The organism is Vibrio sp. 1249-1 (assembly GCF_033340495.1).
This window is the reverse complement of the sequence record NZ_JAWOWJ010000011.1, coordinates 1-57,671: the sequence shown is the minus strand read 5'-3', so window position 1 is coordinate 57,671 and position 57,671 is coordinate 1. Positions and strand designations below refer to the sequence as shown.

51 protein-coding genes and 1 pseudogene (1 of these 52 running past the window's edge) are annotated in these 57,671 nt (G+C 44.9%); 30 read left to right on the top strand and 22 right to left on the bottom strand.

Translation table 11 applies throughout. The features are described from left to right. The 12 genes in view from R7Z50_RS18025 to R7Z50_RS17970 are tightly spaced (at most 15 nt apart) and all read right to left on the bottom strand, a layout consistent with a single transcriptional unit that may run on beyond the window. Positions 1-2,041, bottom strand: the 5' portion of a protein-coding gene (locus tag R7Z50_RS18025; RefSeq protein ID WP_225491777.1) for an MMPL family transporter. The gene continues 302 nt to the left of window position 1, outside the view; 2,041 of the gene's 2,343 nt are visible here — the first part of the coding sequence; the start codon lies at positions 2,039-2,041; its stop codon lies beyond the left edge, outside the window. After that, complete coding sequence (locus R7Z50_RS18020; RefSeq protein ID WP_017634795.1) at positions 2,013-2,633, bottom strand: LolA family protein; 621 nt, start codon at positions 2,631-2,633, stop codon at positions 2,013-2,015. Before R7Z50_RS18020 ends, R7Z50_RS18025 begins: the two co-directional genes overlap by 29 nt. After that, complete coding sequence (locus tag R7Z50_RS18015) at positions 2,633-3,079, bottom strand: acyl-CoA thioesterase (RefSeq protein ID WP_213905400.1); 447 nt, start codon at positions 3,077-3,079, stop codon at positions 2,633-2,635. The genes R7Z50_RS18020 and R7Z50_RS18015 overlap by 1 nt, the downstream gene beginning before the upstream one ends. Further along, positions 3,079-4,632, bottom strand: coding sequence for an HAL/PAL/TAL family ammonia-lyase (gene hutH, locus R7Z50_RS18010; protein WP_169628622.1), 1,554 nt, complete (start codon positions 4,630-4,632; stop codon positions 3,079-3,081). Before hutH ends, R7Z50_RS18015 begins: the two co-directional genes overlap by 1 nt. Continuing rightward, entirely contained in the window at positions 4,616-6,322 is a 1,707-nt protein-coding gene (locus R7Z50_RS18005) for a glycosyltransferase family 2 protein (RefSeq protein ID WP_225491778.1), read from the bottom strand. The genes hutH and R7Z50_RS18005 overlap by 17 nt, the downstream gene beginning before the upstream one ends. Beyond that, positions 6,315-6,683 carry a 3-hydroxyacyl-ACP dehydratase gene (locus R7Z50_RS18000; RefSeq protein WP_176310852.1) on the bottom strand — a complete coding sequence of 123 codons (369 nt, stop codon included), beginning with the start codon at positions 6,681-6,683 and terminating at the stop codon, positions 6,315-6,317. Before R7Z50_RS18000 ends, R7Z50_RS18005 begins: the two co-directional genes overlap by 8 nt. Positions 6,684-6,693: 10 nt before the next feature. After that, positions 6,694-8,094, bottom strand: a complete 1,401-nt coding sequence (locus R7Z50_RS17995) for an AMP-binding protein (RefSeq protein WP_213905398.1) — start codon at positions 8,092-8,094, stop codon at positions 6,694-6,696. 4 nt (positions 8,095-8,098) lie between these two features. Next, positions 8,099-8,659, bottom strand: coding sequence for a hypothetical protein (locus tag R7Z50_RS17990; RefSeq protein WP_025766967.1), 561 nt, complete (start codon positions 8,657-8,659; stop codon positions 8,099-8,101). Further along, positions 8,659-8,916, bottom strand: a complete 258-nt coding sequence (locus R7Z50_RS17985) for an acyl carrier protein (RefSeq protein WP_005382279.1) — start codon at positions 8,914-8,916, stop codon at positions 8,659-8,661. The genes R7Z50_RS17990 and R7Z50_RS17985 overlap by 1 nt, the downstream gene beginning before the upstream one ends. A gap of 15 nt (positions 8,917-8,931) precedes the next feature. Continuing rightward, complete coding sequence (locus tag R7Z50_RS17980) at positions 8,932-9,192, bottom strand: phosphopantetheine-binding protein (RefSeq protein WP_005382278.1); 261 nt, start codon at positions 9,190-9,192, stop codon at positions 8,932-8,934. A 13-nt stretch (positions 9,193-9,205) separates the two neighbouring features. Further along, entirely contained in the window at positions 9,206-9,973 is a 768-nt protein-coding gene (locus R7Z50_RS17975) for a lysophospholipid acyltransferase family protein (protein WP_005388305.1), read from the bottom strand. Next, positions 9,970-10,698, bottom strand: coding sequence for a beta-ketoacyl synthase chain length factor (locus R7Z50_RS17970; RefSeq protein WP_017819930.1), 729 nt, complete (start codon positions 10,696-10,698; stop codon positions 9,970-9,972). The genes R7Z50_RS17975 and R7Z50_RS17970 overlap by 4 nt, the downstream gene beginning before the upstream one ends. Positions 10,699-10,774: 76 nt before the next feature. On the opposite strand from R7Z50_RS17970, the gene R7Z50_RS17965 reads away from it, so the two are divergent. The 13 genes from R7Z50_RS17965 (at position 10,775) to R7Z50_RS17905 (ending at position 27,353) form a co-directional block, all read left to right on the top strand. After that, the gene (locus R7Z50_RS17965) at positions 10,775-11,173 is read left to right on the top strand and encodes a hypothetical protein (RefSeq protein ID WP_005382272.1); all 399 of its coding nucleotides are present in this window, start codon (positions 10,775-10,777) and stop codon (positions 11,171-11,173) included. A gap of 27 nt (positions 11,174-11,200) precedes the next feature. Then, positions 11,201-12,268, top strand: coding sequence for a class I SAM-dependent methyltransferase (locus R7Z50_RS17960; protein WP_017634791.1), 1,068 nt, complete (start codon positions 11,201-11,203; stop codon positions 12,266-12,268). A gap of 7 nt (positions 12,269-12,275) precedes the next feature. Continuing rightward, positions 12,276-13,520, top strand: a complete 1,245-nt coding sequence (locus R7Z50_RS17955) for an NAD(P)/FAD-dependent oxidoreductase (protein WP_206949635.1) — start codon at positions 12,276-12,278, stop codon at positions 13,518-13,520. A gap of 210 nt (positions 13,521-13,730) precedes the next feature. After that, positions 13,731-14,471: a transglycosylase SLT domain-containing protein gene (locus R7Z50_RS17950; RefSeq protein ID WP_085569947.1), complete on the top strand. Its 741-nt coding sequence runs from the start codon at positions 13,731-13,733 to the stop codon at positions 14,469-14,471. A 99-nt stretch (positions 14,472-14,570) separates the two neighbouring features. Continuing rightward, positions 14,571-15,779: a DEAD/DEAH box helicase gene (locus R7Z50_RS17945; protein WP_225491779.1), complete on the top strand. Its 1,209-nt coding sequence runs from the start codon at positions 14,571-14,573 to the stop codon at positions 15,777-15,779. Positions 15,780-16,029: 250 nt separating this feature from the next. After that, positions 16,030-16,692: a potassium channel family protein gene (locus tag R7Z50_RS17940; protein ID WP_005388291.1), complete on the top strand. Its 663-nt coding sequence runs from the start codon at positions 16,030-16,032 to the stop codon at positions 16,690-16,692. Beyond that, positions 16,689-18,056: a TrkH family potassium uptake protein gene (locus tag R7Z50_RS17935; protein ID WP_171343114.1), complete on the top strand. Its 1,368-nt coding sequence runs from the start codon at positions 16,689-16,691 to the stop codon at positions 18,054-18,056. Before R7Z50_RS17940 ends, R7Z50_RS17935 begins: the two co-directional genes overlap by 4 nt. A gap of 360 nt (positions 18,057-18,416) precedes the next feature. Continuing rightward, entirely contained in the window at positions 18,417-21,401 is a 2,985-nt protein-coding gene (locus R7Z50_RS17930; protein WP_318149188.1) for a M6 family metalloprotease domain-containing protein, read from the top strand. A gap of 172 nt (positions 21,402-21,573) precedes the next feature. Beyond that, the gene (locus R7Z50_RS17925) at positions 21,574-22,386 is read left to right on the top strand and encodes a sugar transporter (RefSeq protein ID WP_213870636.1); all 813 of its coding nucleotides are present in this window, start codon (positions 21,574-21,576) and stop codon (positions 22,384-22,386) included. A 176-nt stretch (positions 22,387-22,562) separates the two neighbouring features. Then, positions 22,563-24,032 carry a protein adenylyltransferase SelO gene (locus R7Z50_RS17920; RefSeq protein WP_182016605.1) on the top strand — a complete coding sequence of 490 codons (1,470 nt, stop codon included), beginning with the start codon at positions 22,563-22,565 and terminating at the stop codon, positions 24,030-24,032. Between the two features lie 212 nt (positions 24,033-24,244). Continuing rightward, on the top strand, positions 24,245-25,243 hold the full coding sequence (locus tag R7Z50_RS17915) for a TRAP transporter substrate-binding protein (RefSeq protein ID WP_017634784.1): 999 nt from the start codon (positions 24,245-24,247) through the stop codon (positions 25,241-25,243). Positions 25,244-25,313: 70 nt separating this feature from the next. Then, positions 25,314-25,988, top strand: coding sequence for a TRAP transporter small permease (locus R7Z50_RS17910; RefSeq protein ID WP_005382256.1), 675 nt, complete (start codon positions 25,314-25,316; stop codon positions 25,986-25,988). Positions 25,989-25,991: 3 nt separating this feature from the next. Next, entirely contained in the window at positions 25,992-27,353 is a 1,362-nt protein-coding gene (locus tag R7Z50_RS17905) for a TRAP transporter large permease (RefSeq protein WP_005382255.1), read from the top strand. A 33-nt stretch (positions 27,354-27,386) separates the two neighbouring features. Here the strand turns inward: R7Z50_RS17905 and R7Z50_RS17900 are convergent, their stop codons facing one another. The 3 genes from R7Z50_RS17900 to R7Z50_RS17890 all read right to left on the bottom strand — a co-directional run bounded on the left by R7Z50_RS17900 (position 27,387) and on the right by R7Z50_RS17890 (position 30,795). Further along, entirely contained in the window at positions 27,387-27,569 is a 183-nt protein-coding gene (locus R7Z50_RS17900) for a hypothetical protein (protein ID WP_021034161.1), read from the bottom strand. Positions 27,570-27,647: 78 nt separating this feature from the next. Then, a complete protein-coding gene (locus R7Z50_RS17895; RefSeq protein WP_005382254.1) occupies positions 27,648-28,985 on the bottom strand; it encodes a sigma-54-dependent transcriptional regulator in 1,338 nt (445 codons plus the stop codon). Between the two features lie 4 nt (positions 28,986-28,989). Beyond that, entirely contained in the window at positions 28,990-30,795 is a 1,806-nt protein-coding gene (locus R7Z50_RS17890; protein ID WP_154204737.1) for a sensor histidine kinase, read from the bottom strand. A gap of 40 nt (positions 30,796-30,835) precedes the next feature. Between R7Z50_RS17890 and R7Z50_RS17885 the strand changes: the two are divergent. From R7Z50_RS17885 to R7Z50_RS17850, 8 genes and pseudogenes are all read left to right on the top strand, one after another. Then, positions 30,836-31,048: pseudogene (locus tag R7Z50_RS17885) on the top strand (hypothetical protein). A gap of 274 nt (positions 31,049-31,322) precedes the next feature. Beyond that, complete coding sequence (gene tig, locus R7Z50_RS17880; RefSeq protein WP_206970936.1) at positions 31,323-32,630, top strand: trigger factor; 1,308 nt, start codon at positions 31,323-31,325, stop codon at positions 32,628-32,630. A gap of 105 nt (positions 32,631-32,735) precedes the next feature. Then, positions 32,736-33,362, top strand: a complete 627-nt coding sequence (clpP, locus tag R7Z50_RS17875) for an ATP-dependent Clp endopeptidase proteolytic subunit ClpP (protein WP_005382347.1) — start codon at positions 32,736-32,738, stop codon at positions 33,360-33,362. Between the two features lie 70 nt (positions 33,363-33,432). Next, positions 33,433-34,713 (top strand): ATP-dependent protease ATP-binding subunit ClpX, encoded by a 1,281-nt coding sequence (gene clpX, locus R7Z50_RS17870; RefSeq protein WP_005382345.1) that lies wholly within the window; start codon positions 33,433-33,435, stop codon positions 34,711-34,713. A 130-nt stretch (positions 34,714-34,843) separates the two neighbouring features. Next, the gene (gene lon / locus R7Z50_RS17865) at positions 34,844-37,195 is read left to right on the top strand and encodes an endopeptidase La (RefSeq protein WP_005382343.1); all 2,352 of its coding nucleotides are present in this window, start codon (positions 34,844-34,846) and stop codon (positions 37,193-37,195) included. A gap of 191 nt (positions 37,196-37,386) precedes the next feature. Beyond that, positions 37,387-37,659, top strand: coding sequence for an HU family DNA-binding protein (locus R7Z50_RS17860; RefSeq protein WP_005382341.1), 273 nt, complete (start codon positions 37,387-37,389; stop codon positions 37,657-37,659). 201 nt (positions 37,660-37,860) lie between these two features. Continuing rightward, positions 37,861-39,720, top strand: a complete 1,860-nt coding sequence (gene ppiD / locus R7Z50_RS17855; RefSeq protein ID WP_005382334.1) for a peptidylprolyl isomerase — start codon at positions 37,861-37,863, stop codon at positions 39,718-39,720. 255 nt (positions 39,721-39,975) lie between these two features. Continuing rightward, a complete protein-coding gene (locus R7Z50_RS17850; RefSeq protein WP_031777211.1) occupies positions 39,976-40,260 on the top strand; it encodes a ComEA family DNA-binding protein in 285 nt (94 codons plus the stop codon). Positions 40,261-40,358: 98 nt separating this feature from the next. Here R7Z50_RS17850 and rrtA read toward each other — a convergent pair whose 3' ends face one another. Further along, positions 40,359-40,910, bottom strand: coding sequence for a rhombosortase (gene rrtA, locus R7Z50_RS17845; RefSeq protein ID WP_005382331.1), 552 nt, complete (start codon positions 40,908-40,910; stop codon positions 40,359-40,361). Positions 40,911-40,913: 3 nt separating this feature from the next. Between rrtA and R7Z50_RS17840 the strand changes: the two genes are divergently transcribed. Continuing rightward, complete coding sequence (locus R7Z50_RS17840; RefSeq protein WP_171344886.1) at positions 40,914-41,528, top strand: tRNA-uridine aminocarboxypropyltransferase; 615 nt, start codon at positions 40,914-40,916, stop codon at positions 41,526-41,528. Between the two features lie 6 nt (positions 41,529-41,534). On the opposite strand, the gene R7Z50_RS17835 is transcribed toward R7Z50_RS17840, so the two are convergent. The 3 genes from R7Z50_RS17835 to R7Z50_RS17825 all read right to left on the bottom strand — a co-directional run bounded on the left by R7Z50_RS17835 (position 41,535) and on the right by R7Z50_RS17825 (position 44,762). Continuing rightward, complete coding sequence (locus R7Z50_RS17835) at positions 41,535-42,857, bottom strand: anti-phage deoxyguanosine triphosphatase (RefSeq protein WP_115385831.1); 1,323 nt, start codon at positions 42,855-42,857, stop codon at positions 41,535-41,537. 15 nt (positions 42,858-42,872) lie between these two features. After that, positions 42,873-43,457, bottom strand: coding sequence for a 5'-deoxynucleotidase (gene yfbR / locus R7Z50_RS17830; RefSeq protein ID WP_017634778.1), 585 nt, complete (start codon positions 43,455-43,457; stop codon positions 42,873-42,875). 90 nt (positions 43,458-43,547) lie between these two features. Further along, entirely contained in the window at positions 43,548-44,762 is a 1,215-nt protein-coding gene (locus R7Z50_RS17825) for a pyridoxal phosphate-dependent aminotransferase (RefSeq protein WP_053303263.1), read from the bottom strand. A 217-nt stretch (positions 44,763-44,979) separates the two neighbouring features. Here R7Z50_RS17825 and R7Z50_RS17820 point away from each other — a divergent pair, with 217 nt between their 5' ends. The 7 genes from R7Z50_RS17820 (at position 44,980) to R7Z50_RS17790 (ending at position 52,491) form a co-directional block, all read left to right on the top strand. Next, positions 44,980-46,287: an isochorismate synthase gene (locus R7Z50_RS17820; protein ID WP_318149187.1), complete on the top strand. Its 1,308-nt coding sequence runs from the start codon at positions 44,980-44,982 to the stop codon at positions 46,285-46,287. After that, entirely contained in the window at positions 46,284-48,002 is a 1,719-nt protein-coding gene (gene menD, locus R7Z50_RS17815) for a 2-succinyl-5-enolpyruvyl-6-hydroxy-3-cyclohexene-1-carboxylic-acid synthase (RefSeq protein WP_318149186.1), read from the top strand. Before R7Z50_RS17820 ends, menD begins: the two co-directional genes overlap by 4 nt. Further along, positions 47,989-48,816 carry a 2-succinyl-6-hydroxy-2,4-cyclohexadiene-1-carboxylate synthase gene (menH, locus tag R7Z50_RS17810; RefSeq protein WP_169628629.1) on the top strand — a complete coding sequence of 276 codons (828 nt, stop codon included), beginning with the start codon at positions 47,989-47,991 and terminating at the stop codon, positions 48,814-48,816. Before menD ends, menH begins: the two co-directional genes overlap by 14 nt. Then, complete coding sequence (gene menB / locus R7Z50_RS17805) at positions 48,809-49,675, top strand: 1,4-dihydroxy-2-naphthoyl-CoA synthase (RefSeq protein WP_137281811.1); 867 nt, start codon at positions 48,809-48,811, stop codon at positions 49,673-49,675. The genes menH and menB overlap by 8 nt, the downstream gene beginning before the upstream one ends. A 125-nt stretch (positions 49,676-49,800) precedes the next feature. After that, positions 49,801-50,790, top strand: coding sequence for an o-succinylbenzoate synthase (menC, locus tag R7Z50_RS17800; protein ID WP_318149185.1), 990 nt, complete (start codon positions 49,801-49,803; stop codon positions 50,788-50,790). After that, positions 50,775-52,202, top strand: a complete 1,428-nt coding sequence (gene menE, locus R7Z50_RS17795) for an o-succinylbenzoate--CoA ligase (protein ID WP_206949645.1) — start codon at positions 50,775-50,777, stop codon at positions 52,200-52,202. The genes menC and menE overlap by 16 nt, the downstream gene beginning before the upstream one ends. 100 nt (positions 52,203-52,302) lie before the next feature. Further along, entirely contained in the window at positions 52,303-52,491 is a 189-nt protein-coding gene (locus tag R7Z50_RS17790; protein WP_017634658.1) for a hypothetical protein, read from the top strand. Here R7Z50_RS17790 and R7Z50_RS17785 read toward each other — a convergent pair. The 3 genes from R7Z50_RS17785 to R7Z50_RS17775 form a co-directional block, all read right to left on the bottom strand. Then, positions 52,488-53,417 carry a YeiH family protein gene (locus R7Z50_RS17785; RefSeq protein ID WP_005384270.1) on the bottom strand — a complete coding sequence of 310 codons (930 nt, stop codon included), beginning with the start codon at positions 53,415-53,417 and terminating at the stop codon, positions 52,488-52,490. The two genes, R7Z50_RS17790 and R7Z50_RS17785, sit on opposite strands and share 4 nt — an antisense overlap. A gap of 114 nt (positions 53,418-53,531) precedes the next feature. Beyond that, complete coding sequence (locus R7Z50_RS17780) at positions 53,532-55,406, bottom strand: MFS transporter (protein WP_005384269.1); 1,875 nt, start codon at positions 55,404-55,406, stop codon at positions 53,532-53,534. A 13-nt stretch (positions 55,407-55,419) separates the two neighbouring features. Then, positions 55,420-56,010 carry a TetR/AcrR family transcriptional regulator gene (locus R7Z50_RS17775; protein WP_005382308.1) on the bottom strand — a complete coding sequence of 197 codons (591 nt, stop codon included), beginning with the start codon at positions 56,008-56,010 and terminating at the stop codon, positions 55,420-55,422. Between the two features lie 392 nt (positions 56,011-56,402). Between R7Z50_RS17775 and R7Z50_RS17770 the strand changes: the two genes are divergently transcribed. After that, positions 56,403-57,275 (top strand): Tim44 domain-containing protein, encoded by an 873-nt coding sequence (locus tag R7Z50_RS17770; protein ID WP_005384268.1) that lies wholly within the window; start codon positions 56,403-56,405, stop codon positions 57,273-57,275. Positions 57,276-57,671: the final 396 nt, after the last annotated feature.

Genomic DNA, 57,671 nt, shown 5'->3' with positions numbered 1-57,671 from the left:
CGCAAGCAATCAATGATGGCAGTAAAACTCGCCAACTGTGTTGCAGACCGTACCGCTTGATTAATACCAGAAAGATCACAGCACTGGCGGCTGCCAATAGCTCCATGATTTTGATTCGGTATTCACCAAATAGGGCGGATAATTCTTCAGCTTTGTTTAGGTAGACAACATCAGACTGTGATTTGGCAAATGCCTTAACAACAGCGGAGTCTTGCAATTGGTTTAACACCACAACCGTTGCCGATTTTTCTTTAATTTTACCCAAATGAAGAAAACGTACAGGCGCTGATACCGGGTTTTGCAAGTACTGTTCAACCGTAACAGGGATAAAGTCGGCGTCCATTTTGGGCTTTTTACTTAAGCCCAGCCCGGAAGCAAGTGGGCTGGATTGTGTCGCGTAAAGATCGCGAATCAATTGATAGTCTTGTTGCTGACGTTCCACTGAGCTCAAGTAGCGGCTCAGGCTCTGGTAGCTTTCGATGGTGCTGTCCGCTTTCCACGCTTCTAAAGTTGGTGTCAAAGACTCCAGCTTTTTCATTAGGCTTTCGTCATCGTCGGCGGTAACGACCAACATTTGCTGCGAAGATTGCATGCCACTGAGCGTCGTAATCAAGGTTTCTTGCTGCTTGAGATCTTTCGGCATCGTTTGCAGCAGACGAATGTCGTCATCGTAGTTCAATTGCAGCAAGAAAAAGCCACTCGCAACCACACATAACATCGGTAATCCGACTTTAATTCGAGGTTGATTCCAAAGCGTTAACCATTTCGCCAACAGTGATTGTCCTGGTAAGTTCGAAATGGATCGCGATGGGTTACGAGCCAGTATCGGATACCAAGCCACCACGGTGATGTAAGCAGCAATCAGACCAATGGATGAAAACAGCGCAAGCTGCTGCAAACCTGGAAACGGTGCCACTAACATGCCCAAATAGCCGATCAAACTGGTGATTAAGCCAAGTGTGATAGCTATGAAAATATGCTTTAATCCTTGCTCGCTATCCCATTCATTTCCCGCCGCAAGACGTTCGGTTAGGTAGTGGAATGCGTAGTCGATAGACACGCCGATTAAACTTGCGCCAAACACTAAACTGAACAGATGGACTTTTCCAAAAATCCACGTCGTAACGGACAAAGCAACGAGCAAACCAATGGTGATGGAAAGCAGTGCCAGAGACAGTGGCATCACACTACGAAAGACCAACACGAGCAATGCAATGATACCGAGCAGAGAGAACACACCGATGGTACTGATCTCCGATTTGGCACTTTGCGTACCAAAGTCGGCGTAAAATAGAACGCCAGTATGTGCCACTTTAGCGCCATATTTCTGCGCGACGCTTTGTTCTAGCGCTTGAATATCAGGGACTACAAGCTGCCCAGTTAGGCTATAAGGCGAGTCTTTTAGTTCGGCAGTAATAAGCAAGTATTGAGCACCGTCTTTTTCGACGGATAGATAGCCGTTATCCAATCGGAAAGAGGACGATTGCTGGGTAACTTGGCTTAAATAATCACGAAATAGCAAGAAAGGGTCATTTTGTAACTCTTGCCCGGTCACTCCAGAAAACGGGTTGTACAGCGACTGAATCACATGCTGCACTTGCTGTTCTGGATTTTGGCTTAAACGCTCTCGTTGTTGAGGCGTCAGCAATTGGAAGCGGTGCTTAAAGTAGTAACTCGCCCAAGCTTGCTGTTCTTGAGGTGAGATTTTTCCCACCACATCGCGAAAATGATTACTTTGGCGTAACCCTCTATCAAATTCAGCGGCCGCTGCAAAAAGGGCATTTTTGTCCGGCGCTGTGATCACGAAAATGACTTTGTCGCTCATACTTGCCGAGACCGACTCAAAGGCTTGCTCAGCCACCGGGTTTTGTTGGTTCTTCGGCAACAGTTTTAAAATGTTGGTCTCAATCGGAGATTCTGCACTCCAAACCCATTGTTTGAGTAGCAACGCGCCCGCTAAAACAACGAGATTGAGCCAAACCAGAGCAAAGGTGTGAGTGCCGAGACTGAGTTTAGAAACGGAATTGAGCGTCTTCGGCATCCGTGAGTTCCTGAGGTAGAGAGGTCTGGTTCGTAAACGTGATTTCGGTCTTATCGCCACGCAGCTCTTGTAGGGTTAGGCGATCAATGTGCGTTTTACCGGAAAGAGTGATGGATTGAAACACCGCATTTAATGGCGACTGTTTTGGCACTAAAACGAGCTGCCATTGATTGTTCTCAACTGAAAAATCGAGTGTGAATTGTTCTTGCAGTGCAGAAGTATCCCCGTGGAACACGGATAAAAACACATGGCTAAAGTAGAACGCCATTGGGTTTTCTTCAGCAGAAATCGTTTTCGGAGCTTGGTCGGCAAAAGTCTGACGAAGTTTGTTTTCCGTCAATACCAAATTGACTGCGAAAGGTTCAGTTTGTTGCCACAACAAGCCATGTGTTTTGCTCAGTGTGAACTGACCTTTAGAGGTTAAAGGTTGACTAAACATTTCCAGATGACGCTGCTGCGTAAAATCTCCGCGTACGATTTCATGCTGAGACAACTGCTGTTGAAGCGATGCCAAATCCGTTACGTTTGCTGTCGGTGTGGCCAGTGCTGGAACAGAAAATATCAACAAAAAAGAGAGTAACCACTTTTGCATTAGTCCAGACTCCCATGGTTGTGCCATTTCTCTACTTTATCTAAAAAGATTGCTGGAGAAACAAAGCACATCTCTTGCTTTTCAATGGATACGGCGACTTGCGTTGTATGCGCTTTGCACATACGTTGATTCGTTTCGGCGTCGTAAATCACGTAATCCACACGTAAGCGGTTTTCCCACTCAGTGAGTTGCGCGGTAATACGAATGGTGTGATTAAACGGAACCGCCTTCACGTATTTAACGCGCGTGTCGATGATCGGCCACATGTACCCAGAGTCTTGCATATCGCGATAGCTGTATTGGATCTTCTCCATCAGCACACGACGCGCTTCTTCAAAATATCGAAAGAAGTTGCCGTGATAAATCACGCCCATTGGGTCAGCATCTTGAAAAGAGGTGACCATAGTCACCTCCGCTTCTAATGGGTAGAGAACCTGCTCTTGCATTATACCTCCGCGTAGAGTGGCCAATGACGTTGCTGAATGCGTTCAATGAAATGGCGCAAATCTTGTTCCAATGGGCGATCTTCAATCACAAATTCAAACTCGCTCAGTACGGCGTCACGAATTACTCGCAAACTCTGACTCATGTGGTGTTCGTCCAATTCGTTATGACGGCGACGAATCTCAACCGATTGAACGCTTGCTAGGAGTGAAGCCGCAGCAACTTGCTCTGTTAACTCAAGTACGCGTAAGCAATCACGAGCCGCAATGGTGCCCATGCTCACTTTGTCTTGGTTGTGACATTCGGTTGAGCGAGAAAAAACGCTTGCTGGCATGGTGTTTTTCAACGCCTCTGCCGTCCAAGCTGAGATACCAATCTGAACCGCTTTAAAGCCGTGGTTGATCGGTTTACGCTCGCCTTCTGCACCGGTTAAGTTAAACGGCAGGCCGTTATTGAACTTGTAATCCATCAGTTGCGCCATCTGACGGTCCAGCAAATCAGCTAAGTTGGCAATGTTCACTTTCAACGTATCCATCGCCATTGCGATATGACCACCGTAGAAGTGACCGCCGTGCAGAACGCGCTCATTGTCGCCATCGATAATTGGATTGTCGTTGGCACTATTTAGTTCATTCTCAATCAATTGACGTAGCCAAGGCAGTGAGTCTTGCACCATGCCAATCACGTGTGGCGCACAACGCAGCGAGTAACGATCTTGCAGTCGGTCGCTATTGCGTGGCGGACGTTCAGCATTGAGATCATCACGCAGCCAAGCCGCAACTTGCTGTTGACCAGGGTGAGGTTTTACCGCAAACAACGCTTCATCAAAGTGGAAATCGTTACCTTGCATACCCACAGAGACCATTGCCGTAATCTTGGTGCAAAGCTGCGCTAGGTATTCTGCGCGTTTGTAGGCAAGACAGGCGAGGGCAGTCATCACGGATGTACCGTTCATTAACGCCAAACCTTCTTTTGGTTTTAGGCGAATTGGCTCAATGCCCAGCTCTGCAAACACTTCTTGTGTTGGTCGCACATCACCTTTGTAAAGCACTTCACGTTCGCCAATTAAGGTCGCCGCTAGGTAAGACAGAGGCGTTAAATCGCCACTTGCGCCCACCGAGCCCTCTTGTGGAATACGCGGCGCAATGTCGTGGTTGATAAGCGTAACGATTTGGTTTAACAGATCGTGAGACACGCCAGATACGCCTTGCGACAATGAACATAAACGTGTTGCCAGCACCGCACGAGCTTGCTCATGAGAAAGGATTTGACCTAAGCCACAACCATGGAAGCGTGTAAGGTGCAACGGAAGTTCATCCACAAGAGCGGGTGGAATCGCCACAGTACATGAATCGCCGTAACCCGTGGTCACGCCGTAAATAACACCTTCTTCCTTCAGTAATCGTTCCAGAAACGCCACGCCACGATCAATTTTCGCGGTAAATTCTGGCGAGGTGTTCATGTGTGCCTTTGCACCTTGAGCAATGGCAACGACATCTTCGATGGTTAAAGATTGGGCACCAAAAGTGATGTTGTGATTATTGTTGTTTGTCATGTGGCTGATTACTTAAAGTCCAGAAGTTAAAAAAGTTGTACCACTGTAACGGCGCTTGCAGTGTGTGGTGTTCTAATCTTTGTGCGTACTGTTGAACAACGCGTTCTAGTGCCTGCTGACGCTCCTTGCGTGGTAGCGTGACTTGGTCACTAAAGTGTTCAAAGTACACATTAAAATGCGGAGTGTTCGCTTCATCGTCGCGTAGGCCGAAGAGTAAGTAAACCGGCGCTTTTAATACCGAGGCTAGCATGAATGGGCCTTGCGGGAATGGTGCAGGTTTACCAAGAAAATCTGCCCAAACGACACGATTTTCTTTGCTGGTGGAAGTGCGATCGCCAACGATCACCACCCATTCGCCTTGCTCGATTTTTTGTTGAAGCAGAATCGCGGTGTCTGGTCCCATTGAGCTGACTTGAATCAGATTCAGTTCCGAATTTGGGTTTACCGCCTTCATTACCGCATTAAATTGTTCAGCGTGTTGGGTAAATACCAAGGCATTGATTTTGACATGAGAGTGTCGACGACCAAGCGCACGGCAGAGTTCGATATTGCCAAGGTGCGAGCCTAAAATGAGCACGCCTTGTTTTTTCTGCGCCATCTCTTCGAAATGATGCTGGCCGTGAATGGTTAGGTTATCGACGTTAAAGTCACCTTGCCATGCTGCCAGTTTGTCGAGCATGGTTCGCCCAAAAGAAAGCAGATGATGATAGCTGTCCAACTGTTTTGGTAGTGCGATGCTCTGCTGCGTTGCGTAGTACTGCAAGTTTTGCAGGTAAATCTCAGACGCTTCACGGGCAGATTTACCCGTGAAGTGGTAGTAGCGCATGACTAATTTTAAAATCAGGTCAAACGCTTTTCTGCCGAACAAGCGGTAAACCGCGAGTAAGGTTTTGATGCCTAAAATCGTGCCTTGTTCTTTTCGTTTCGACCAGTGGGCATTGCTGTCGTCTGTGTGACTGTGCTTTCTGGCGAGTAGCGAAGGAATGCGCGGCAACATGCCAAAAAATAGGCGAGTGTGCATCCAGCTTATCTTGACGTTATCCCACAATGCGTCGAAGTGGGAAATGCCACCTTCAGGGTAGATCACGCGCGTTGGAACAAAATCAATGTCGACGCCTTCCCAGTACATTCGCACTAGAATTTCGATATCAAAATCCATGCGTTTGCCGATACTGTACTTGTTCAACACGGCGACCGTTTTCGCCACTGGGTAGGCGCGAAAACCGCACATGCTGTCTTTGATAGACAGTGACAAGGTTTCTATCCACACCCACACGTGCGTAGCGTAGCGACCATACAAACGGGATTTAGGTACGCTCTCGTCGTATATCGGTTGGCCCGAAATCAGGTTATCTGGTTTTGTTTCGCTGGCGCTGAGCAATTTCGGCAATGCTTCTAGGTCGTGTTGACCGTCTGCGTCGATTTGAATGGTGTGCGTAAAACCAAGTTGGTGAGCTTGATGTAGGCCTGCCATCACCGCGCCACCTTTGCCTTGGTTTTCACTCAAACTAATCAGTTTTATCAGCCCTTGTTCACTCAAAGCAGAAAGCGCTTGTTTGGTGTCTTCATTGCTGCCGTCGTCCACGACCAGCACTGGCAAAGCGAAAGAGGATAACGACGCAACCACGTCTGCAATTGTGCTGCCGTGGTTGTAGCAAGGAATTAAAAAGCAGGGGCGATAATCACTCACGTGACTCACCCAGTTTCATTTTTCCTGACGAGTGAGTCACCAAGGTTTCACCGTTTTTCGATGTGTACTTAAAGGTCAATTTCTCGCGCTCATTGTCCCAAGAGAGTGAGAGGCAAACGGCTGCGTTTGGTAGAATCGGCTCTTGAAATTTGATGACTTCCATTCCTTTAAATACCTTGGGAGTATTCAAATATTGAACGGCGTAGAACAGCGCCCAATCAATTTGAGTGACGCCGGGTAAAAGAGGGAAGTGATTGAAATGACCTTGGAAATCTAAGATGTCAGCATCCACTCGCAGCGACAGCTCCGCGGTATGGTCACTCACTTCAATATTCTGAATAGTTGGTTTTCTTTTATCCATGTTACTAGCTTTATTGGAATAGTTTTTCAATTTCAGCAACTTGGCGTTTGCCTTGGCTGTTCAATGGAATTTCGTCGACCACTCGGAATTTTCTCGGGATAGCGATCGGTTCTAGCCAATTGCGCAGTGCCTTGCGAAGCTCAAGCCAAAATTTGCCTTTACCAAGTTCATTAAGCACATCGCTGCCTTGATCGTTAAGTACGATGATCGAGACTAACGTGAGGCGACCAGATTCTTCCATTGGGATCACCACGCTTTCTTGAACCCACGGCAATTGCTCTAAACGTTTTTCCACTTCGACAAGGGAAATACGCTTTTCTTCGACTTTGACGATTCGGTCAGTGCGTCCACGCAATTCAAAAGAAATACTATCATGGAAATAGCATTTATCCGCAGTTTGGTACCAAGTGTTTTCATCAATGTGTGGCGAGCGGAGCTTTAAACAATTTTCATGGTTAAGCTCGGCTTCAATACCAGGGAATAACGTCCAGGGAGTACTGGCTTCGTGCTGCTGACGGTAAGCGATGCCGCCGGTTTCTGTGCTGCCAAAAACTTCAATAGGAAATGACCCAAACAACAACTGGCTGTGCTGCGCGGCTTGGTTTGGCAAGGGACCACCAGAAGAAAATACGCACCGAATCGCAACCGGATTGTGCTCTTCACTGAGTCGTTTTAGTAACGCAGGGCTGCTTACTAGCGTGGTGTCAGCATCAGCGTGATGGACAAGTTGCTCTGGGAACTCAAGGTTGTGTGCTGAAAATGGACGTGCGGAGCACAAAGGCCACAATACGCGGAACAGCAAGCCGTAAATGTGTTGATGAGAAACGGTGCTTTCAACGCGTGTGCTGGCAACCGTGTCGCCCCACAGGTTATCTAGAATAGCAACTTCGATATCGAGCTGTTTCAGCGTTTTTGCAATGGCTTTTGGTGTGCCGCTTGAACCCGAAGTAAATAGCGTTACTGGTATTTCTGCCAGGTTTAATTCACGCCAAAAATAAGGTTGTTTGGCCTCTGGCTCGCTAATCACGGTGGTTTCTAGCAATGATTGAGCTTCGATCAAAAGCGAGCTCACGAGTTCTGGAGCCGAGACATCGGCATCATGCAGCAACAAATCGTAGTGCTCACTGAGCTCTTTGAGTGCTTCTGGTTGGTAATTACCAGGTAATACAATGGATTTTCCTGCATAACAACAAGCAAAAAAGCCAACGGCAAACAGGTAGCTGTTGCCAAAACACAACGCAATGTTTTGCGTTGGTTGGGTTTCTAGCTGTTGAGTAAGTGTTGCGACGTGCTGTTGGAAATCACCCCACGTGATAACCGTATCGCGATCGTAAGAGACTGGGGATTGCTCAGACCTCTCCGCGATGAACAAGGTCGCTAGGGAGGTAAAGCTCGAATACGTTGTATTCATACGATTAGTGTTCCTTTCGAACAAATTGACGCACGATCCATTCTCCAGCGAACAAGCCACCAGCAAGTAAGTAGCTGATGAGGCCGTTATAAAGCGTCCATATTTTTACTGGTAGGAAACAGGTATAGAGTGCAACGGCAGCGTTGAGCGTAAAAAAGGCGCACCAAACCATCGTCACTTTGCGAGTGTAAGCCACGCCACTAGCCGGAAGGTCGGGTTCTTGCAAGCGAGCAAGCCTCTCTATGATCGATTGCGGCTGTTTTAAGCTCAGTCCAAATACACACAGCATACATACATTGACAACGACAGGGTAAAACTGAAGCCACCCATGTTGTTTAAACACCATGCCAAGCGTAATTAGGACAATGCCAACAGCGCCCGTAACGAGCGCCAAGAACTTAAACTCTTTTAGTGGGGTCTTATTTGCGACGAAAACACGCAAAAGTAACGCAGCAATTAACAAGCCCCCAACTAAGTTCAAGCCAAATTTATCTATACCGAAATAGACGGCGAAGGGGTAGGCAAACAGTACAATTGCAGACAGACCAGTCAGCAATTGGCGCATTAACTTTCCTTCAATAATTCAGTGACAGCGTTAACCACATCGTCAACGGTTCTTACTGCACTAAACTCTGCTGGCTTGATTTTTTTGCCAGTGACATTCTGTAGGTGTACGACCAAATCAACGGCGTCAATGCTATCAAGATCGAGATCTTGGTATAAGTGCGCATCTGATTGAATGTCGGCTGCGTCAATTTCGAACAGCTCAACAAGCGCATCTTTAACTTGTTCAAATACTTGATCTTTATTTACATCAGTCATGAATATACCTACAACTTATTCATTAGTTTGAGAAGAAACGTATTTCGCTAGATTTGCTACAGACGCAAAGTGTTCGCGCGTATTTGAGTCGTCGGCATCAATAACGATGTTGTATTGTTTTTTTATTGCGAGTCCAAGCTCAAGCGCGTCGATAGAATCTAAGCCAAGTCCATCACCAAAAAGTGGTGCATCCGTTTCAATATCATCTACGGTTAAATCTTCAAGGTTTAAAGCATCAATAATAAGTTGCTTAATGTCGTTGTGTAACTGTTCCACTGGGACCTGCTTATTAATAAAAGTTTTCTGGAAAAATGTTTTCAGCTAGGTGCTGTTGTAAGCGTCGCGCCGCTATTGTCGGCGACGTAGTTTGCTTTATAAAGGGGGTAATCTCAACTTTATCCTTAACTTCAACCCTGAAAAAGGGCTTTGTTGCCGGTACTTGATACCATTTTTTCTCTTTTGTGAGGAAACTTGGTGTTACCGTAATATGGACAACTCTTAAATCTCGTTCTGTTCTTACCGCAATTTGTGCTGCACCGCGTTGTAATTTCGGCTCTACACCTGGTGTTGTTCTTGTTCCTTCAGGAAATATAAGCAACACGTTGCCTTTGTTAAATCGTTCATCACAAAGTGCTAATAAATCATCCGGTGCTTCATTGGGAATATATCCGGCTGCTTTTACGATGTGCTTCATAAAAGGATTCGACCATATTGCCGATTTTACTAAACAGTCGCAGCGATTTAATTGTGAAGCAATGAGAACGTAATCGATTAAACTAGGGTGGTTGGCAACAATTAAACAATTACGATCTTGTTGAAGAATATCGGCACCAATAATTTGATAATCGATTGCGCCACTTAGCTTCATCAATTTACAAAATGTGTTGAATGAATATCGAATCGCACCCTGAACTTTATATTCGCGTTCCGTTTGGTCTGAAACAAAAATACGAATGGTCGGAATAACAATGAAACTCAGTACTAAACCACCTAACCCAAATACTGAAAAACAAAAGCCTGTTGCTAGCACACGCCAATACTGATTTAAGCGAGTCATTTTTTGTGCCATTCCCAAGCTTGTTGCGGAGCGAAAATAGTCCACTGGCTTTTATCTAACAAGTATTGTTGCAAAAATACTAAACCTTGAGGAAGAGGATGACCGGAACGTTCTGCGTTTATGGAGCTTTGTATCGCGAACTTGTCTCCATGAGAAAGTATTAAGCCAAGTCCAAACCCTTGGTATTGTTGGTTTTCATATTCTAAATAAGAGTCAGGCATAGGCTCATCAAAATCAACAAGCAGTACTTTTTTGTCAGGATTGTCGGACAAAAACAGCCATGCTTCTAATATTGCGCTTTGGAATGTGTTTTCTGCCGCAGCGATAGAAGTTAGGGGAATGGGTTGTTTAGTTGCGATAGTGGCAAGCCCTGCGGCGGTATTGTGCACCGATTGAGAAAAAGCCATCGGAGACGCCTCTTCTCCATTAATTATATCTTCAACTAGTGCGACGCTGCGATGCAGTTCACCATGACGGCTTGAAAATACAAGGTAATCAACTTGATGTTGATTAAGCATTTCGATTGCAGTTTGTACCGCCAGTTTACTGAGTGGGCTCATTCTTCTGCGCATCATCGCAGGAATATTTGCAACATTGATTTTGCCATCTTCTGGCCATTTTATCTCTGTTGCCCATTGTTTCCATTCATTGGATTCGGATAAACCGAATGAATTCGCTGTCCACGCATCAATATTGAACGAAATGTTGATCTTCGAGTTTGGCATATTGGGTTAAATTGTTTATTTTACAGCTCGATACAAATTGGGGTTGACCCAAATTCACAATAAAAAGGAAATTATCATGTCGCGTTTTAAGCTGTATGTCTCGTTATTATTAACTTTGCTTCTTGTTGGTTGTGGACGAGTACAACCTGTAATGAATGTGGAGGATACTCCAGTTGCTTATGATCTTCAAAATAAACAAGTAAAAATGGCCATAGTGCAATCAGCAACTAACCGAGGCTGGACGATCGAAGAAGTAAGCCCTGGTGTTCTTATTGCAAAAATCCACGTTCGTAAACACTCTGCAGAAGTAAAAATCCCATACAATAATAAATATTACTCAATTATTTATCTCAACTCAGTAAATCTCAAAGCAAGTGATGGCAAAATCCACCGCAATTACAATCGTTGGGTAAACAACTTGAATGTTGATATTCAGCGAGCTATTGCATTGTTGGGCAATCAATCTCAACAATAAAACTATTAATTGCAGTTAGGTTTTTCCGTGTTAAATCAAAATAATGACCCTTTTAATGCTTTTGAAGCGAAGACAGAAGCTCAGAAGTTATCTTTTGCACCAATCGTGTTCCAGACCGCCAAAACGCTTCGAGATTTAGGTATTTTAGCCGCTTTAGACAGCGCTGGCGCTCAAGGCATGAGTGCCACAGATATTGCCGAGAAAACGGGAGTATCAGAATATGGTGTTAAAGTACTGTTGGATATGGCGATTAGTGCGCATATTGTTTTATGGGAACGACCTAACTATTCGCTTGCAAACCTTGGTTTTTACCTTCTTCATGATGGTATGACGAATGCAAACATGGATTTTACGGCAGATGTTTGTTACGCCGCGATGATGCATTTGACGGAAGCAATTCAAGAAGGTAAACCGTCAGGTTTGAAAGAGTTGGGCAATTGGGAGACCATTTATCAAGGTCTATCGACGTTACCAGAACAAGCCAAACAGAGCTGGTTTAAGTTCGATCATTTCTATTCGGATCGCTCGTTCCCACTTCTGCTTAAAGAGGTATTTGCAAGGAAGCCAAAGCATCTTGTGGATATTGGCGGAAATACGGGAAAATGGGCGATTCAGTGTTGTAAACATGACCCTGACGTTCAAGTGACGATTGTTGATTTACCGCAGCAATTAGAAGTAGCGATGAAGAATGTTTCAGAAAACCAGTTCGTCGAGCGTGTACGTCCATACCCTGCAAACATGCTTGATAAAGCACAAACATTGCCTGAGCATGCTGACGTATGGTGGATGAGCCAGTTCTTGGATTGCTTTTCCCCAATTGAGATCCTCAATATCCTTAAAAAAGTTAAAGCCCAGTTAACGAAGGGAGATACTATTTACGTATTGGAGCTGTTTTGGGATGCTCAAAAATACGCGGGAGCTTCCTATAGCCTTAATGCCACTTCTCTTTATTTTACCTGTTTAGCTAACGGTAATAGTCGCTTTTATCGCAGTGATGATTTCTTAGAAATTGTCGAAGCGGCAGGTTTATCTGTCGTTGAAAGAACCGACAATATTGGCCTTGGTCATACCTTATTAAAACTACAAGCAAACTAAATTCAGAATGAAAATAGAGCTCAAGCAAGTTGTTGTCGTAGGAGCGGGGCCATCAGGTTCAACCGTTTCTGCCTTATTAAAATCGCGTGGCATAGATGTTGTTGTCTTAGAAAAAGCGACTTTTCCACGTTTTTCCATAGGAGAAAGCCTACTCCCTGCATGTATGGAAGTTGTTGAACAAGCAGGAATGACTCATGCAGTAAAGCAGTTTGGTTTCCAGTATAAAGATGGTGCTGCATTTCGTCGTAATGGCGTATACACCCAGTTCGACTTTACAAACAAATACACACCAGGACCGGGCACGACGTTTCAGGTTCAACGTGCCAACTTTGATAAAGTATTGGCAGATAGCGCTGAAGAGCAAGGCGTAGAGATTCGTTATCAGCATGAGCTGCTCAACCTAGTGTTTGAAGGGAAAAAGTCTCGATTAGAAGTGCTCGACTCAAATAAGAAGGCTTATCAAATCGAAGCAGATTTTGTGCTGGATGCAAGTGGCTTTGGGCGTGTTTTGCCACGCTTGTTGGAGCTAGAAGAACCTTCTTGTCTTCCGCCTAGAAAAGCGATCTTTACCCATATCGAAGATCATATCTCTCCCCAAGAGCCGGAATACGATCGCAACAAAATTTTAATTTCAGTTCATCCTGAAAATCACGACGTATGGTACTGGCTAATCCCATTCTCTAATGGTACCTGTTCGTTTGGTGTGGTGGGTGAGCCAGAATTTTTTGAACAATACCCAGAAGATAAGATTGCAGCGTTGCAGCAGTTAGCCAATGAAGAGCCGGGTTTGGCTGCTTTATTGCGAAACGCGAATTACCCGAATCCAGCAGGCGAGTTGGGTGGCTATTCTGCTAACGTCAAACGTTTAGCGACAGAGCACTACGCGTTGCTTGGTAATGCTGGTGAGTTTCTTGATCCTGTATTTTCATCGGGTGTCACTATCGCCATGAAATCGGCAGAGTTTGCAGCGGACTGCGTGGTTCGTCAGCTGAATGGTGAAAAGGTTGATTGGCAAGAAGAGTACTCGCAACGCTTAATGGTGGGAGTGAACACATTCCGCACTTATGTGGAAGGCTGGTACAACGGCACGTTGCAAGATGTGATTTTCTATCAAAACCCGAATCCACGTATTAAACAGATGATTAGTGCGATTTTGGCTGGATATGCTTGGGATACGAATAATCCTTACGTAAAACAAAGTGAGCAGCGTTTGTCGACGCTTGCAGAACTGGTTCGGGAAGCTGAACTGTAAGAATATACATTCGCTTATCCGAGAATCAGTAAACCTAGGTCTTACCAAAAAATTGGTAAGACCTTTTTAATGCCTCTTTACTTTTACTTCTAGCGTGTTGGAGACACATTGACCACTTACATCGGTGTGTATCGAATTTGAGAATTTTTATGGTGACATTGATCACATCTAGAATTCCTGTTGCTGATATTTATATTAAATTTGTAGGAAATGGATTACATTCTGGGAGTGTTCCCTACATCCGGCTTCGTTGTGAAAACGGTTTATAAGCAACTGTATAAGTTAGTAAAGTTCCAAAAACTACACCAAAAAAAAGACAAGTTTCTTACCAAATCAATTCGCTTGGTGAGTTCGAGCCATCGACTACGCCAAACGCTTCCTCTACTTTCTAAAATTGTCGAAGAACATGACGCATCAACGGTCTCTTCGATTGCAGATCCCGAGAACGCGGTAGCGTGGGGAGGTAAAGTTTCTCCAGAGTTCAAATCTAAAGTCATCCGTATTAGTAAAGAGCTAAAGATCAATCCTAATCATCTTATGGCGTGCATGGCATTTGAAACTGCTGAAACTTTCAGTCCAAGCATCAAAAATGGTTCCGGAAGCGGGGCTACAGGGTTAATTCAATTTATGCCCTCTACCGCAGAGTCATTAGGAGTGAACACAAAGACTCTTGCGAGAATGGGCGCGCTTGAGCAACTTGACTATGTGAAAGCGTACTATTGGCCCTATCGAAATAAAATTAATAGCTTAGAAGATGCTTACATGGCCATTCTCTACCCTGCTGCGATTGGTAAACCGCCGTCTTTCGTTTTGTTCAGACAAGGCTCAATTGCCTATCGACAGAATGCAGGTATCGACCGCCACAAAACGGGGAAAATCACGCTTAATGATGTTTCCTACAAAGTGAGGAAAAAATTAGAAAAAGGTTTGCAGCCCAATTTCCTGGGCTAAGATTGTATCATGTTCCTAGTTTTTCGCGCATGAATCCTTCTGTTACTTCACGGGGATTCTGATACACTACGCGCCCATTTCCTCTGTTGAGACCTTTCTATGCCATTTTCTAAGCTTGGTTTAAGCGCATCGATTGCTGATGCAGTAAAAGCGCTAGGTTATGAAAAACCCACTTCTATCCAACAAAAAGCCATTCCAATCGTATTGCGTGGCCGCAATTTAATTGCAGCAGCGCAAACGGGCACAGGTAAAACGGCCAGTTTTGTTCTGCCAATCTTAGAAAAGCTTAGTCGAGGCGAAACGCAACGTAAAAAACGCGCTCGTGCGATTATCCTAACGCCAACACGCGAACTTGCGCTTCAGGTTCATCAAAGTATTGAAGCTTATGGTAAAAACTTACCATTACGCTCAATGGCGATGTTTGGTGGTGTGGATTATGCACCACAAAAACAAGCCTTGATCGAGGGTGTCGATATTGTGGTAAGCACGCCTGGGCGCTTGATTGATCTGTACGGTCAACGCGCGATTCACTTTGATGAAGTGGAAATACTAGTGCTTGATGAAGCCGACAAAATGTTGGATATGGGATTCATCGATGCGATCGACAAAATCGTCGACTGTATGCCAGAACATGTGCAAAGTTTGCTGTTCTCAGCGACGTTATCTAACCCTGTTCGTGACTTGGCGAAAAATGCGATTATTGATCCTGAAGAGATCACGATTGCAAAGCACAGTGCCTCAAAATCAAATATTAAACAGTGGATCACGACCGTCGATAAAGACATGAAGTCGTCGCTGTTAAGTCACTTGCTTAAAGAAAATGACTGGTCGCAAGTACTGGTATTTATTGAAACTAAACACGGCGCAGCCAAACTGGTAAGCCAACTTGAGAAACGTGGCATTGTGGCAGAAGCATTCCACAGTGGCCGTAATCAGCGTGTTCGCCAGGAATTAATAGAAAAGTTTAAAGCGGGTGAAATCCAGTACTTAGTCGCAACCGGCGTTGCTGCGCGCGGTATTGATATTGATAATCTGCCAGTTGTCATCAACTACGATTTACCTTACCCAGCGGATGAGTATGTACATCGTATTGGTCGTACAGGTCGTGCTGGCGCGAAAGGTGAGGCGATATCACTGGTTTCAAAAGACGACTTTAAGAACCTCTGCATGATTGAAAGTCGTTTAGGGCACTTGCTAGAGCGAGTGGAAATTGAAGGTTTTGCGCCAAGAAAGCCAGTACCAATTTCAATTTTAAATTACGTGCCTAAGAATAAACGTAAACCGCACGATAAGCGCGAATCAAAATAGCCAGTTTATCCCATGATCTAAAAGCCGCATTCTTGCGGCTTTTTGCGTTTTAAGGCATCCAATTATGTAGCCATCGCGACGGTTTCTATTCGGTAATGAGGAAAAAAGTTAATCAGTGTCATACGCTTAACACGTAAAGTGAATCAAGGTGCGTTAAGCTTTTGTCAATTATCTGTCCGCAGGTTTGCACAAGGTAAGGAATGGGCGCAAACTTTTTTGCTTGCTAATGAATGCATAAGATGGGGCACAAATGAAAACAGGTGATAAGCAATTCGCCGTTATTGGTCTTGGCCGATTTGGTTTGGCAGTGTGTAAAGAGTTACAAGATTCAGGCGCTCAAGTTTTAGCCGTTGACATCAACGAAGACAGAGTTAAAGAAGCCGCCAGTTTTGTTAGTCAGGCGGTTGTGGCTAACTGTACTCACGAAGAGACGGTTGCTGAGCTCAAACTTGATGATTACGACATGGTGATGATTGCCATCGGAGCGGATGTCAATGCCAGTATTCTTGCGACATTGATTGCTAAAGAGGCGGGAGTAAAGTCAGTATGGGTTAAAGCCAACGACCGCTTCCAAGCTCGTGTTCTGCAAAAAATTGGCGCAGACCACATTATCATGCCTGAGCGTGACATGGGAATACGTGTCGCGCGTAAAATGCTCGATAAACGGGTTCTTGAGTTCCACCCATTAGGCAGTGGCTTAGCTATGACGGAGTTTGTGATTGGCTCTCGTTGGATGGGTAAGACACTAAGTGATTTGGCTCTGTGCAAAGTCGATGGCGTGCAAGTGCTAGGGTTTAAACGGGGCCCAGAAATTACCAAGGCACCTGACCTTAATACCACACTAGAAATTGGTGACCTAATTATTGTGGTCGGCCCTCAAGATGCGCTCGCAAATAAATTAAAATCGCTATGACGTATTTTCATCAGAAAGGTGTTTTTTACGCACCAGATGGTAAACAAGAGAAAGCGAAAGGCAACGAACCGCGAATTATATTGCTCAGTTTTCTCGGTGTTTTACTGCCTTCTGCGGTATTGCTAACCTTGCCAGTTTTTTCTGTTACGGGCCTGTCGATAACGGATGCTTTGTTTACCGCAACGTCCGCTATTAGTGTGACAGGGCTTGGTGTTGTCGATACTGGGCAACACTTTACGCTTGCGGGTAAAATCTTGCTGATGTTTTTAATGCAAATCGGTGGGTTGGGGCAGATGACTTTGTCGGCGGTCTTACTCTATATGTTCGGCGTGCGTTTGAGTTTGCGTCAACAAGCGCTGGCGAAAGAAGCATTAGGGCAAGATCGGCAAGTCAATCTACACCGACTAGTAAAGCGGATTGTTGTTTTCGCGCTTGTTGCAGAAACGATCGGGTTTATTTTTCTCTCTATCCGCTGGGTCCCTGAAATGGGCTGGCAGACTGGTATGTTTTACGCCTTGTTTCATGCAATTTCTGCATTTAACAACGCTGGGTTCGCGCTGTTTTCTGACAGTATGATGAGCTTTGTGAATGATCCGTTGGTTATCTTTACACTGGCGGGGCTATTCATTTTTGGCGGGCTTGGTTTTACTGTTGTGGGTGACATCTGGCTAAACTGGCGCAAAGGTTTCCACTTTTGGCATCTTCACACCAAAATCATGCTGATTGCGACACCGATATTGCTCTTAGTCGGAACGATGCTGTTTTGGTTACTTGAACGAAGCAACCCAAACACAATGGCGTCTTTACCTGCAGCAGGGCAATGGTTGGCGGCATTCTTTCAATCTGCGAGTGCTCGAACGGCAGGGTTTAATAGTGTTGACTTGGCGCTGTTTACCCAGCCAGCCTTACTGGTCATGATTGTTCTGATGTTAATTGGAGCGGGTTCCACCTCAACGGGGGGCGGTATTAAAGTTTCCACATTTGCTGTTGCGTTTATGGCTACGTGGACCTTTTTACGCCAAAAGAAACATGTGGTTATGTTTAAGCGAACCATAAATTGGCAAACTGTGACTAAGTCATTGGCAATTATCGTTGTGAGCGGAGCCATCCTGACAAGCGCAATGTTTTTATTGATGCTTACCGAGAAGGCCAGCTTTGATAAAGTTATGTTTGAAACCATTTCCGCATTTGCCACAGTGGGGCTCACCGCCGGTTTGACTGCGGAACTTTCTGAACCTGGTAAATACATTATGATCGTGGTGATGATCATTGGTCGTATTGGGCCGCTCACGCTTGCCTACATGTTGGCACGTCCTGAACCTACCTTGGTCAAATACCCAGAAGACGCCGTTCTTACAGGTTAATATAGCGTTAAACAATGGCCGCGCGACCACTACGAGCATTGATTAATAGCAGTGCTCGTACATTTATAGAATATGTGGAATGTTGCCCAGTTTTACCTATAAATTCGTAGAAGTTCATTTCTTCTTCCTTTCGTTTCGATACTATTCATTCACTCAATTTATATTCTCAGAAGCTACGCTCATAACAGCGTTTTGGAATCCGACGCTTTTGTAGTGTGACACCAAACTACGTCGTGTTATCTGAGCGAATTGATACCAGCCTTCGTCAATAGTCACTCAGTCTTACTCTATGCCCATAGGGTTACTTTGTGTTTGTTGTGCTTGGTATGAATGAACGAATCGAAAAGATGGAGTCGTACTTTGAAATTCAACACACTCGCCATGGCTATGCTAACTGCGCTTCTTGCAGGGAAGAGCATGGCAACTACTCCGCCATCGCCGGTTTGGCATACTATTGCGTTGAGCGATGGTAGCTCCAGTGAGGCAATTCTACGTGGAACGGCAGATTTCCACTGGTTTGAAGATAAGCAGGGCAATGCCTTACTTCAGGAAGACGGCGTTTGGTTTTTCGCGCAGATTCAGCGCGAGTCAGACACGCCAATATTGATCTCGACAGGTGTGGTGAAAACGCAGTCGAGTGAGCCACCTGAGTCGGCGAAGTTTCGCCCGGATTTACAAGTTAAACCGCAATTATCTTCTCTAAAAACCATTGAGCCGATGGCACGAAAAAACCTACTGCGTTCGGCGCAAGGTTACCAGGCGATGAGCAGTTCAACGGTGAAGCAGCAGCCCCTATTGGTTGTGCAAGTTTCGTTTGATGACCAAGCAATGGTGCATGATTTTGAGCAACGCGTATTTAATACCAATGGTCAAAGCGTTGTGGATTACTTTGATAAAAACTCTCAAGGTAAATTCAAAGTTGTTCCTGCACTTGAGAGTTACGGCACCGCCAATGACGGTGTGATAGATGTGACTGTGGCACAAAGCCACCCTAACTGTCACTCTAGTTCGACTGATAAGACATGCACCGCCAAGTTGAATGCGGTTTTCACCGAGGCTTATCAAAAACTGGATCCATACTTTAATCTTTCGGCCTACGACAGCAATCAAAATGGTACCGTAGAACCGTCAGAACTCTCTGTCATGTTTATTTTTGCGGGGGGTGATCGTTCAACAGGGGTTCTCAACCGTCCTGCGATTTGGCCGCACAAATTCTCTCACAATGATGTCACATTAGATGGTAAAAAGATCACAGACTATTGTGTGTTCGCTGACTATCAAGTTGATCATCAAGCGACGTTGGGCGTGATCGTACACGAGCTTGGTCACTTAATGCTTGGCTTACCGGATTTGTACGCAAGGAACAGTGATGCCTCGATTGGCTCTTGGGGCGTGATGGGTGGCGGTTCATGGGCGCAGAAACCGGGAGATTCATACGCTGGTGACACTCCGGTGAACATGAGTGCATGGAGCAAACACGCTGCTGGTTTTGTTGTACCAACGGTAACTCATGAAAGTCCAGCGCCTATTTCTGTGAACAACGACGATGTCAAGCTGGTGTATCTCGACCCGTACTTGAAAGAGTTTGGTCCACGTATTTACTTGGAAAATCGCACCTTTAGCGGTTACGACCGAGCATTGGCGGCTGAAGGTATCCTAGCGACGTCGGTCAATGTCCAGAACCGCTTTAATGATGTTGGCGCGATGCAGGTTCAAATCATGCAGGCTGATGGTCTGAATGAGTTAGAAAATGATGGTAGGAGTGACGCTGACGATTTATACCCTAATGGTGGCGATGTCATTTCAGATACATCGACCCCGGGTCTGAGAGCGATCACAGGGTTTGATACTGGGGTTCGTATTTCCAACATTGCCAGCAACACCAACGGCGGTAGCTTTTCTCTTGAGCATACAAACGAACCAAATAAATCAGCATGGCTGAACTCTCTTCACCAAGGTTATGTGTACGCGAGTGGGAGTAACACTCTGGCGGTGTCACTGGACTTGAATAGTGATACAGAGCTTGATGGTCTTCAACTTTACGCGCAAAGAGATAGCGCTCAAAGTGACATGACTTATCGAGTTTGGCGATTCCCATTTTCTGGAAACATTGGCTATCGATTAATATTGAATCAAAACAACGCTGAGCTTTTACAGCAAGGTAACTTCCAAAAGTCATCTCGAATTTTATTCCCCCAACCAAGCCAATTGAGTGCGGGTCAGCATTTATTGGTCGTTGAATTGGAAGGCGGTCAATTTGATGCAAACTTTGATTTCGGTCGCTTGCTAAAAACTGAAAAAGCCTCTCTACCTGTAATGTGGACTGGTGATTACAGTGAGATTGGCACGTTTGGTCTAGAAAAAGCCGGGTTCTCTTATATTCCGTTTGCAGCATTATTGAATGTGGATGCGAGCAACTTGGTTGAAGCGAAATCTGATTCGTTACAAACCAATAAAAATACGCCAATCAAACTGAACCTGATGGACAATGATTTCATGGCGGTAGGGTATCAGTTCAATGTGGACATTGTGCAGAAGCCTGAGCACGGCACCATCTCTGGTAACCAGTACCAACCTGAAGCTAACTTCGTTGGTCTGGACACTTTCCAATATCGTTTGTTGTCGGTTGATGGTGCGTACTCATCTTCAATCGTGAATGTGCAGGTGGAAGTGCTTGGCAGCAACGAAGCGCCAGTGGCTGTGATTGATATTGGTAGTAAAGACATGACGGTTGGGCAGCGAGTCACGTTGTCTGCGTTAAATAGTACGGATGCTGATGGTGATGTGTTGAGTTATAAATGGGAGCAGTTGGCTGGCACTTCAGTTTCTCTTGGCAATGCAACCAGTGTTAGCACAGGCTTTACGGTGCCTCAAGGTGCAAAAGCGGGTGAGGTTCTGACATTCCGTTTAACCGTGACTGACCCTAGTAATGAAACGTCCAGTGCTACCGTCGATTTAACCATGAAAAACGCAGTGCCAGTTACGCTCGTAGATACGGCGACCGTTGCCGTTGGTGAAAGTATTCTGATTGATGCAGCGAGCAATGATTCGGATGTGAACGGCGATAAACTGGTTGTAGAAAGCGTACAGAACGTAACGGGTGTGGGAAGTGCGAGTGTAGAGAATGGCAAAATCCGTTTTCAAGCACCGGATAGCCCTACTGACGGCATCAAGCTGCAATATACGGTTTCAGACGGTCATGGTGCCACTGCTACGGGGGAAGTTATCGTGACGGTTGTTGCTTCTTTGAAGACAACGACATTCAAGAACTCAGAAGGTAGCGGCAGTGTTTCTTATTGGGCTTTGATGTTACTTGCAACATTAGGCTGGCGACGTCGCGTCTAAAACGGTATTGAATTGCGGTATAAGCCACTCACATTGAGTGGCTTATTTTTTATCTGATTTATTTTGGTTTCGTTTTCATTGTCTTATGAGATGTGTTTCTCATTATTTTTAAAGTGATTTTTCTACTCTGCGGTTACCCTAGGGGCCGATTTTTATGAACTAAGGATGTTATATGTCTACCGAGGGCTTTTCTGTTTCGGAAATATGCCGAGAAGCGGCAGTGATGGTCAGAAGGAATCTACTCGCAATTGTTATTGCTTGTATTCCGTTGATTATCGTGCACTCAGTTTTTGCTTTTATGTATCCTGAAATGACGGGGCAAGATCAAGCGAACGTTCAAGAAGGCAATGTCGCAGGATTTTATTTCGTCACAATTATTTTGTACCCACTTGTTGCCGCTATGGCGGCTGTGCGTGTGCATCGAATTTATTTAGCCGGCGATTACATGCACTCTGCGTTGGATGTATTTCGTTTGTCAGCTCGAGAATTCCGTTTCATAGGCTGGTGGATACTGTTTGGACTGATGATGATGCTCGTTATTGGTATCCCGATCTTTGTGTTGTCGTTTATCTACATTGCAGAAAGTGGTGAAGCCGACTTTGTTGCTATGGCTATTATCACAACGATTGCAAGCGTTCCTGGCTATTGGGTAATGGCGCGATGGTCATTTGTGTTGCCAGCGACTGCAATGGATCATCAACCGCGCAGTTTGCGTCGTTCGTGGAACCAGAGCAGAGCATACAACAAACAAGTATTCATTTTGATGGGACTAATTCCATTGGGTGCGGGCTTGCTCAGTCAGCTGATCTTTAGCCACTTTACGAATCTCTTTATGTTGAGCCTCGTCGGTGTGGCCTATGGTATTTTTGGCGCGTACCAGCTGGCATTGTTATCGTTGAGCTATAAAACGGTAGTGGATATCGAACGCGCTCGTTTTGATACGCCATCACAGCCACCAAAAACGGGTGAAGAATTTTCCGCTTAACCCTTTGATCGTTTTTACATGCTACCTCTGTTTAGGAGACGGTCTGCGGCAGGTTGATACCTTCCTGCCGCCTTCGCGTTATTCACGCAAAATACCCATGCCCATTTCATGGCTGAATGACAGGGACATTCACACGTATACTCACAACAGTACTTCTTTTTATTAAGGAACCCTACATGTCCATTTGGCAACGGGTCAATTTCACCCATCGCTTTAGTCAATTACCGTCAGCGTTCTATACGTTGGTCGAGCCACAACCCTTGGACAACACTCGCTGGGTCGCTTGGAATGGTGAGTTTGCACAGCAGTTTGGTTTACCAGAAGAGCAAAACGATGAGTTATTGGCGGTTTTTTCTGGGCTAAGTGAATTCGAACAATTTCGTCCTCTTGCGATGAAATATGCAGGCCATCAGTTTGGCGTTTACAACCCAGATTTGGGCGATGGACGTGGATTACTGTTGGCAGAAATTGAGCATCAGGATGGTACTTGGTTTGATCTTCACCTCAAAGGTGCAGGGCTAACGCCTTACTCGCGAATGGGAGATGGGCGAGCGGTATTACGCTCAACTATCCGTGAGTACCTGTGCAGTGAAGCCATGGCGGGCCTTGGGGTTCCCACGACACGTGCTCTCGGTATGATGGTCAGTGATACACCTGTTTATCGAGAAAAAACGGAATCGGGCGCTTTGTTACTTCGAATGGCTGAAACCCATGTTCGATTCGGTCACTTTGAGCATTTCTTTTACACCAACCAGTTAGCAGAGCAGAAGCTGTTGGCGGATAAGGTGATTGAGTGGCACTTTGCTGATTGTGCATCGGCGGAGAAACCATATGCCGCGATGTTTGACGCCATCGTGACTAAAACAGCCGAGATGATCGCATATTGGCAAGCTTTTGGTTTTGCGCATGGTGTGATGAATACCGATAACATGTCAATTCTTGGGCAAACTTTTGATTATGGTCCGTTTGGCTTTCTTGATGATTATGAGCCGGGATACATTTGTAATCATTCAGACTACCAGGGTCGTTACGCATTTGATCAACAGCCTAGAATTGCGCTTTGGAACCTGTCAGCACTGGCGCATGCGCTATCGCCACTCGTTGAACGAGAAGATTTAGAATCGTCGTTGAGTCAATTTGAAGTTCATTTAAGCCAGCAGTTCAGCCGCCTCATGCGTGAGAAGTTGGGCTTAAAAACTAAGATAGCGGAAGACGGGCGTTTGTTTGAAGCTATGTTTGAGCTTCTTCACCAGAACAAAACGGACTACACTCGCTTCTTCAGAACACTTTCAAACCTTGATAATGCGCCTTCCCAAGCCGTAATCGATTTATTTCTCGACCGAGAAGCAGCGCGAGCTTGGCTTGAGCTGTATTTAGCTCGGTGTGAACTAGAGGTTGATGAACTAGGGGGCCTGATTTCAACCGAACAGCGTTGCAAACAGATGCGTCAAGCCAATCCCAAATACATCTTGCGTAACTACTTGGCTCAGTTGGCGATTGATAAAGCGGAAGAAGGGGACTTTAGCGAATTACACCGATTGGCCGAACTGTTAAAACGCCCATTTGATGAGCAACCCGAGTTTGATGATTACGCGAAATTGCCGCCGGAATGGGGGAAGAAAATGGAGATAAGCTGTTCTTCATAAATGGGTCATTTCCCACCCATTTGTATCTTTTTCTTGGGTGGAATTCACTCGTTACACTTCGGATTTATGTTAATGGGCTATGTTAATTTATTGAAATACATATAAATTTTAACATGGTCCATTAATTGCTCTTTGTTGAACATCCGTACCCATCGCCTAACACCTAGTTACTCATGGACGGGATGGGATGTGATTTAACAAGGAGAATAATAATGTTTAAGCCTCTAACTCTACTATCTGTCTCTGCACTTGCTGTTACCAGTTTTAATGCTGCCGCAAATTGTGACCCGGGTGAAACGGTCATTAAGTTTAGCCATGTAACGAATGCGGACAAACACCCTAAAGGCATCGCGGCTTCGTTACTTGAAAAGCGCGTCAACGAAGAGATGAACGGTAAAGTCTGTATGCAGGTGTTTCCTAACTCAACTCTTTATGATGATGACAAAGTGTTGGAAGCGCTACTGAATGGTGATGTTCAACTCGCTGCTCCTTCTCTTTCTAAGTTTGAGAAATTCACCAAGAAGTACCGCCTTTTCGATCTCCCTTTCTTGTTCGATGATGTCGACGCGGTTGACCGTTTCCAAAACTCGGAAGCGGGTGAAAAGCTGAAAAACTCAATGAAACGTCGTGGCCTACAAGGCATTGCGTTTTGGCATAACGGCATGAAGCAAATGTCAGCCAACAAGCCGCTCATTTCTCCAACTGATGCTGAAGGACTTAAGTTCCGTGTTCAAGCGTCTGATGTACTCGTTGCTCAGTTTGAGCAGCTAGGTGCTAACCCACAAAAAATGTCGTTCAAAGAAGTTTACGGCGGCTTGCAAACTAAGGTTATTGATGGTCAAGAAAATACTTGGTCAAACATTTACGGCAAAAAATTCTTCGAAGTTCAAGATGGCATTACGGAAACGAACCACGGAATTCTGGATTACTTAGTTGTGACGTCAAACGACTTCTGGAAAAACCTACCAGATGATCAGCGCGAGCAGTTAAATACCATTATTCAAGAGGTAACTGCGCAGCGTAATGCTGAGTCAACCAAAGTAAACCTTGCGAATAAGAACAATATCATCGAAGCCGGTGGTGTGGTTCGTACTCTAACGCCAGAACAGCGCCAAGAGTGGGTCACTGCACTTCAACCAGTATGGAAGAAGTTCGAAAAAGACATTGGTTCTGACCTAATCGAAGCCGCTTTGGCGTCTAACCAAAAATAATAACACCTAGCACATTTAGCCCTCTCAAACTGAGGGGGCTCTTTCCCCCTACAGACGACGTGATGTAATTATGGAACAGACTTTTTTTGCCAAGGCTGGACGAATCACTGATGCCATTGAAGAGACTTTGATTGCTTTCTTCTTGGGTGCCATGACCTTGCTGACCTTTGCCAATGTCATCTTTCGTTATGTCTTTAACGACAATATTCTTTGGGCGCTTGAGCTCACCGTTTTCATGTTCGCATGGATGGTGTTGGTTGGCGCATCTTATGGTGTGAAAAAACACTTTCATATTGGTGTCGATGTCATTATTAACATCGTTCCGGAAGGTAAACGAAAAGCCCTGGCGCTTTTTGCAGCAATGTGTTGCTTAGCCTTCTCTATTTTGCTGTTAATTGGCGCTTGGAACTACTGGTATCCGTTCGCTACTGACCGAGCGTGGTATGAAACGGACGATATTCCGATGCCTGAAATGCTCCAGTTCATGGCCGACTGGTTAAATGAGGGAGAGCGTTATGAAAAGCTGCCACGTTTTATTCCTTACTTCGCTTTGCCACTTGGAATGGCGCTACTAACGTTTAGATTTGTTCAAGTCACGTGGCAAATCGCTACTGGTAAGCTCGATCGCTTGATTGCAGGACATGAAGCGGAGGAAGAGCTCGAATCTCTTAAAGCTGAGATGAGTGACGCTGAAGACGTAATGGCTCCAAAGGCCTCGCAAGACGCTAAAAACAAGGAGCAATAAGCCATGGATATCTTATTTCTATTTTTGATGGTAATTGGCTTTATGCTGGTTGGCGTGCCAATTGCTATTTCGCTGGGCCTTTCCAGTGTTCTTTTCCTTTTAATGCATTCGGATGCCTCTTTAGCGTCAGTTGCTCAAACGCTGTTTAATGCATTCGCGGGCCACTACACGCTATTGGCTATTCCATTCTTTATATTGGCTTCAAGCTTTATGTCGACGGGTGGCGTAGCAAAGCGGATCATTCGTTTCGCCATTGCCATTGTAGGCTGGTTCCGCGGCGGTTTGGCGATGGCTTCGGTTGTAGCGTGTATGATGTTTGCCGCGTTGTCAGGTTCCTCACCTGCAACGGTTGTTGCCATAGGTAGTATTGTTATCGCAGGTATGATCAAAAACGGTTACTCAAAAGAGTTTGCCTCTGGGGTAATTTGTAACGCAGGTACGCTAGGGATTTTGATCCCACCCTCGATTGTGATGGTGGTGTATGCAGCCGCAACGGATGTGTCAGTTGGACGTATGTTCCTTGGTGGTGTGATTCCCGGTTTGCTGGCGGGTGTCATGTTGATGATCGCGATTTACATTGCCGCGAGAATCAAGAACCTTCCAAAGCAACCTTTTGTCGGTTGGAAAGAAACTTTTGATGCCGCCAAGGATGCAAGCTGGGGCTTGTTGTTGGTCGTCATCATTCTTGGTGGTATCTATGGCGGTATCTTTACGCCGACAGAAGCCGCTGCGGTTGCTGCTGTGTACTCATTCTTTATTGCTAACTTTGTATACAAAGACATGGGGCCATTTGCAGACAAGAAAAACACTAAACCTGCGCTCGTTAAAATCTTCCAAACCTTTGTTCATAAAGACACCAAACACACCCTGTATGAAGCGGGCAAACTCACCATCATGCTGCTGTTCATCATTGCTAATGCCTTAATTTTGAAGCATGTTTTAACGGAAGAACGCATCCCGCAAATGATCACCGAGTCGATGCTCTCGGCTGGTCTCGGACCCATCACTTTCTTGATTGTGGTGAACGTCTTGTTGTTGATTGGTGGTCAGTTCATGGAGCCATCAGGCTTGTTGATCATTGTTGCGCCGCTCGTGTTTCCAATTGCGATTGCATTAGGCATAGACCCAATTCATTTGGGCATAATGATGGTGGTGAATATGGAGATAGGAATGATAACGCCGCCCGTGGGTCTTAACTTATTTGTGACCGCTGGTGTTGCCAAAATGTCGATGATGAACGTAGTGAAGGCAGCATTACCCTGGGTTGGAGTGATGTTCTTATTCCTAATTATCGTCACATATGTACCATGGGTATCGACTTGGTTGCCTACTACCTTGATGGGGCCGGAGATCATTACCAAGTAATGGAAGCCAGAAAGTAGAAAGAGGTGTGAGAATTCACACCTCTTCGTCTATTGACTTGTAACAAGTTTTGCGCGGGTCTGAATTAATTCGACGTTCATAGTGTCGCCACCTCTTTTTATTTTTACGACGCTCTTCACCGAATCTTCTCTCTTCTTGATAGCAACCGTCTACGAGCACGGTATCTGTAACAATCGGTATTCTCACTTTTTCGTTCATATCTATAACAACCATGATAAACCCGTTGTTAAAAATTATGATTCAAGTTGAATATAATGCCAGCTATTTGAACGTGTTTTATTTGTAAAGGTCTTTATTTATTTGGTAGCGCTGCATCTTGTCGTAAAGGGTTTTTCTTGGCACATTCAATTGGCACATTGTCTGTTTAATACTACCGTTGTTTTCTAATAAAGCGCCTTCAATGGCTGCTCTCTCAAACTCCGCCACTTGCTCTGCAAGGCTTGAGGAAGACTTAGCGACTGGGTTCGATTCTCCCAACTGAATTAACTTACCCAATAGCACAAAACGCTCTGCAGCATTTCTGAGTTCTCGAACATTGCCAGGCCAGTCATGGCTCATCAGTTGCGCTAGATCTTGGGGTGACAAGCTAGGTGAGCTTTTGCCATAACGTGAAGCTGCTACCAACAGAAAGTGGTGAAAGAGGGCGGGAATGTCTTCTTTTCGTTCGCGTAGTGGCGGGAGATCCAGGGTCACGACATTGAGCCGATAATAGAGATCCTGACGGAAAGTACCTTCTTCAGCTGCGTGTTTTAAATCGACCTTTGTTGCGGCAATCACTCGAATATCTAAAGGCAATAATTCATTGGAACCGACACGCTCAATCACGCGCTCTTGTAATACCCTCAATAAACGAATTTGGGCTTGGATAGGCATCGACTCGATCTCATCCAAGAAAAGTGTGCCGCCTTGTGCAAACTCAAATTTACCGATACGACGGCTTTCGGCGCCAGTGAATGCGCCTTTTTCATGGCCGTAGAGTTCACTCTCAATTAAGTTCTCTGGAACCGCTCCACAATTTACGGCGACAAAGTTTTGGTTCCGGCGAGAGCTTTGCTCATGTAAAGAACGAGCGATTAACTCTTTCCCTGTACCGGTTTCACCAAACAATAAAATATCGGCGTCGGTATCGGCGATTTGGGTGATGGTCTCTCGTAATATTTGGATGCTAGAGGTTTCACCAATAACTCGTGGACCAAGGGTTTTACTGGCTTTAAGTGACAGGCGCAGTTTTTCATTTTCATTGGTTAGTTTGCGCTTCTCAATCGCCCGCTTAACCGTTTCAACCAAATGTTCTGGCGCAAAAGGTTTCTCAATAAAGTCGTAAGCGCCTTGATGAAGGGCTTGCACAGCCATGGAAATATCACCGTGTCCAGTGATCATGATGACGGGTAAGTTTGCATCGCGTTGAGTCAAAGTTGTCAGCATATCCATACCAGAAATGCCCGGCAAACAGATATCAGTGACCACGACGCCAGCTTCTTCTCCTTGCTGCATCGCTATTAAAGCCGATTCTGCATCCACAAAAAACTTGGCGTCGATATCCGCCAGTTCAAAGGTCTGTTCTATAGCGATTCTGAGATCGGCCTCATCATCAATAAAAAACACCTGACACATGATCTTATCCTTTTGATGGTTCAGTGTTGTAAGAAGTGATAGGTAAACACAATGAGAATCGAGCGCCGCCTTGTTCTCGATTATGGGCACATAATTTTCCATTCATACTGGCTAAGATTTGTTGCGAGATAGAGAGACCCAAACCTAAACCGTTCAGTTTAGTGGTTAGAAACGGTTCACATAAATCAGAAAGTGAGAAAGAGCCAAGCCCTGGGCCATTATCATCAACATGAATCCAAACCAAATCAGTGTGCTCATCGTGTTCTACAGATAATTCTACCTGTTTGTCTTGTTGCTCTTTGAGTGCTTCTATCGCATTAGTCAGTAAATTGACCAACACTTGCTCCAGTTGAATAATATTGATCTGCACTTCAACATCATGCTCTGGCAAATTTGTTTCTAACGTGACGCGCCCTGATTTAAATGCGGGCTTCATCAGTTCTTTTACAGAGGCAATAACAGGGAACAGTCGAGATTGAGCCAACTCGTCACCACTGGTTTTTTTGGCGAAAGAGCGAAGTTGCTGACTGATATTTGCCATACGGTCAGTGAGAGCAGAAATGCGAGTGAGATTATCTTCCACTCGCTCATATTTTTCTTTTTTTAGAAACAGCTTGCCGTTCTCCGCAAAGCTACGAATTGCCGCAAGTGGATTATTCAGTTCATGGCTGATACTGGCCGACATTTGTCCTAACACCGCGAGTTTCGCTGCTTGCACCAATTCGTCTTGAGTAACGCGTAAAGTTTGTTCGGTATCGATACGCTGTGCGATCTCCGCTTGCAACTCGGCAGTCCGTGCCATGACTTGATATTCCAACTTTTGATTTGCTTCTTGTTGAATTCGTTCAAGTTGCAAGTGACGCTGTTGACGGTGATAGATAAGCTGACCAATTAAAAACAAAACCATGAATGCTAGAGTGAGTACAAAGATGTAACCCATGGTGAACCAAACGATCGACTGTTTAGGAGACAGCACACGAATAGTCAGTTTGAGTTCGGGTAGGGGCAGCGAAGAGACTACCAAGGTTCCTTTATTGTATGGGTAACCCTGTTTAAGCTCAGAATGCACCTCGTCCAAACTACCCACTAATCCAAGCGTTTCAATTGGCGCATCAAGATATTGTTGGCTTGCCCAAACTTGCTTTTTCTCTTTTTTTGTCAGTGGTTGTAAGCTTTTGAGTAGCCATTCACTTCGGCTACTCATGAAAACAATTCCGTATGGGTCGCTGGCGACAAAAACACTGTTAGGTTGCTGCCAGTTGTCCTCTATCTTACTTAGGTCCATCTTCACCACGACGACACCAAGTACACCGCCAGCGTATACGATGGGATAAGAATAGTAGTAGCCACGTTTACCAGATGTTGAGCCCAGTGCGTAGTATTGGCTTCGTTTACCTACAATGGCTTGTTTGAAATAAGGCCGAAATGCAAAATTTCGACCGATAAAGGAGCGCTCTTTACGCCAGTTGCTGGCCGCGATCGTTGTACCCCATTGATCGATTAAGTAGGTGTCCGCTGCTTCAATCACGCCATTAACGGATTCTAAATACCGATTAGTGATTTCCAGTTGCGCACTGTTGTTGGGGTGCAGAAGCGCTTGATAAAGAGGATCATCTTTAGCGAGAAGATTTGGGATATGGGCGTACTTATCGAGTTTATTTTTTATATGGCCAGAAAACTGCTCCAGCTGTGATTGGTGTTTATCAAGTAGAGATTGATAACTGGTCTGCCAAACCCAATGGCCACCGATAATTGCGCACAGGAAATAGAAAGCAAAAAATGTCAGCAGAATCCGTTTTTTTTGCGACATCCTTACACTCCTTACAACTTCGCTTTGGTCACGTAAGAAAATGTTAATAGTTTGTAGGAAGGATTAGGGATTTAGTTTTCAACTCTGTGGAGTAAAACAAGAGCAAGATCTCTTTTTAGGCTTTTCGATAAAAAAACCGGTCGATTCTCTTGAAAAAGTCGCTATTGTCCCCATTCTAGATATGCTGGCGATGCTTAGACGGTGTCTGAATCGCATTTTTGAAGAAAAAATGGGTCAGCATTCGAGAATTTAGCGCAGACAATGTCCACATAGTGGCTATTGGCTCGACAGGGTTGCGACAGATCGCTAGAATGTCGCGTCTAAAAATTCTGTCCTGAGGCTAATAGGAGATACCTTTGGTTATTTTATCGAAGATATCACTGATTAGTCCGGTACTGACAACCAGTATCGATACTCGATTTTAAATTAGGTGTTCGGACAGAACACTACACAAGGATGAAGCGTAAGCTCCTCTGAGTTTCGCTCATACGCTCGGAAAACCGAGCCACTTTAGAGGTTTATATATAATGCAAGTTACTGTTGAAACGCTAGAGGGCCTAGAGCGCCGTCTAAACATTACTGTTCCAGCTGCAAACATCGAAGACGCTGTAACAGCTGAACTACGCAACATCGCTAAAAACCGTCGTTTCGATGGTTTCCGTAAGGGTAAAGTGCCTCTAAAAATGGTTGCTAAGATGTACGGCAAAGCAGTACGTCAAGACGTTCTTGGTGAAGTAATGCAACGCCACTTCATCGAAGCTATCGTTAAAGAGAAAATCAACCCAGCTGGCGCTCCAACTTTCGCTCCTGTAGAGAACAAAGAAGGTTCAGACCTAGTTTTCACTGCAACTTTTGAAGTTTACCCAGAAGTTGAGCTTAAAGGCCTAGAGAGCATCACTGTTGAAAAACCACTAACAGAAGTTAAAGATGCAGACGTAGAAGAGATGATCGATACTCTACGTAAGCAACAAGCAACTTGGGTTGAAGTTGAAGAAGCAGCAGAAGATGGCAAACGCGTAAGCATCGACTTCGTTGGTTCTATCGACGGTCAAGAGTTCGAAGGCGGTAAAGCTGAGAACTTCCCTCTAGAAATGGGTGCTGGTCGCATGATCCCTGGTTTCGAAGACGGTATCGCAGGTAAAACTGCTGGTATGGAATTCGACATCGACGTGACTTTCCCAGAAGATTACCACGCTGAAAACCTAAAAGGTAAAGCAGCTAAGTTCGCAATCAAAGTGAACAAAGTTGAAGCTCGTGAACTTCCAGAACTAAACGACGAGTTCGTTGCTAAGTTCGGTGTTGTTGAAGGTGGTGTTGAAGCACTTAAAGCTGAAGTTCGCAAGAACATGGAACGCGAACTTAAGCAAGCTGTTAAGAACCGCATCAAAGAGCAAGCGATTGACGGTCTAGTTGAGCAAAACGACATCAACGTACCATCAGCGCTTATCGAGCAAGAAATCCAAGTTCTACGTCAACAAGCTGCACAACGCTTCGGTGGTAACCCAGAAGCTGCTGCTCAGCTTCCACGTGAACTGTTCGAAGAACAAGCTAAACGTCGCGTAGTTGTTGGTCTTCTACTAGGTGAAGTAATCAAATCTGAAGAGCTAAAAGCGGACGACGAGAAAGTTAAAGCTCTAATCGAAGAAATGGCTACTGCATACGAAGATCCATCAGAAGTTATTGCTTACTACGAGCAAAACGAAGAAATGATGAACAACATGCGCAACGTAGCTCTAGAAGAGCAAGCAATCGACGCGATCATCGCTAAAGCACAGGTTTCTGAGAAAGAAGTAGGCTTCAACGAGCTACTTAACCAACAACAACCTGCTGCTTAATAAGCAATATCTTGCGTAGAAGGTTGACTTAACGTTAACTATTCTGCTAACAATGGTCCGTATGATAGTCATCATCCGGGCCATTTATTTTAGGGACATAAGAATATGAGCTACCAAGAAAAAAATGCAATGTCGCCAATTATGGACGCGCTAGTACCAATGGTGGTTGAACAAACTTCCCGAGGCGAACGCTCTTACGACATCTACTCACGTCTGCTTAAAGAGCGCGTGATTTTTTTAACGGGTCAAGTGGAAGACCACATGGCAAACCTTGTCGTGGCTCAGCTACTTTTCCTAGAATCTGAAAATCCAGATAAAGATATTTTCTTATACATCAACTCTCCAGGCGGCAGCGTAACAGCAGGTATGTCTATTTACGATACCATGCAGTTCATTAAGCCAAATGTGAGCACAGTATGTATGGGTCAAGCATGTTCAATGGGTGCCTTCCTGCTTGCAGGTGGTGCGCCAGGTAAGCGTTATGTACTGCCTAACTCACGTGTAATGATCCACCAACCATTGGGTGGTTTCCAGGGTCAAGCTTCTGATATCCAAATCCATGCTCAGGAAATCCTGACGATTAAACAGAAGCTAAACAAGTTGTTAGCAGAACATACAGGCCAACCTCTTGAAGTCATTGAGCGCGATACTGATCGTGATAACTTCATGTCATCAGAGCAGGCTGTGGAATACGGTATCGTGGATGCAGTGTTAAGCCACCGTGGCGAGTAATTTGCCAGCGCATTTTGGCAAAAATTGATATACACTCATTCATGAAGAGTAAAGGCTAAGAGGTTAGCGAATGACAGATAAAAGCAAAGAAAGTGGCAGCGGTAAATTGCTGTACTGTTCTTTCTGCGGCAAAAGTCAGCACGAAGTTCGCAAGCTAATCGCAGGTCCGTCAGTGTACATTTGCGACGAGTGTGTCGACTTATGTAACGATATTATTCGCGAAGAAATCAAGGATGTTCTCCCTAAGAAAGAATCTGAAGCGTTACCAACGCCAAAACAGATCCGTGAACACCTTGATGACTATGTGATCGGGCAAGATTACGCGAAAAAAGTGCTCGCAGTTGCGGTATATAACCACTACAAGCGTTTACGCAATGGTGATACAACGAGCGAAGGTGTGGAGCTTGGTAAGAGTAACATCCTTCTAATTGGTCCTACAGGTAGCGGTAAAACACTACTTGCGGAGACATTAGCTCGATTCTTGGATGTGCCATTTACAATGGCAGACGCGACGACACTAACCGAAGCCGGTTACGTAGGTGAAGACGTTGAAAACATCATCCAAAAGCTTCTGCAAAAATGTGATTACGATGTAGCTAAAGCGGAACGCGGCATCGTTTACATTGATGAAATTGATAAGATTTCACGCAAAGCTGAAAACCCATCTATTACGCGTGACGTATCTGGTGAAGGTGTTCAGCAGGCGCTACTAAAACTTATCGAAGGTACGGTTGCATCGGTTCCACCTCAAGGTGGTCGTAAGCATCCTCAGCAAGAATTCCTACAAGTGGACACATCTAAGATTCTGTTCATCTGTGGTGGTGCTTTTGCTGGCTTAGACAAAGTGATTGAGCAGCGTGTTGCAACAGGTACAGGTATTGGCTTTGGTGCTGAAGTTCGTTCGAAGAATGAATCGAAGACAGTTGGTGAGCTATTTACTCAAGTTGAACCTGAAGACTTAGTGAAGTACGGCCTCATTCCAGAATTCATTGGTCGTCTACCTGTAACAACAACACTGACTGAGCTTGATGAAGAAGCGTTGATTCAGATCCTATGTGAACCGAAGAACGCACTGACCAAGCAATATGCAGCATTGTTTGAGCTAGAAAACGCCGAACTTGAATTCCGTGAAGATGCGCTGCGCGCTATCGCGAAAAAAGCAATGGAGCGTAAAACAGGTGCTCGTGGCTTACGCTCGATTCTTGAAGGCGTGCTACTTGAAACTATGTACGAATTACCATCTGCAACAGACGTTAGTAAAGTCGTGATTGATGAGTCCGTCATTAATGGCGAGTCAGAGCCACTGCTTATTTACAGTAACGCAGACAATCAGGCAGCTGGAGCAGAGTAAATTCAGCCATAATGAAAAAGGAGGTAAGTAATTACCTCCTTTTTTTATTTCTCTTATTGAATCCAAACAATTAGCCCCCATATACTGCCTTAAGTAATACGTTAAACGTGAAAGCGGAAGAGAGAATTATATGAACTTGGAACGTTCCGAGCGTATCGAGATCCCGGTACTACCTCTACGTGACGTAGTGGTCTACCCACACATGGTTATTCCATTGTTTGTTGGTCGTGAGAAATCGATTAGCTGTCTAGAAACGGCGATGGAAACCAACAAACAAGTTCTTCTTGTGGCACAAAAGCAAGCGGATACTGACGAGCCTACGGTTGACGACCTATTTGACGTAGGTACGGTAGCCACCATTCTCCAGCTCTTGAAGCTTCCGGATGGCACAGTAAAAGTATTGGTCGAAGGCCAGCAGCGAGCAAAAATCAATCACTTTAAAGAGAGTGACTTCTTCCTAGCGGAAGCTGAATTTGTTGTTACGCCAGAATTGGATGAGCGTGAGCAAGAAGTGATTGTGCGCAGCGCGATTAATCAGTTTGAAGGGTTCATTAAGCTAAACAAGAAGATTCCACCAGAAGTGCTAACGTCACTTAATGGTATCGACGAAGCTGCACGCTTAGCGGATACCATTGCGGCTCATATGCCGTTAAAGTTGGTGGATAAGCAGCAAGTGCTTGAAATTGTTGATGTCACTGAGCGTCTGGAATTCCTGATGGGCCAGATGGAATCAGAGATCGACTTGCTGCAAGTTGAAAAACGAATTCGTGGTCGCGTTAAAAAGCAAATGGAAAAATCTCAGCGTGAGTACTATCTGAATGAGCAAATGAAAGCGATTCAGAAAGAACTTGGTGAGATGGAAGACGCACCAGACGAGTTCGAAACGCTACAGAAGAAGATTGACGAATCAAAAATGCCTCAAGAGGCACGTGAAAAGACAGAGCAAGAGCTGCAAAAGCTTAAGATGATGTCTCCAATGTCTGCTGAAGCAACAGTGGTTCGTAGCTACATCGATTGGATGGTCAGCGTTCCTTGGGCTAAGCGCTCAAAAGTTAAGAAAAACTTAGCGAAAGCAGAAGAGGTTCTTAATGAAGATCACTACGGTCTAGAACGCGTCAAAGAACGTATCCTTGAATACCTGGCGGTTCAAAACCGTATCAACAAGCTAAAAGGTCCTATCCTTTGTCTTGTTGGTCCTCCTGGTGTCGGTAAAACATCTCTTGGTCGTTCAATTGCTTCAGCTACAGGCCGTAAGTATGTTCGTATGGCGTTGGGTGGTGTGCGTGATGAAGCGGAAATTCGTGGTCATCGTCGTACTTATATCGGCTCATTACCAGGCAAATTGATCCAGAAGATGTCGAAGGTTGGTGTGAAGAACCCGCTGTTCTTATTGGACGAAATCGACAAAATGTCTTCCGATATGCGTGGTGATCCGGCATCGGCTCTACTAGAAGTACTTGACCCTGAACAGAATAACTCGTTCAACGATCACTACCTAGAAGTGGATTACGATCTCTCTGACGTTATGTTTGTTGCGACATCGAACTCGATGAACATCCCGGGTCCATTGTTAGACCGTATGGAAGTTATTCGTTTATCTGGTTACACCGAAGACGAGAAGCTGAACATTGCAAAACGTCACCTTGTTGATAAACAAGTGAAGCGTAATGGCTTGAAAGCGGATGAGATCGTCATTGAAGATTCTGCGATTATTGGCATCATTCGTTACTACACGCGTGAAGCGGGTGTCCGTAACTTAGAGCGTGAGATTTCTAAGATCTGCCGTAAAGCGGTGAAGAACATCTTGCTGGATAAGGACATCAAGTCAGTAACGGTAACGATGGACAACCTAAAAGAGTACTTAGGTGTTCAACGTTTCGATTACGGTAAAGCGGATGAAAGTAACCGAATTGGTCAAGTAACTGGCCTAGCTTGGACCGAAGTGGGTGGCGATCTATTAACGATTGAAACTCAATCAATGCCAGGTAAAGGTAAGCTGACACAAACGGGTTCTCTTGGTGATGTGATGCAAGAGTCTATCCAAGCAGCAATGACAGTGGTTCGCTCTCGTGCAGAAAAGCTAGGTATCAATACTGACTTCTACGAGAAGAAAGATATTCACGTACACGTCCCGGAAGGCGCGACACCAAAAGATGGCCCAAGTGCGGGTACAGCAATGTGTACAGCATTGGTTTCTTCTCTAACAGGCAACCCTGTGAAAGCAGAAGTAGCGATGACGGGTGAAATCACATTGCGTGGTGAGGTTCTACCTATCGGCGGCCTAAAAGAGAAGTTACTTGCGGCACACCGTGGTGGCATTAAGACAGTGCTAATTCCAAAAGATAACGAGCGTGATTTGGAAGAGATTCCTGATAATGTTATCGCTGATCTGGAAGTTATCCCTGTACAGTGGATTGATGAAGTACTGAAAGTCGCACTAGAGCGAGACCCGACGGGCGTTGAGTTTGAGTCTCAAAAATAGTGATGTGTAGCAAAAATAAGTAAAAGTTTACGCTGATAAGCCCAAAAAGGCTTGTCAGCGTTTTTTTTGGGCGCTAAGTTAGTTTCGATAGCTGTCAGCCCTTGATGAATAAGGGGTGGAGCATATTTTCTTAACAATGGAACGAAAGTCATCACAAAAATAATCACAGATGACACAAAGGGGAAATTACAGTGAATAAAACTCAGTTAGTAGAACAAATCGCAGAAAATGCAGATATTTCTAAAGCGTCAGCGGGTCGTGCTCTAGATGCATTCATCGAAGCAGTAAGCGGAACTCTTCAATCTGGTGATCAAGTCGCTCTAGTTGGCTTTGGTACATTCAGCGTTCGTACTCGTGCTGCACGTACTGGTCGTAACCCAAAAACTGGTGAAGAAATCCAAATCGCAGAAGCAAAAGTACCAGCTTTCAAAGCTGGTAAAGCACTGAAAGACGCTTGTAACTAATCACGGCGTTATTTCTGTAACCGGCCATTTGCTTAACTTTTGCTCAAACAATAAGTTTCGAACAAAAATTTACAAACTTCGAGCCGAACTTTCTTAAATTATGCGCATCATACTGATGCGCATTTCTTTTTCTGATATTATTGCGCCATTATTTCTATTAGATAGAAGCAGTAGGCTTCAATTGTGGAGAGCAGTTAAATTATGATGGATCGACTACGCGAAGGCGTGAATAGCATCGCGGTCAAAATTATCCTTGGACTTATCATCCTGTCTTTCGTATTTGCAGGTGTAGGTAGCTACATCGTTGGTGGTAGCAACAACTCTGCAGCGAAAGTCGGTAACACTGAGATTCCTCGTGGTGAGTTCGAGATGGCATACCAAAATGAGCGTAACCGTATGCAAGCTCAGTTGGGTGACTACTTCTCTCAAATGCTGGCTGACCCTGCATATGTTGAATCTTTCCGCAAATCCGTTTTAGATCGAATGATCAATGACGTGTTGCTTGACCAACAAGCTGAAGCTTTGGGTCTGCGAATCAGCGACACTCAAGTGCGTAGCATGATTCTAGACATGCCTCAGTTCCAATCTAATGGTCAGTTTGATCAAGAGATCTATCAAGCTTCTTTGCGTCGTGCAGGCTTTTCGCCAGACTCTTTTGCTGAGTACATGCGTCGTGAATTGGTTCGTGAGCAACTGCTGAATGCGCTACAAAACAGTGAATTTATTCTGCCGGGTGAAGTACAAGCAGAAGGCAAGCTGTTCACTCAAACTCGTGATATTCGCACGATTCAGATCGACTTAGCGGAGTTTGCGAAAAATATTGAATTGACCGACGAAGAAATTCAAGAGTACTACAAAGCAAACCCAGACAACTTTACACGCCCAGAGCAGGTTAAAGTCTCTTACATCGAACTGTCAGCTGAAGCGCTAAAGGAACAAGTTAATGTTTCTGATGCTGAGGTGAAAAAGTACTACGACGAGCACTTAAACAAATACTCTTCAGAAGAGCAACGACGTGTCGCTCACATTCTTGTAGAAGGGGACGATGAAGCAAAAGCGCAAGCTATCCTAGATGAGCTAAACGCGGGTGCAGATTTTGCGACGCTTGCTCAAGAGAAATCTGACGATTTTGGCAGCGCTGAAAACGGTGGTGACCTAGGTTGGATTGAGCGTGATGTGATGGACCCTGCTTTTGAAGAAGCGGCATTCGCACTGAAGAATCCTGGCGATACGTCGGGTCTAGTAAAGTCGGACTTTGGCTATCACATTATCAAGCTTGAAGAGCTAAAAGATTCTGTGGCGAAGCCATTTGAAGAAGTCGCTGCTGAAATCAAACAAGAGATGGTCGACCAACAAGCGATCGATCAATTCTACGAGTTGCAAAATGAGCTTGAGCGCGTAGCGTTTGAATACCCAGACTCATTGTATGATGCTTCTCAAGCGGTTAACCAAGAAGTGAAGACAACGGACTTTATTTCTCAGGTTGATGCACCTGAAGTGCTTCGTAGCCCTGCGGTAATGCAAGCTATCCTAAGCCCTGAAGTTAAAGAAGATGGCCTAAACTCTGAAGCTATCGAAGTTGCGCCTGAGCATATTATCGTTGTTCGTGTTGAAGATGCGCGTGACGAGACAGTTCTTCCACTAGAAGAAGTGAAAGATCAGGTTGTTGCAGAGCTATCTCGTGTTAAAGGTGAGCAAGAAGCGATGGAACTTGGAACACAAGTCGTTGCGGCATTGAAAGAAGGTAAGACGAACGTGCTTGCTGAAAACAATCTTGCCTTTGGTGAACAAGAGACAGTAGACCGTCGTTCTCCGTTAGCAACAACGGTATTCGCGATGGCAAAACCAGTCGATGGTAAACCAGTATACGGTCAGTCTAAAGATCTTGAAGGTAACATCATTATCATCGAGCTTGATGCTGTAAATGCAGAGCTAGATAGTGAGTTAGAAGATCAAGTTGCGATGCAAATGCAGCGTGCATCTTCTCAGCAAGATTTATCATCTGTACTAGCCGTACTGCGTGCAAATACTGACATTGAGTACTTTGTTGTGAGCAACTAAGCACAATTAGTGTAATTTGTATGTTGAATAAAACGGACCGCATAAGCGGTCCGTTTTATTTTTGTCTTTATGAACTTCAATCATCAATAGGCATTACTTAAATTAGTGCGCGTTTAAGTGATAGCGGCCGTTGTGAATTCCGGGTCATCTCAGTTTGTTAAATGCATAACCATATTGCTTTCCATTGCAAACTTGATAGTGACTCGCTCTCGACGACTGTTTTTAGCCTACTATTTTGGAGATTGTATGTTCAATATGAAATGGATTTTGACATTGTGCTTATTTGTTTTTGCACCTTTTAGCATGGCTGCGGATTCAGCCACTGACAAATATGAAGGAATTGAAATTACTGTAAATATCAACACGGCCACTGCTGAAGAAATTGCGACCATGTTGAAAGGTATAGGTGAGAAGAAAGCGCAGAGTATAGTGGACTACCGCGAGGAACATGGCCCTTTTAAAACGGCAGCAGATTTGAAGAGCGTAAAAGGCATAGGTGAAGCGACAGTTAAGAAAAACGAAGACCGCATTTTACTGTAGCTTGATGTATTGCAGATATTGAGTCTGAATTCAGAACAATATCTGTTTCCCTATTACTGCTTTCCCGAACCAGCCCCTCTTTCGTGGTTCGGGATTTTTTATCCGAATAAACGACGGCGAAGGCCTTTTTCCAGTAAAGCCATTACTAACCCACCGAGTGCGCCAAACATATGAGCATCAATAGCAACGTTTGCACCGATAAGCTCAGCAGTACTGCTGGATGGGCCATAGACCTGCTCCCATGCTACTTTGGCGATTAGCCCTCCGACTAACAACACACTGCTTCTTCTGCTTTCAAAGACTTCTCTGAGCGCCCAAAATCCAAACAATCCGTGTAATACGCCGGATAAACCCACGTACACCGACATGTTGGTAAACAAATTCAGCGCACCAACACATGCACATAAGATTGAAAAAACGATAAGGAAGTTACGAGTGCTTGGGCGAAAAATAAAAGTAATGATCCACAATCCGGCGAGGTTCATTCCTAAGTGCGCAAAGTTGGTATGTGTGAGATTTCCTGTTACGATTCGCCACCATTCACCATGGCGTATATTGTAGCTGTGCCACTCGGTTAGGCTTGCCATTGGTTCAAATTGAAGTATCAAACAGATCACGCTGATAATACTCAGCAAGGTATAAAGGTTCACTCTATGTCTCGTTATTGTTCTCGTTGTGGAAAATCGCAAAAAGCGTGTATTTGCCAATGGATTGTACCGCTGGCAAGCGAGGTAGAACTTATCATTCTTCAGCACACGAGTGAAGAACATCGTCCGCTTGGTACGGCACGGATTCTCAATTTGAGTTTAGATAACTGTATTTGTTTGATAGGAGAGGACTTTTCTTGTGATGATGCCTTAAATCACTTATTAGCGGATGAGTCATATCAACATTTTGTTCTTTACCCATCAGAAGAGTCACGATGCATTTCTGAAATCACTCAAGCGAGTCATAGTGTATCTAAGAAAATACGTTTGATTTTGCTCGATGGTACGTGGAAAAAAGCGTACAAAATGTGGCAACTCTCAAGCAACTTACATCCACTCCCAACCGTGCAGTTGCCTAAGCAACTACAAGGGCACTACACCATTCGTAAGGCGCCCTCTGAGAATAGCTTATCGACAGTCGAGGCTGGTTATCATTCGCTTCGCTTGCTTGAACCCGAGCGCGACTTTACACCGCTTATGCATGCCTTTGAAAATATGATCGAATTCCAAATCGCCCAGATGCCTCCGGGCGTTTTTGAAAAGAATTACTTGAAAGGTTGAGTGTTACTAAAGAACGATGGAAGAGAAAAGTTGGCGGTGTAGCTTTTGCGCGTGACCATCGGTCATTGCAGAAATATAATCGGCGATGACCCTCATCTTATTGCTCTCGCTCTTCGCCTGACACCACAGATCTTTTGTATGAACGGGTAGTAATCGCTCTGGGTCTGCTGTTAACGCTTCAAAAATATCCATAATAATTTGCTGACCCTTATATTCAACGATCTGGACCTGCGGGACTTGGATAACGAAGGTGCTGACAAAGTGCTTGAGTACGTCAAGTGCACGTGCCATCTGTGGTTCTAAACACGCATTCCAAGACAGTAACGGGTTATTAAACGGCTCATCCACCGTTTTGATTGAAATGCTGGTCAGTAGCGCGTTAACCATACCACCGATAGCATCTTTCCGCTCATGGTGCTTACCGCTAAATAGCATCTGTCCGATGGAATCGATATGAGCTTCAAACCACGGGTCGCCACAGTCCGCTAATTGACTTGCTGCGCCTTCTTGCCATTGCTGACGTGTCACCATACCAAGTACGATTGCATCTTCTAAATCATGAACACCGTAGGCGATATCATCTGCTAGCTCCATGATTGAGCAATCGAGTGATTTAAAACGCGTTTTACTGTGCTCAAACTCCGATTCTGGCGTTGAACGCATCAGACTAAGCAATGCCTTGTCGTTGTCAGAAAGGGGTGCAATTACCCAATCAAATAAGTCTTTATCACAATCATAAATGCCTTTAGCTGGGCTCCAATCTTTTGCTTTTAGTTTACGTTGATGCTCGGCTGGTTGAGGCAACTTGACGGAGCGTGTTTGACTAATGAGGGCAGGGTACTTAATCAAACCAAGCAGTGTGCGGCGTGATAAATTCATTCCGAAATGCTCAGTATAAGGCTCTAACTTAGTGACGATACGAAAGGTTTGGGCATTCCCCTCGAAGCCGCCATGTTCGCGCATTACGTAGTTTAGAGCGACTTCTCCCCCATGACCGTATGGAGGATGCCCGATGTCGTGAGCCAAACATAATGAATCAATTAAGCTGTCTGATGGTAATAGATCACGGAACTCTGGCTGTTTTTTCTTTAACTGGGCGACGATACCGGTCCCTAGTTGCGACGCTTCTAAGGAGTGTGTTAACCGACTGCGGTGAAAGTCTTCCAAGCTATTGCCGTGTACTTGGGTTTTTGCTTGTAGGCGTCGAAATGCAGCCGAGTGAAGAATGCGCGCTCGGTCTCGTTGGTACGGGCTCCGATGGTCGTCTCGACGGATTTTATGCTCATCATCATGGCGCTCTTGCCATTGCGGGTGTAATTCAAACGACACGATTATCTCCGTAAGCTAACTGATTTCATCTAACGATAATTCGAAACTTGGGGCAAAGGTATTGAGAAAGTAATCCATTTCAGGCGTTCTGCGTTCTTGCAAAGTGACGTCTAAGCGTTTTTTTGCCAGAGCGAACTCATGGTTGCCGGCGCTTAGTTCTTCAAGACATTTTAAATAGGCACAGATGGAATCGGCTTGCTTAACGATTTTTGCGTCCTCTTCGTGTGCAGAGTGAGAAAGAAGATAGGGGGCAAAATCATCGTGGAACTCTTCCGGTAACATTGAGAGTAATTTTTGTTCCGCTGCCGATTCTATCTTCTTATATTCTTTGGCAATTTCAGGGTTGTAATACTTCACTGGAGTTGGAAGATCACCCGTTAATACTTCACTGGAATCATGGTACATGGCAAGAATAGCGATGCGTTCTGGATTAAGGTTGCCGCCGAACTTTTTGTTTTTAATTAGGGCAAGGGCATGAGCGACAAAAGCAACTTGTAAGCTATGCTCTGAAACGTTTTCTGGTGAGACGGACCGCATTAAAGGCCAGCGTTGGATCAGCTTCATTCGAGCCAGGTGGGCGAAAAAATGGCTTTCTTTCATGGCTTTCTCCGTTTCTGGTGTAAAAAAGGAACTCACTAGGAGTTCCTCTAAGCATATGAGAGATCAGCACTAATTACTACCAGTGATTCATTACTGGCTGTAGGTTGATAGGAATCTTTCAAAACGTCCAATAGCGATTTCTAGATCTTCAACGTGCGGTAGTGTCACGATGCGGAAGTGGTCTGGTTTTGGCCAGTTAAAACCGGAACCTTGCACCAGTAAGACCTTCTCTTGTTTTAAGAAATCTAAAACCATCTGCTGATCGTTCTTGATGTTGTACATTTTAGTGTCGATTTTCGGGAAGAGGTACATCGCACCCTTAGGTTTGACACAAGAAACACCAGGAATCTGATTGATCAATTCATACGCTCGGTTGCGCTGCTCTAATAAGCGTCCGCCAGGTAAAATCAGTTCATTGATACTCTGGTATCCACCTAACGCGGTTTGAATGGCATGTTGCATTGGTACGTTTGCACATAAACGCATCGATGAAAGCAGCTCCAAGCCATTCACGTACCCTTGAGCCAGATGTTTAGGCCCCGTTAGGAACATCCAGCCACCACGGAAACCACAAACACGGTAGGCTTTTGAAAGGCCATTGAATGTCATGACTAGCACGTCTTCAGTGAGTGTGGCGACTGAGGTATGTGTTGCACCGTCGTACAACACTTTGTCGTAGATCTCATCTGCGAAAATGATCAGTTTGTGCTTGCGTGCTATCTCAATCACTTCAAGTAGGAAGTCACGGCTGTATACCGCACCTGTCGGGTTGTTCGGGTTGATCAGAACAATGCCACGTGTCTTTGGTGTGATTTTCTTTTTGATGTCTTCAAGGTCTGGGTACCAGTCAGCCTCTTCATCACATAGATAATGAACCGGCTTACCACCAGATAGTGCAACTGAAGCTGTCCATAACGGATAGTCTGGTGCTGGGATCAGCATTTCGTCGCCATTGTTTAATAGCGCTTGCATGGCCATTACGATCAACTCAGACACGCCGTTACCTACATACACATCTTCGACATCTAGGGAGCGTATACCTTTACGCTGATAGTGTTGGACCACAGCTTTACGAGCAGAGTAAATACCTTTGGAATCACAATAGCCTTGAGAAGTCGGCAGATTACGAATCACGTCGACTAAAATCTCATCAGGGGCGTCAAAACCAAATGGGGCAGGGTTACCAATGTTTAGCTTTAGGATTTTATGCCCTTCTTCCTCCATGCGCTTAGCATGTTTGAGTACAGGACCCCTAATGTCGTAGCAGACATTGTCGAGTTTTGACGACATCCCGATATTTTGCATTGTTTAATTCCTAAAAATTCGTTAATTTCTTTATTAAAATACAATAATTTGTTTTTTATTAGAATATATATCTGTAAATAATCTGTCTGCTGGTTAAGTTTTGCTCGCTTGCTATCACAGGATTTCGCAAAAGATCGCATACGACCTTGATTTGCTTTGGGTCTAAACTTAGAGTAGCCGTCAGTTACCATTTATCCTCACATACAACGAGGTTGATTTGTCACAGTTCCATCAAGCCGTAAAGAGAATTATCGAGCGAGTTCAGCAATCGGAAGGCAATCAAACACGTCTGGTCGAGCCCCTTAGCGAGAAACCTAATTTCTCATTTATTGATTGGCTTGATGCACAACCACTTTTCCCTAAGTTTTATTGGCAGTCCCGCGATACACGTGAAGAGGTCGTTGCACTAGGGCAATTGCACGCTTTTGTTGAGCCAGGTCCTGCTTATACCATTCTAGGTGAAGGGCAAAGAGTCTGGGGCGGGCGCTCTTTTGATGGACAGCATGAGAAGAATCGTCGCTGTATGCCTTCTTTTTTCTTTTTGCCTCAAATTGAGTTAATTCGTTTTGACCAACAGTGCTCTCTCGCAGTTAATATTTCAGAAGACAAAGCGCGAACTCTAGCTGGGTTGAATAAACTGGTTTGTGAGGTCGCGGCCTTAGCTCCAATTTCGTCTCACATCCGCTCTATTGTTCACACGCCAAGTCAGCCTCAATGGAATGAGTTAGTTCATAAGGTTCTGACTGGTATAGAGAATGATGATTTTAAGAAAGTGGTTTTAGCGCGTCGCTCTACCGTGCAGCTTGATAACACATTAAGTGCTGCACAGCTACTTAAAGCAAGTTACTTAAATAACCATCATAGCTTCCATTTCATGCTGAGCTTAGACAGTAAGCACAGTTTTATGGGGTCTACGCCAGAACGTTTGTATTCTCGCGTAGGGCATGAGCTACATACCGAAGCGTTAGCAGGTACGATTGGTCGGGGAGACAATGCCACTCAAGATATGGAGTTGGCGAATTGGTTATCCCAAGACCAAAAGAACCTCAACGAAAACCAGTATGTGGTGGACGACATCATTGATCGTCTATTACCGCATTCTGAAATGGTTGAAGTGGAAGCTGAACCGAGTTTGGTCAGACTACGAAAAGTGCAGCACCTTAAGCGAAATATTCACGCTAGTCTAAGAGCGGGGATAAATGGTGTTCAGTTGTTATCGGCGCTTCAGCCAACAGCGGCGGTTGCTGGCTTACCCCGACAAGAGTCCATGCAGTTTATTCTTGATAATGAGCCCTTTGCACGCGGCTGGTACGCGGGGTCAATGGGTTATATAAGCCATGAACGAGCAGAGTTTTGTGTCGCAATCAGAAGCGCGCTTGTGCTCGGTGATCAAGTACAACTGTTTGCGGGCGCAGGGATTGTGCCTGGTTCTGTGGCAGAACATGAGTGGGCAGAACTTGATAAGAAAATGTCGACGTTACTTACGCTGATTTCTGATCATCCGCCATTGGGAGTCGCATCATGAGTCATGACCAAGCGGTGCTCAATCGAGTTTGGTCAGAAACCATATTGATTGAGCTTCAGCGATTTGGCGTTAAGCATGTTTGTATCGCTCCCGGATCTCGTTCTACTCCTTTAACTTTAGAAGCGGCAGAACAGTCCGACTTTTCCATTCATACTCATTTTGATGAGCGTGGACTGGGCTTTATGGCTCTTGGTTTAGCGAAAGCTACTCAGGAGCCAGTGGCAATTATCGTTACCTCTGGTACGGCAGTGGCGAACCTATTACCGTCGGTTGCCGAAGCCAAACTTACTGGTGAAAAACTGGTGCTGCTGACAGCAGATCGTCCAGTAGAACTTGTCGGCTGTGGTGCAAACCAAGCGATAAATCAATTGGGTATTTTTTCACATCATGTTTCGGCCATTTTGAATTTACCAAGCCCAAATTTAGCAACGTCGCTTAACTGGTTGCTGACCTCTGTTGACGAAGTGATGTTTACTCAGCAATTGCAGGGTAGTGCTGTTCATATTAATTGTGCATTTCCAGAGCCTTTGTATTCCAACGGCGCAAAAGCGGATTATCAAACTTACTTAGATTCGGTCGCCGGATGGCGAAAAGGAAGCGGCACTTATACTCAGCGTTTTAGCCATTTGTCACAGGCGAACATCCCGCCTTTTTCGGACAAAAAAGGCTTGGTTGTGATTGGCAGCTTACCGCTTGAACAAGCGAAGTCGGCGCAGGCATTTGCACAAAAGATGGGATGGCCAGTACTTGCAGACCCGCAAAGTGGCCTCAGTTCGGATTGGGCGTATTACGATGTATGGCTTCAACTTCCCGAGTTTGCAAACGAGCTTGAATCTTGTGAACTTATTATCCAATTTGGTAGCCGAATCATCTCCAAACGTTTGAACCAATGGATTAATAAACAAGTATCGAAAAATCAACAAAGTAAAGACGTTCAGTATTGGTATGTCTCACCTTGTATGGACCGGAATAACCAAAATCATCTGGCGCAAATGCACTGGGTTGAGCCTCCTAAAACGTGGGTTTCTCGCATTAGTTTTGAGAAGTCAATATTTGCTGGGTGGGCTGATAGGTTAGCGAATGACGTTAAGCGAGTTCATCAACGTATCGAAGAAGCCTTCCTATCTGATTCAGCGTCTGCCATTGACGAAATTGCGTTGGCAGCAGACATCAACGAGCGCACAAAGAACGTAGATGTTTTCTTGGGTAATAGCTTGTTTGTTCGGCTTGTTGATATGTACGGAAAATTGGATGGTGTAGAGGTTTTCACTAATCGAGGCGCGTCAGGGATTGACGGTTTGTTTGCTGCGGCATCAGGCGTGCAACGGGCAAGAGGTAATCCGTTACTAATGTATATCGGTGACACAGCAGCACTTTATGATCTCAATTCTCTGGCGCTATTTTCTCACAATAAACTGCCGGCGATACTTGTTGTTACTAATAATGACGGCGGTGCGATTTTTGATATGTTGCCAGTACCACCAGAGCGCAGAACGACATATTATCAAATGCCTCATGGTTATCAGTTTGAACACGCGGCAAAGCAGTTTGGTTTGGCGTATTTGCATGTTTCTACACTGGAGCAATTCCAATCATCTGTAAAAGAGCATTTATGTCACGGCCAAGGAACGTTGCTGGTCGAGGTTCAAACCCCATCTAACCAAGCTGCTGAGACACTCAAGGCATTTAATAAGAGTCTGAATGCTTTACTTTGAACGTTTCCCTGTATTAGAAAAACACCAAAGTAGAACGTTGCCCACTTTGGTGTTTTTGCATGGCTTACTCGGTAGCGGTGCCGATTGGCTCGCGTGTTTAAATGCATTACCCGAATATGAGCGTGTTACGGTTGACCTTCCTGGTCACGGACGCAGCCAATCTATTTTTTGCTGCGATTTAAATGATTGCTGCAAACTTCTTGGTTCCACACTATCTTTATTATTTCCCTCACAACAACCACTTATTTTGATTGGTTACTCTATGGGCGGCCGCATTGCGATGCATGGTATTGCCCATCAATGCTTTCCAGATCTCAATATTGCGGGCGCGATTGTTGAAGGGGGAAACTTCGGGCTTCAAACTGAGTCAGAGAAACAGGTGAGATTAGAGAATGATGCTCGCTGGGCAATGCGTTTCAAAACTGAACCACTTGAACGTGTTTTGAACGATTGGTACCAACAAGCGGTGTTTTCTTCACTAAACCATGAGCAAAGACAAACATTCATTGCGAAGCGAAGTGATAATCTTGGCTCAGCGGTGGCGAATATGTTGATGGCGACATCGTTAGCCAAACAGGCATATTTGTTGCCCTCACTGCAAAAGCAGAACATACCAGTGTATTACTTGTGTGGTGAGAAAGACCAAAAATTTAGCCAACTGGCACAACGTAGCGGGTTGGCGTATCGACAAGTTGAAAGCGCTGGTCATAACGTCCATCAAGAGCAGCCCAAACAGTTTGCGATACATACCAAGCAAATAATTCAGTCTCACTTTGGTGAGAGTAACGAGAACAATGGGAATCACCATGGCTAAAACAGTAGGCATTTCTGAAGAAGAACTTTACGCTCCGGTTCAATGGAAAGATTGCGGCGAGAGATACGAGGACATTCATTACCATAAGTCTGAAGATGGTATCGCGAAAATCACCATTGCGCGTCCTCAAGTGCGTAACGCGTTTCGTCCTCAAACGGTAAAAGAGATGATTGATGCGTTGGCAGATGCGCGTTACGACTCTGGTGTTGGCGTGATCATTCTGACAGGTCTAGGTGAAGACGCATTCTGTTCTGGCGGTGACCAGAAGATCCGTGGCGACTACGGCGGCTACAAAGACGACCAAGGTACGCACCACCTAAACGTATTGGACTTCCAACGTGATATTCGTACTTGTCCAAAACCAGTGATCGCATCGGTAGCGGGTTGGGCTGTGGGCGGTGGTCATGTTCTGCACATGATGTGTGACCTAACGATTGCAGCTGACAACGCTCAATTTGGTCAAACAGGCCCTAAAGTGGGTTCATTTGATGGCGGTTGGGGTGCATCTTACATGGCTCGCATCGTAGGCCAAAAGAAAGCTCGCGAAATTTGGTTCCTATGTCGTTTCTACAATGCTCAAGAAGCGGTAGACATGGGCCTAGTAAACACAGTTGTACCACTAGCGGATCTAGAGAAAGAAACCGTTCGTTGGTGTCGTGAAGTACTACAGCACAGCCCAATGGCATTGCGCTGCCTGAAAGCTGCATTAAACGCAGATTGTGATGGTCAAGCGGGTCTGCAAGAGCTAGCGGGTAACGCAACGATGATGTTCTACATGACTGATGAAGGCCAAGAAGGTCGTAATGCCTTTAACGAGAAGCGTCGCCCAGACTTCGATAAATTCCCTCGCAACCCATAATCCGTCTAAATGAGGAGCGTGTTAGCTCCTCTGTTCCTTTTTTCCTGAGCGCCTCGCCCTCTGGGAGGCTGGTGGGATTGCTCGTCAGAACGCTCAAATATACGGCATTACATAGGACTTGAATTATGCGTGAAGCGAAAATTTATCGTTATAGCTTGCCCATGGATAGTGGTGTCATCCTACGTGACAACAAGCTAACCGAACGTGTTGGTTATGTTGTTGCGCTTTCCGAAGATGGTAAAACAGGGCTTGGAGAAGTCGCTCCTCTTCCTGGTTTTAGCTTAAAGAGCACCGAAGATGCGGGTGTTCAGCTACAAGAACAGGCGGAGCGTTGGGTAGCAGAGTTGGATGTGGATTATGCCAAGATGTACCCGTCGGTTGCGTTTGGTTTATCGATGGCACAGCTTGAATTAGCTGGTGGCTTACCACAACAAGGTAAATACCAAACAGCGCCACTATGCACTGGCGACCCAGATGAGCTCATTCCAAAGCTGAACGAAATGGAAGGTGAGAAAGTCGCTAAGGTGAAAGTTGGACTTTATGAGCCAATTCGCGATGGCATGCTTGTGAACCTTTTTCTTGAATCAATCCCTCAATTAACGCTTCGACTCGATGCCAATCGCGCTTGGACACCAGAAAAAGCGCAGCAGTTCGCTAAGTACATTGCTCCGTCTCTGCGTCAACGAATCACGTTTCTAGAAGAGCCGTGCCGCTCTCCTGGCGATAGTCTCTCTTTTGCGATTAATACTGGTATTGCTATCGCTTGGGATGAAACATTGCAAGATGCGGTTCGTCGTGAAGATTTCCGTCTTGAAGATCTAACTGGTGTGAAAACGATCATCATCAAACCCACACTCATTGGTTCAGTGGATTTTTGTATTACACTGATAGAGAAAGCGAAGTCACTGGGGATGAAAGCAGTGATTAGCTCGAGCATTGAATCCAGTCTCGGTTTAACTCAATTAGCGCGCTTTGCCCAATGGCAGCTGCCTGATGAAGTTCCAGGTTTGGATACGATTGGCTTATTCAAAGCTCAGCTAGAGCAGGGCTGGCCTAAGTGTGAACTTCCCGTTCTTCCTCTAAAAGACCAGGAGATTGTGTGGCATTCTGCGTAGACAATATTGCGAAGGCACCATGGAAATATTGGGCTCAAACGAGCCCTTTTTCTATTGCACTCAAGACATCAACAGAAGTATTAAACTGGCAACAACTCTCGAAGCGTATTGACCAATACACTCACTATTTGAATGACTTGGGTGTAACTCGGGGGGATGTGCTGACTTTGGTTGGCAAGAACCAAGTAGAAACACTGTTGTTTTATCTTGCCTCCAAACAGTTAGGCGCGCTCGCTGCGCTGACCATGGAACAACCACTAGATAAGTTGCAGGGTAAGCTTGCTACACTTTACAGGCCTGATCAAACTCGGTTTATCTGGTTTTCTCTGGAGTGCGCTTCGACCTTTTCTGAACATGATATACAAAAACTCAAGGCAACATTGCTTTCACCGCCTGTAGTATCACAGAAAGAGAGTGATTCGTTGACTGAAGATAGCTATCATCATGATCGGCTAGCTTCAGTAGTATTTACTTCTGGCTCTACAGGGGAGCCTAAAGCTGTGGTTCATACACATCGACAGCATCTTGCGTCTGCAGAGGGCTTGTTGCAGGAGTTCATTTTCACTCAGCAAGATGCTTGGCTGTTATCGCTTCCGCTGTATCACGTCTCTGGATTAGCGATTGTCTATCGTTGGCTATATGTCGGAGCAACACTAAAAGTCGGTTCAGGGAAACTTGTTGATGATATTCAGGGCGTATCACACGCTTCTTTGGTTGCGACTCAGCTCAAACGGTTATTGGATGATGATGCACATTTGTCATTGACACATGTGCTACTGGGCGGCAGTCACGTTGATCATGAGTTGGCACTACGAGCATCAGGGCAAGGCATTGAGACGTGGTTAGGTTATGGGATGACGGAGGCGGCCTCTACCGTTACCGCAAAGAGAATTGACAGCACCAGTAATGCTGGACATGTATTGAAGCACCGTAAGATAAAATTAGTTGACCAACGCATTTTTGTTGGCGGTAAGACATTAGCGGCAGGGTATTTCCATCAAGGACATGTTACCCCATTTCTGGATGAGAAAGGCTGGTTTGACAGCAAAGATCTTGGCGAGTGGCAAGGTGATGAATTAAAGATAATCGGCCGTGCCGACAATCAGTTTATCTCTGGTGGTGAGAATATCCATTGTGAAGAGATTGAAGCCGCTTTGAACCAAATTGATGGTGTAGTGCAGAGTATAGTGGTTCCAGTCGAAGACGCGGAGTTTGGTCATAGACCAGTAGCTGTGATTCAGACCAATGGATTGCGCAGCAAGTCGGAGTATGACCAGCACTTGCAATCAAAGTTAGAGAAGTTTAAATGGCCAGTGGAATACCATGTAATGCCAGAAACTCTACTAGAAGGTGGGATCAAAATTTCACGTAAGGCCGTGAAAGAGTGGCTGTTGTCATCACTTCAGCATTAGTCAATTTTGCTATGTATTAGTCATAAAGAGAATTTCGTATCCTTATAACTCTGAATCATAATTATGCTTCTTAGTGGAGAGAAAATGCATAAGGTTCAGGATGGCAAAGCTAGTTTTAATTGCGGCAGTAGCACTACAAATTGGTATCGCGATAAGTAGTGAAGGGCTAGCCCGCTCTCTTGCAGAGCTAACGGCATTTTTGATCGCTATTGCGTTGGTCGTTATATACAAAAATAGCAAACGGGAAATACCGTCCCCTCAACGCGATAAGCAGACCACCAATATCTAAAACAGTAACCAACTTAGAGAAGTGGTAGAAATTAGCACCCACAGAGTCACACCAAACAACAGCGGCTTAGCTCCAGCTGACTTTAGTTTTGAAATTGAAATGCTGCAACCTATCAAGAACAGACATACAACCAACGCTTGCTTTGCTCCAATGAAAATGCCGTGATAGACCATTTCAAATTGAGGAAAGAAGTCGCTAAACGCGATAGCTGCACAGTACCAAAAAATGAAATAAGGGATAGCTAGTTTTTTCTTTCCATTCTCTTTTTGGCCTCTTGAAAAGATGACGGCACTGATCAAAGCAACAGGAATGATCCATAAAGCGCGCGCGAGTTTCAATGTTGTTGCCGTCGTTAGTGCTTCTTCCCCATAGGCCGAGGCAGCCCCGACAACAGAAGATGTGTCATGAATGGCAATCGCAGCCCATGTGCCAAACGTGTGTTGATCTAGCCCTAAAGCATGTCCAATCACAGGAAACACAAAGAGTGCAATGGAGTTCAGGACAAACACTGTTGCCAGTGCTAATCCAATCTGCTCGTCTTTCGCTTTAATCGCCGGTGCCACAGCAGCAATTGCGCTACCACCACAAATTGCAGTACCTGATGAGATTAAGTAAGCGGTTACTCGCTCCAATTTAATTACCCTGGCAATGAGAGTGCCCATGATCAGTGTGCCTGTAATAGTGGCGATGATCAGGCCGATACCATCCGATGTGACTGCAAGTGCTTGCTCAAAGTTGATGCCAAAGCCTAAGCCAATAATCGAGTAAGACAGCAGCTTTTTAGTAAAAGAAGCGATGGGCAGCTCGGAAGGCACAAAACCAAAACTTGCGAGTAGAAAACCGATAACTAGAGCAATGGGAGAGGAGGCAAGAGGGGTTAGACAAAAAAGTAACGCCAATCCAAACAGGAGGTAGTTTCTATTCAAGGTTTTTATTCGCTGTTGTGAATGAAAGGGAGAGTATATCGCACTGGGTGTGGTCAGTTTGTCTTAATGATTTGAACACATGTTCAGTTATCCTAAACATGTGTTCAAGTGTATTTATCGCCAGTCGCCTCTAAGTTGATGCACTTTATCGAACATTGTTTTTGCCGTTGCCTCGTTTGGTGGCACCGGTTGTCCTGCCTCTATTTCTAGCTTTGACCAAAATCGAGTCGGTAAGCCACAGCATGCGCGACCTTTTGCGCGGCTGAAATAGCTTCCCCATAAGCCTTTAAGTGCAACAGGTATGACAGGTACTGGACTACGACGTAGGATTATATCAATACCGCGCATGAATTCATTCATTTCACCATCTGAAGTTAATCTTCCTTCAGGGAAAATACAGACGATATGACCTTCGCTTAGCGCAGCTTCCACATCGTTAAATGCACGTCTGATAGAGCTTCTGTTACTCGCTGAAATTGGAATTACCCCAGTTCGACGTAAAAAGCGCCTTAATGGAGGTAGGTTGGCGTAATCTTCCTCCATCACAAAACGAATCAACCTTGGGCATACGGCACTAAGTAGCAATGCATCCATGTAGCTTACATGATTACATACAATCAATGCCCCACCATGCTCGGGTAGGTTGTGTAGATTCTTATGCTTAACTCGATAGATGGTGTGCGTAAGCATCCACATGACAAAGCGAACTACAAAAATAGGAATTTGCAAAAAGATGTAAGCGGCGACTAAGAAATTTAAAATGGCTAACAATGCAAACAGCTGAGGAATTGTCATCTTGATTACACTTAGGCACACAATACCTAAGACAGCGCTGCCGACCATAAACAGAGAGTTAAAAATGTTGAGCCCTGCGATGACTTGAGCACGTTCGGTTTCCTTTGCTCGATGCTGCATTAATGCGTAAAGAGGCACGATAAACAAACCGCCCGAAGCGCCAATCATCAATAGGTAGAAAAATAATGGCCAAAAAGGCTCATATCTAAAGAAGTCTACAAAGTTATGGAAAGTAGGTAGATCATTGGGAATGGAAGTGGCCATTAGGTACCCAAATACCGTAATGCCAAAGGCACCAATTGGCACAATACCGACTTCGATACGATGGTTTGAGATCCAATTGCAAAGTAGCGACCCTAGCGCGATACCAATGGAAAATAGAGCGAGCAAGAAAGACACCGCACTCTCGGTGCCATTTAGGTAAATCTTAGTGAAATTCGGGAATTGTGTTAGATATGCGGCGCCTAAAAACCAAAACCAGCTTATTGCCATTATGCATTGAAAAACAACTCGATCGGATTTGGCGATAGAGAGCGTGTGTTTGGTTTGCTTGTATGGTTGCCAACGAAAAGAGAGATTGGGCGCGCTGGCTGCAGCAAAGGGGATTGAGCGGCTCGACAAGTAGCCTAACAATGCGAAGATCACGACACAAAATGCGGCGAGGTATTTTGCGTTGTCTGCAGAGGCTATAATCCCAGCGCCTAAGGTGCCAATAAGGATGGCGATAAAGGTACCAGCTTCAACAAGAGCGTTGCCGGGCACTAACTCTTTAGCATTTAACTTTTGAGGCAAAAGGGCATATTTAACTGGGCCAAAAAATGCTGACTGTGTGCCCATTAAAAACAGTAGCAATAAAAGCACACCATAACTTTCGGTTATGAATCCGATGGCACCTAACAGCATGATGGCTATTTCAAATAGTTTGACCTTACGAATAAACCATGACTTTTCATATTTGTCGGCTAATACGCCAGCGGAAGCAGAGAACAGAAAGAACGGTAGAATGAACAAGCCTGCCGCAAGGTTGATGAACAAATTGCTCGAAATAGGTAGTGCACTGGAGCCAGCGAATGCGACAAACAACAGCAAAACGTTTTTAAAAATATTGTCGTTGAAAGCGCCAAAAAACTGAGTAATGAAATAGGGCAGGAACTTTCTCTGCGTAAGTAAGGACGGCTGTCTGTCGGATGACATGGATAATCCTTTGTTACCAGTTCGTGAGGTAGTTAGAAAGAAGATTACTGATCAATTCTTTGCCATCAATCGGTTCACTAGAGAAAAACTTATCATCAACACTGAGTAAAGTAATGCCATGTACGCCAGACCAAAGGACTCGACTCGCTTGAATCACTTCGGATTCAGTACGATGTGGTGCGATTTGAGCCAATAGTGACTCTAGCATTCCCGTCATACCATCGATACGTTTGGCATGCCATTCCGGAAGTTCTGCTCCATTCATGTTGTGTTCGAACACTAACTGCCAACGGTATGGGTGTTTTTGAGCAAAATCGTGGTAGCAATAAGCGAGTTCAAAAAGCGCTTGATGGGAGTCTTTGCTGTCATTAGTCGCTTTGCGTGCTTCTTGAGATAACTCATCTAAAGTTTGAGCGACAACATGAAGCAACAACAAATTATAATTACCAAAAACATTTACCAATGTGCTTGGCACGTAACCAATCATGTTAGCTATTTTACGAAGACTGAGTTCGTGGTAAGAATTCTCATCTAAAAAGTTTTTGACCGTTGTTAACGTCAAATTCACTAACTCTTCTCGGGTGTGATCGTTTCTGCGCGCCATACTCTCAAACTACTTTATTGAACATCGTTCAATATGATAGTCAGCTACCTATTAACCGTCAACAAGGCAATGTGTCCAAGTGCCCTCAAGGTGTAGGATTCTGAGCTGTGTCACTGATTCTAATTCAAGTAAAACAATCTGGAGTATTAGTGAACTTATTCCATACTTTTTTTACATTGATCAAGCGCCTTCAGCTGAATTGCAAGCAGTGTGAGCAGTCTGCATTTTTGGCAATATTCTGATACATGTCAGCTTCTATAAGCTATTTTCATCAATCGGTATACAGAGTATGATGACTTAAAAATCATCTTTGGCGTGCTACTGTTTGAAACAACGATTGTTTCGTCTTGAAAATGGGGCACTATCTTAGATAGCTAACTTTAAGGATAACGATGAAACGTTTATTTTCTATTGTTGCTTTATTGATGTTTACTGTTGCTGTAACGCCTATCGCGGAAGCGAAGAAGTTTGGTGGCAGTAAGTCTTTCGGTAAGAGCTACAAAACTGCACCAGCACCGAAACAACAGCAACAAAACACCAATACGGTCGGCAAAGATCAGACGACAAAGTCTTCAAGTAAGAAAGGCCTTATGGGGGGTCTGCTAGGCGGACTTCTTGCTGGTGGTCTACTTGCTGCATTCTTTGGCGGTGCTTTTGAAGGTATCCAGTTTATGGATATCCTAATTATTGGTTTGATTGCCTTTGTCATCTTTAAACTAATGCGCGGTATGCTAGGTGCGAAGCAGGGCAGTATGAACCAGCATCGTCAACAGCCTGCATTTGGTGGCAACGCATCTAAGTTTGAGCAACCAAACATGCAAAACTTTGAGCAACAACCAAACACAAATAATGGTGGCTTTGGTGGTTTTGGCGCTCAAACAGACGTACCACATAACTACCCACCGGGTTTTGACCAAGCAGCGTTCATTAATGGTTCTCGTGAACACTATCGAATCCTGCAAGGTGCGTGGAATCACAACCAGCTAGAAACTATTGAAGAATATGTTTCTCCAAGCTTGTTTGAAGACCTAAAAGCAGAGCGCGCGAAGCTCGACGGTGAGCAGCATACTGACGTAATGTACGTTGATGCGGAGATCGTCCGTGCTGATTACGATGCAAATAAAGCACAGCTTAGTCTGCAGTTTAGCGGTCGTTACCGTGACACAGTAGAAGGTGTTGAAGAAGAAATCGAAGATATCTGGCACCTAGAGCGTGACTTGACTGCGCCTAATGCGCCATGGTTAATCGTTGGTATTCAAGGCTAGTCACCTTTAAACCAATTTAGTCACTAGTAAAAATCCCGCATCCCCTGCGGGATTTTTTGTATCTATCATTTATATTTCTTGTACGTGTTTTTATGCAAACATCACTAATTGAGTCCGTTTGGTAATTTTGCGAGCCCACTTTTTCTAGTAAGTCCTCAAGTGTTTTCCTATTTATATTGAACATTCATATTAAGGCCATACGAACTAACAAAATCAAAATAGCTAGTACATTGTTTGTAGGGTAAAGATCTGCTCCTCAGCCTTTTGTTTGTGGAGTTTCACATGGGGTTGGTTGCTTTAGTGAGATTGAGTATAGGTTATACCAATCGTAGTAAATAACTGGTCATTCTAGCTTGTTAAAATACTCGATAACTGCGTTGCAATTTTTGATTGTAG

Excerpts from the sequence above, each read along its gene's own strand:
- R7Z50_RS18020 (WP_017634795.1), bottom strand. The coding sequence starts at position 2,633 with ATGCAAAAGTGGTTACTCTCTTTTTTGTTGATATTTTCTGTTCCAGCA.
- R7Z50_RS18015 (WP_213905400.1), bottom strand. The coding sequence starts at position 3,079 with ATGCAAGAGCAGGTTCTCTACCCATTAGAAGCGGAGGTGACTATGGTC.
- hutH (WP_169628622.1), bottom strand. The coding sequence starts at position 4,632 with ATGACAAACAACAATAATCACAACATCACTTTTGGTGCCCAATCTTTA.
- R7Z50_RS18000 (WP_176310852.1), bottom strand. The coding sequence starts at position 6,683 with ATGGATAAAAGAAAACCAACTATTCAGAATATTGAAGTGAGTGACCAT.
- R7Z50_RS17995 (WP_213905398.1), bottom strand. The coding sequence starts at position 8,094 with ATGAATACAACGTATTCGAGCTTTACCTCCCTAGCGACCTTGTTCATC.
- R7Z50_RS17990 (WP_025766967.1), bottom strand. The coding sequence starts at position 8,659 with ATGCGCCAATTGCTGACTGGTCTGTCTGCAATTGTACTGTTTGCCTAC.
- R7Z50_RS17985 (WP_005382279.1), bottom strand. The coding sequence starts at position 8,916 with ATGACTGATGTAAATAAAGATCAAGTATTTGAACAAGTTAAAGATGCG.
- R7Z50_RS17975 (WP_005388305.1), bottom strand. The coding sequence starts at position 9,973 with ATGACTCGCTTAAATCAGTATTGGCGTGTGCTAGCAACAGGCTTTTGT.
- R7Z50_RS17970 (WP_017819930.1), bottom strand. The coding sequence starts at position 10,698 with ATGCCAAACTCGAAGATCAACATTTCGTTCAATATTGATGCGTGGACA.
- R7Z50_RS17965 (WP_005382272.1), top strand. The coding sequence starts at position 10,775 with ATGTCGCGTTTTAAGCTGTATGTCTCGTTATTATTAACTTTGCTTCTT.
- R7Z50_RS17955 (WP_206949635.1), top strand. The coding sequence starts at position 12,276 with ATGAAAATAGAGCTCAAGCAAGTTGTTGTCGTAGGAGCGGGGCCATCA.
- R7Z50_RS17950 (WP_085569947.1), top strand. The coding sequence starts at position 13,731 with ATGGATTACATTCTGGGAGTGTTCCCTACATCCGGCTTCGTTGTGAAA.
- R7Z50_RS17945 (WP_225491779.1), top strand. The coding sequence starts at position 14,571 with ATGCCATTTTCTAAGCTTGGTTTAAGCGCATCGATTGCTGATGCAGTA.
- R7Z50_RS17940 (WP_005388291.1), top strand. The coding sequence starts at position 16,030 with ATGAAAACAGGTGATAAGCAATTCGCCGTTATTGGTCTTGGCCGATTT.
- R7Z50_RS17935 (WP_171343114.1), top strand. The coding sequence starts at position 16,689 with ATGACGTATTTTCATCAGAAAGGTGTTTTTTACGCACCAGATGGTAAA.
- R7Z50_RS17925 (WP_213870636.1), top strand. The coding sequence starts at position 21,574 with ATGTCTACCGAGGGCTTTTCTGTTTCGGAAATATGCCGAGAAGCGGCA.
- R7Z50_RS17920 (WP_182016605.1), top strand. The coding sequence starts at position 22,563 with ATGTCCATTTGGCAACGGGTCAATTTCACCCATCGCTTTAGTCAATTA.
- R7Z50_RS17915 (WP_017634784.1), top strand. The coding sequence starts at position 24,245 with ATGTTTAAGCCTCTAACTCTACTATCTGTCTCTGCACTTGCTGTTACC.
- R7Z50_RS17910 (WP_005382256.1), top strand. The coding sequence starts at position 25,314 with ATGGAACAGACTTTTTTTGCCAAGGCTGGACGAATCACTGATGCCATT.
- R7Z50_RS17905 (WP_005382255.1), top strand. The coding sequence starts at position 25,992 with ATGGATATCTTATTTCTATTTTTGATGGTAATTGGCTTTATGCTGGTT.
- R7Z50_RS17900 (WP_021034161.1), bottom strand. The coding sequence starts at position 27,569 with ATGAACGAAAAAGTGAGAATACCGATTGTTACAGATACCGTGCTCGTA.
- R7Z50_RS17895 (WP_005382254.1), bottom strand. The coding sequence starts at position 28,985 with ATGTGTCAGGTGTTTTTTATTGATGATGAGGCCGATCTCAGAATCGCT.
- R7Z50_RS17890 (WP_154204737.1), bottom strand. The coding sequence starts at position 30,795 with ATGTCGCAAAAAAAACGGATTCTGCTGACATTTTTTGCTTTCTATTTC.
- tig (WP_206970936.1), top strand. The coding sequence starts at position 31,323 with ATGCAAGTTACTGTTGAAACGCTAGAGGGCCTAGAGCGCCGTCTAAAC.
- clpP (WP_005382347.1), top strand. The coding sequence starts at position 32,736 with ATGAGCTACCAAGAAAAAAATGCAATGTCGCCAATTATGGACGCGCTA.
- clpX (WP_005382345.1), top strand. The coding sequence starts at position 33,433 with ATGACAGATAAAAGCAAAGAAAGTGGCAGCGGTAAATTGCTGTACTGT.
- lon (WP_005382343.1), top strand. The coding sequence starts at position 34,844 with ATGAACTTGGAACGTTCCGAGCGTATCGAGATCCCGGTACTACCTCTA.
- ppiD (WP_005382334.1), top strand. The coding sequence starts at position 37,861 with ATGATGGATCGACTACGCGAAGGCGTGAATAGCATCGCGGTCAAAATT.
- R7Z50_RS17850 (WP_031777211.1), top strand. The coding sequence starts at position 39,976 with ATGAAATGGATTTTGACATTGTGCTTATTTGTTTTTGCACCTTTTAGC.
- R7Z50_RS17840 (WP_171344886.1), top strand. The coding sequence starts at position 40,914 with ATGTCTCGTTATTGTTCTCGTTGTGGAAAATCGCAAAAAGCGTGTATT.
- yfbR (WP_017634778.1), bottom strand. The coding sequence starts at position 43,457 with ATGAAAGAAAGCCATTTTTTCGCCCACCTGGCTCGAATGAAGCTGATC.
- R7Z50_RS17825 (WP_053303263.1), bottom strand. The coding sequence starts at position 44,762 with ATGCAAAATATCGGGATGTCGTCAAAACTCGACAATGTCTGCTACGAC.
- menD (WP_318149186.1), top strand. The coding sequence starts at position 46,284 with ATGAGTCATGACCAAGCGGTGCTCAATCGAGTTTGGTCAGAAACCATA.
- menH (WP_169628629.1), top strand. The coding sequence starts at position 47,989 with ATGCTTTACTTTGAACGTTTCCCTGTATTAGAAAAACACCAAAGTAGA.
- menB (WP_137281811.1), top strand. The coding sequence starts at position 48,809 with ATGGCTAAAACAGTAGGCATTTCTGAAGAAGAACTTTACGCTCCGGTT.
- menC (WP_318149185.1), top strand. The coding sequence starts at position 49,801 with ATGCGTGAAGCGAAAATTTATCGTTATAGCTTGCCCATGGATAGTGGT.
- R7Z50_RS17790 (WP_017634658.1), top strand. The coding sequence starts at position 52,303 with ATGGCAAAGCTAGTTTTAATTGCGGCAGTAGCACTACAAATTGGTATC.
- R7Z50_RS17780 (WP_005384269.1), bottom strand. The coding sequence starts at position 55,406 with ATGTCATCCGACAGACAGCCGTCCTTACTTACGCAGAGAAAGTTCCTG.
- R7Z50_RS17775 (WP_005382308.1), bottom strand. The coding sequence starts at position 56,010 with ATGGCGCGCAGAAACGATCACACCCGAGAAGAGTTAGTGAATTTGACG.
- R7Z50_RS17770 (WP_005384268.1), top strand. The coding sequence starts at position 56,403 with ATGAAACGTTTATTTTCTATTGTTGCTTTATTGATGTTTACTGTTGCT.